Below are 56,778 nucleotides of genomic sequence, written 5' to 3' on the forward strand. Positions count from 1 at the left end.
GCTCTTAAAAGTTCTGATTTAGATAACAAAACAAGTTCATCAAGATTGGCTTGAGTTCTGTCAAATTGCTTAATAGATTCTGATAATTTTTTTACTATTGCTTGTCTATCAGCTTGATCAATAATTGAATCTAAACCCTCTGTTAAGGTAGATATACTAATCATTTCTACTCCTTTTATTTTATCACCACTACATAAGATTTTTTTATTCGGGCAATTTTTATTGACTGTATATACTTTCTTTTCTTGTAATGGTTTACCTAATGAAATTAGTGATAATTGAGCATCTCCTCCGAGTACAGAGCTTGTAACTATTTTTGCAATAACAGGTTTTGGTAAAATTAGATTATTATTATTTAATTTGATTTTTGTTTGGACAGTGTTTGGAGTGAAATTTATTTTTTGAACAGAGCCTACAATAATTCCTCGATAAGTAACAGGAGACATTTTTGCAAGACCACTTGCATCTTTGAAGTTTGCGGATATCTCCCAGCTTTTAGAACCTAAACGGAAATCTCTTAACCAAAGCATTGCTCCTGAAAAGATAATTACTCCACCTAAAAGTGAAAAACCAACAAATGCATCACGTAAACTTCTACGCATAAATTTATAAGTCCTCTGGTTGCATGGGGCCTTGAAGATTGCCTGTGCGAAATTGTTTTACATAGGCATTTTCACTTTGTTTAAATTGATCTATTGATCCATCCCATTGAAACTTACCGTCATAAAGCAAAATAACTCTATTAGCTGTTCTCTCAATTGTACTTGAAACATGACTTACTACAATTGAACACCCTTGGGCTACATCAGTTGTTTTAATAATTAGATCTTCAATTCGAGTACAAGCTATTGGATCAAGTCCTGCTGTTGGCTCGTCATATAGAAGAAGAGGAATTGAGTCTGATTCTTTTTTGGAGTCACTTATTAAAGCTCTCGCAAAACTTACTCTTTTTTGCATTCCTCCACTGAGTTGATTTGGAAATTTTTCTGCAACATCGTATAAGCCAACTTCTTGCAAACAATGTATAATTTTTTTTTGAATAATTTGCTCAGAAAAAATTTTCTGTTTTTCAAGTAAAAAACCTACATTTTCTCTTACTGTTAACGATGCTAATAATGCAGGATTTTGAAAAACTAATCTCACATCTGGGGGATCGTTTTGATCAAGTCTTAAATATTTTTGTTCAATACCTGATATTTGAAGATTTCCATTAGAAGGCAAAAGCAATCCAGCTAGTAGGCGAAGTATTGTTGATTTGCCTGAGCCAGAAGGACCAACAATTGCAAGTCTCTCTCCTGCACACATGGCAAGATTGACTTTATTGAGAACTTTTTTTGATCCCAGTTCTACACTGAGATCTTTCATCCACATCACATGAGTGCTTTTTGGCACACTCTCTCCTAATGTTTGGTTACCTATCTCATTTTGTATGAGATGTCTGAATTGGGAAGTTTAATTAGAGTTTATATGAATAAATTATTTAGGTTTCATTGAAAATTTATCTAACTTGAATCCATTGAAAAAAAGAAGAAAAAGAAAATTAAGAAGATCTTCTTTGCGTAAAAGTTTTTTCGCAAGTTTGTCTTTTCAGCTTTACTCACGTTTTAAAAGAGCTATTAGATGGCTTTTACCTGGGCTAGTGGTTAAAAGATGGCTAATGACATCTGGATTAGGTTTATTAATTGCTTTAATAGGGGCATCAATCTGGGCTGATCTTAGGCCTATATATTGGGTTGTTGAAATACTTTTTTGGTTTTTAGGATTCATAACTACTTTTTTACCTAGAACTATTTTTGGACCAATAGTTTTTCTGATAGGAATATCTTTGTTGATTTGGGGGCAAGGGAGAAGTTTTGAATCAATTAAGCAAGCTTTAGGCACAAAAAAAGATACTTTTTTAGTTGATGCATTAAGAGCTAAACAAAGATTAAATAGAGGTCCAAATATTGTTGCTATAGGTGGTGGAACAGGTTTATCTTCATTATTAAAAGGTTTAAAAAGATATAGCAGTCGAATTACAGCAATAGTTACTGTCGCAGACGACGGAGGAAGTAGCGGGGTTCTCAGGAGAGAACTTGGTGTTCAGCCTCCTGGTGACATAAGAAATTGTTTGGCAGCCTTAGCAACGGAAGAACCACTTATAAAGGGGCTTTTTCAGTATCGCTTTTCTTCAGGAAGTGGACTTGAGGGACATAGCTTTGGCAACCTTTTTCTTTCTGCTTTAACTGCAATAACTGGAAGCTTAGAGACAGCAATTACTGCTTCGAGTAGGGTTCTTGCTGTTCAGGGGCAAGTTGTACCAGCAACTAATGTAGATGTCCGATTATGGGCAGAGCTTGAAAATGGTGAACGGATAAATGGAGAATCAGCTATTGGTAAAGCACAACTTCCAATAGTAAGAATCGGTTGCCACCCTTCTCAACCTCCAGCTTTGCCAAGAGCGCTAGAGGCTATAAAAAATGCAGAAATTATATTAATTGGCCCTGGAAGTTTATACACTTCAATTCTTCCAAATTTACTTGTACCTGAAATAGTCGAAGCAATTGAAAGAAGCAATGCTCCCAAATTGTATATATGTAATTTGATGACTCAGCCAGGAGAAACTGATGGACTTGATGTAACTGGTCATGTGAGAGCTATTGAGGCTCAATTAGCTACCAGAGGAATCACTAGAAAAATATTTAGTTCAATTCTTGCTCAAGGCGAATTGCAACCCTCACCATTGTTGGATTACTACAAGTCAAAAGGAGCTGAACCAGTTAAATGTAATAAGAATGACCTTCTAGCAAGAGGTTATAAGGTTTATCTGGCTTCACTTCAAGGCTCAAAAGCTACTCCAACTTTGCGACATGATCCTAGAAGTCTTGCTTTAGCAATAATGAGATTTTATCGGAGGTACAAAAGAGGTAAATAATTTTAGTAAGCATCTTGCAGTTCATAAAAATCTGGCTGAATATAATCTTTTCTCAATGGCCATCCCTTCCAATCTTCAGGCATTAAAAGTCTTTTTGGATGTGGGTGGCCCTTAAAATTTACACCATACATGTCAAACGTTTCTCTTTCTTGCCAATCTGCACCTCTAAAAAGGCTATATACGCTAGGAACAGTTAAGTCACCATTGCGACTTAAAAATACTTTTAATCTTACTTCGCGAGGAGAAATATCTTGTTTAAATTCATTCATTTCGATTAAGTTATAAAAGCAAACAATGTCTAGTCCAGGACCTTCATCGTATCCACCTTGACATTGAAGATAATTAAATCCATCATTTTTTAACGCCTCAACTATTGGTAAAAGATTTGTTGGATTGACTTTAATAACCTCAATACCAAGATGGTCCTCTGAGAGAGATATATTTTCAAATCCATTTTGAGAAAGCCATTCGCTTACCGGACCAGAGTTTTTTTTGTCTTCTATGATTTCAGATTCTTTTGTCATGGATTTAAAAAGGGTGATTAATTACTTGAAAGTTCTTCAGATATTTTTTGAACCTCTTTAAGAGACTGGTCAAATTCTTCTGATAGTGAAGGGTTTAAGGCTATTAATTGTGATTTTGCATTGAGATATTGGCCATTAACTTTTGGATCAACTCTTTTCATTTTATGTGGAATAGTTATGTATCTATGTGTTTGAGTTATTTTCGACCTTTCTGATATTGATTCATTTGCAACTTTTTTTCTTAATTTAATTACAGCATCAAATATTGCCTCTGGTCTAGGAGGGCATCCAGGAAGATAAAGATCAACTGGAATTAATTTGTCAACACCTCTTACTGCTGTAGTCGAATCGGCACTGAACATTCCGCCAGTAATTGTGCAAGCTCCCATTGCAATTACGTATTTTGGATCAGGCATTTGTTCATAAAGTCTTACAAGAGCAGGTGCCATTTTCATTGTGACCGTTCCAGCAACTATTAGTAGATCTGCTTGTCTGGGAGAACTTCTAGGTACTAATCCGAATCTATCAAAATCAAATCGTGATCCAATTAGGGCGGCAAATTCAATAAAACAGCAGGCAGTTCCATACAAAAGAGGCCATAAACTGCTTAATCTTGCCCAGTTATGAAGATCTTCAAGGCTCGTGAGAATTATATTTTCGCTTAAATCATTCGTTATTGATGGAGCGCCAACTGGACCACATGTAGCCTCTCTGAGACTTCTTACGGTTTCGGTTGCGGGAGAGTTGTTCAAGGGATTTAACTCCATTCAAGGGCACCTTTTCTCCATGCATATGCTAGTGCCACAACCAGTATTGTGATAAAAACAAGTGCTTCTATGAATGCTAATAATCCAAGTCTGTGAAATGCAACCGCCCATGGGTAAAGGAACACCGTTTCAACGTCAAAGATAACGAAAACAAGCGCAAACATGTAGTAACGAATATTAAATTGTATCCATGCTCCTCCAATAGGCTCCATACCTGATTCATAGGTAAGTTGCCTTTCCCCAGCTTTGCTTTTTGGTGCTATGAGTTTATTTGTAGTAAGAGCAAGAATAGGAACTGCTCCTGAAATAAGAAGAAATCCTAAAAAATACTCATAACCCTGTAGGGAAAACATGAACTAATTACTGATTTCAATATCAGTTTGACAGTCATTTTCTAGATTAGTGCCATAGAGTTGTTTTATGTGAAAGTGAAAACTGTGAGTGAAAACATCAAAACAGAATCAAATGCTTTGAAAAATTTGAATTCTGATGAACAACAAAAGCAAGTTTTTTCATTAGAACAAAATGACAAAACCATGGAATTTGATTCAAAATTCAATCGCTTCGAATGCATGAGCTGTGGCTTTATTTACGATCCTGATGAGGGCATAAAAAAGCTAAGTATTAAGCCAGGAACTGCTTTTCTGGATATAGATAAAGAGAAGTTTAGATGCCCTGTCTGTCGAGTAGGATTTGGTGGATACAAGGATATTGGACCTAAATCAAAGCCTAGTGGATTTGAAGAAAACCTAACTTATGGCTTTGGGTTTAATAAACTTCCTTCAGGCCAGAAAAACGTACTAATTTTTGGAAGCCTGGCTTTAGCTGCTGCCTGTTTTCTCTCTCTTTATTCCTTGAAATGAAAAGTCTGTTTTCTAATCTCATTAATTTGACTCTTGCTTTAATAATTGGAGTAGCTCTGAGCGGATGCACTGTTAGCAATGCATCTATGGGTTCATCCAGTCCATGGTCACCAGTAGATCTTGATACTGATGCAAATCCTCTAGATATTGACTTTGTTGATGACAAAAATGGTTTTCTAGTTGGAACAGATAGATTAATTCTGGAGACAAATGATGGAGGAATTACCTGGAATGAAAGGAATTTGGATATCCCTAGCGAAGGTAACTTTCGCTTGATAAGCATTGATTTCAAAGATCAAGAGGGCTGGATCGCAGGCCAACCAGGTTTAATTCTTCATACAACTGACGGAGGAAAAAATTGGACTCGTCTCGATCTAGGAAATAAGTTACCAGGAGACCCTTATTTGATTACCACAATTGATTTTGATTCTGCTGAATTGGCAACCACTGCGGGAGCAATTTATAAAACTACAGATGGAGGTGCAAACTGGGAAGCATTGGTTGTTGATACTTCTGGATCTGGAGGTATCAGAGAATTAAGACGAACAACTAATGGAGGATATGTCAGCGTAAGTAGTCTTGGGAATTTTTTCTCAGTTCTGAGTTCAGATAGGGAGACTTGGAGTCCTCATCAGAGAGCAAGTAGTAAAAGAGTACAAAGTGTTGGTGAAATGCCAAATGGAGATTTATGGATGCTTTCTAGAGGAGCTGAAATCAGATTTAATGAAGATTCAGATAATATTGACGCTTGGTCTAAGCCCATAATCCCAATAGTTAATGGCTATAACTATCAAGATCTTGCTTGGGATCCTGCTAAGTCAATTTGGGCCGCAGGAGGAAATGGGACTTTATTAATCAGTAATGATGATGGGAAAACTTGGGAACAAGACCCTGTTGGTGATTCTGTGCCGACAAATTTCATTAGAATTCTGTTTATGGACGATTTAAATAGTGTCAGTACAAAGGGATTTGTATTTGGCGAAAGAGGGAATTTATTGAGATGGCAGGGTTGAAATCATTAAATTTTGATGATTTCCGTGACTCTGTGTAACCAGCTTGCAACAGAGATCCATTCTTTTGATTTTCGCTTGATAAGATCACTGAGCTGATTAAGTGAGGCTATGGCTGCCGGCTCTACCGGGGAACGCCCGTTTTTTGAGATCATTACTAGTGTCCGCTATTGGATTATCCATGCGGTAGCACTTCCTGCGATCTTCGTTGCAGGTTTTCTATTTGTGTCTTCTGGGCTTGCCTACGACGCTTTTGGAACTCCTAGACCAGATACGTATTTTCAGGCTGGAGAAAGCAAAGCTCCTGTTGTAGTTCAGCGCTTTGATTCGAAGGCTGAACTTGACACGCGTCTGAAATAACCAAATTTCATCTGATTGCTTTTTTATCCATGCAAGTCAATCCAAATCCAAATAAGGTTCCGGTTGAACTAAACCGAACAAGTCTTTATCTTGGACTCTTACTTGTTTTTGTAATGGGAATTCTTTTTTCCAGCTACTTCTTTAACTAAATCTCTTTATCATGAGCAAATTAAAAGGACCTGATGGACGAGTAGGAGATCGTCTACCCGATGGCCGTCCTGCAATCTCCTGGGAAAGACGGTGGACAGAAGGGGCACTTCCTTTGTGGTTAGTAGCTACTGCAGGTGGAACAGCTGTGATTTTTGTTCTTGGTATTTTCTTCTACGGTTCATATACTGGTATTGGAAACGCTGGTTAGTTTTAACTAGAAAAATACTATTTTCCAAATTAATTTCAAAACCAGGTGACATTTTTTTATGTCGCCTGGTTTTTAATTAAAGCCAATATTTATTAGTAAATAATTGAATTCTGCTTTTAGTTGTTTCTGGGACATGTTCTTTAGGAGTTACTAAGGCATCTTTTAGTGAATTATGAAAAGAGCTTGATGGCCTTGATAATGAAATTCTTTTTGCAGCAGCAGAAATTATTGATTTTGCAAAACTTGCATTTTCTTTGAGATTGTCAATCACCATCTCTACAGAAACACTTTCGCAATTCTGCTTCCAACAATCATAATCAGTAACCATAGATAAGCTTGAATAAGAAATTTCGGCTTCTTTTGCCAATCTGGCTTCTGTGTGATTTGTCATTCCTATTATTGAGCATCCCCAATCTCTATATAATTTTGATTCTGCCCTTGTTGAAAACGCTGGTCCTTCCATCGCGAGATATGTCCCTCCTACATGTAATTTTTTTTCTTTAGTTAAAAGTTTGCCGATTTCCTTTGAAAGTATTTCAGATACAATTTCGCAAAAAGGATTTGCCATACTTATGTGAGCTACAACTCCATTGGTGAAAAAAGTTAATGGCCTTTGATGTGTTCTATCAATAAATTGATCGGGTATAACAATGTCGCATGGTTTGATATTTTCCTTTAGCGACCCGACGGCCGATACTGATATTAACCATCTAACATTCAGAGAGCGCAACGCCCAGATATTTGCTTTGTATGGAATTTCACTTGGATTTAAAGTATGGTTTTCTCCGTGGCGAGCAAGAAAAACGACCTCTATTCCAAATAGATTACCTATCAGTAAATTGTTAGATGGTTTTCCATATGGGGTGTCTAAACTTAATTCAATTACGTTTTCTAGGTTGTCAATCCTATACAGTCCGCTTCCACCGATTATTCCTAATCTAGCTTTTTTTAAATCATATGTATCTGGTTGTGATTCAGAAATATTCAAAAAATCATGTTGAGTGATCATATCGTTTTAGCTGGTGGTGGTCATACTCACGCCCTTGTTTTACTTAGATGGGCAATGAATCCCAAATTAAAGCCTGCAGGGATGATTACTTTAGTTAATCAATCAAGTACTACTATTTATTCTGGGATGTTTCCAGGCGTTATAGCAGGTAAATACAAAATTGATGAAATACTAATTGATTTGAGGGACCTTGCTTCAAAAGCAAGGGTTTCGTTTGTAATGGCACAAATTGAAGGGATCGATCTTAAGAAAAAAAAATTACTTTTAGTTGGCAGACCAGAAATCGAATATTCATCACTATCTTTAAATATAGGAACAAAAACTAATTTAAATTCTAAACCTCTAATTACAAGTGATAAAAACTTGGCTGTTCCAATTAAACCTTTTTCTGAATCACTTAAATTTATTAAAGATCAAGATATTTATAAGGATGATTCTTCCGCAAAACCATTTGAAATTGTTGGCGCTGGATTCGCTGGTATAGAAATAGCTTTTTCTTTAAGAAAAAGATGGCCAAGACGACCCATACAATTAAAAGTCAAATCAGGAAGAAAACTAAGCAGCAATATATTAAAAGCCATTGAAGATTTAAATATTGAGATCATACAAAATAATCTATCTACATCATATCCAGCATTAATATGTACTGGTAATGAATCGTTTGAATGGATAAAAGATAGTGGTTTACCAATAGATCAGTTTGGGAGGGTATTAACAAAAAACACTCTTCAAGTTATTAATTATCCTGAATTATTTGCAGTGGGTGATTGTGGGGTAATCAAGGATGATTTTCGTCCCTCTTCCGGAGTATGGGCGGTTCGTTGTGCAATACCATTAGCCAAGAATTTAGAGGCTATGAATATAGGTTCTAAATTTGGTAAATGGAAACCTCAAAAAAATGCAATACAACTTTTAGATATTAATTCTAGTAAAAAAGATTCTAAAGCTTTTCTTGCTTGGGGTGGATTTATTATTGGACCTTATAGTTTCCTGTCGAGATTGAAAGATTTAATTGATAGAAATTTTATATCTAAATTTCATTTTAGTAATGATTTAACTTCTGAAATGTTTTCTAAAAGGGAGATGATTGAATGTAGAGGATGTGCAGCAAAATTAGCTTATTCTCCGTTAAAGAAAACATTAAAAAAATTAAATCTAAAAGAACCTCCAGAAGATGATTCTATTGATATCGGACTATTAATTTCAGGTAAGACTTTGATACAAAGTGTTGATGGGTTTCCTTCTTTAGTTAGCGATCCATGGCTTACTGGAAGACTTTTAACTTTTCATTCTTGCTCTGATATTTGGGCATGCGGAGGATCTGTGATTTCTGCACAATCTGTTGTTAAATTGCCTTCATTAGCAAATGATGTGCAACAAGAATTGTTATTTCAAGTATTAGAAGGTATTAATTCTGCTTTGACTATGCAAGGAGCAAAACTTATAGGTGGGCATACTTTGCAATCAATAAAAGCATCTGATGAGTCTTCTTCTTTAGAAATTGAAAGCTCATTAACGGTAAATGGAATTATTGATGAAAATGCTAATTTTTGGTCCAAAGGAGGAATGAAAAAGGGAGATCAAATTCTTATCAGTCGCCCTTTGGGTACAGGAGTTATTTTTTCTGCATTTATGAATGCTCAAGTAAGACCTCATATCATTGACTTTGTACTCAAAGAAATGAATAAAAGTCAGCATGAAATTGTTAGAGATATTACTAAATTAGAAAGTAAATATCCTTATGTAAATATTGTAAATGCATGTACTGATATAACTGGTTTTGGATTGCTAGGCCATTTATCTGAAATGTTAGAGTCTACAAATAGTTACCGATCAAATATTAATATAGAACCTGTTAAAATTATACTTGAACTTGATAAGATACCTTTCTATAATGGAGTAGATGAGCTTTTAGATAAAGGATTCGAGAGTTCTTTATCACCTTCAAATAGAATCTTTTTAGAAAATATTAATGGACATAAAAACCTAAGGTTTGAATTAATATATAATGAGTTTGAGCTTGATAGTCCATTATACAATAATATGTTGAAACTTCTAATAGATCCACAAACTTGTGGACCTTTGGTTATAAGTTGCCCATCGTTATATTCTGAAAAACTTATTGAAGAGGGACCTTGGAAAAAAATTGGATTAGTTTCTGGATAAATACTATTTTATTTATATAGAGTTCTGTTCATCAATTAATTTCATTCTTTGTCTCTTTATTTCTATTCCAATTTCCTGCCCTGATTTCCAACCTTTTTCTATTAAATCGTTTCCTTTTATTGGTGATTCTATATTCTTCCAGTTATATAACCATGATGATAAATATTCTTTAAAAGGACTTTTTCTACATATTTCAAGTATGAATGAAGATTCATCAATATTAATTTCTTCTAGAAAAGTTGTCCATTTTGATGGTGACCAATCTTTATATGAATGCTTAGACTGAATATTTTTCAGATATTTATTTAATTGATATGCACCTTGAATTATTTCTTTCTGAGATTGTGCTAGTTGTAGTCTTTCAGAAAGATATAAAGGATTTTCTGCTTCATAAACAAATGCGGTAAGTGGTTCAATATTTGAATTCTTCGCAACAAGTATTTTTTCGAAAAGAATCTGATCATTTTGTAATTTTGAGTCTATTATTTTTAATCCTCCCCATTCTTGTAGATTTTTTATTGCATTTACCCAATCTTTACTTTTGAAAAGTAATTCAAGCTCCATTTTTAATCTTGTTGATAATGCTGAAGGTGCTAAATCAGGCTTATCACCAATACGCCAATTCCAGGGCCAATTATGAATTGTATTTTGTATTTGCTTTAAGGCTTTATTTGATAAATTAAAATTTAACTTTGCTGCATATCTAGAGGCTCTAATAATGCGGGTTGGGTCGTCTAAAACACTTGATTCATGCAAAAAATCTATGCTCATATTTTCAATTGCATCTAATCCAGAAAATAAATCTATTATTTTATTATCTTTAAGTTCAATTGCCATTGAGTTAATATTAAAGTCTCTTCTAGTTAGATCATTTTTTATTGTTGATAATTCAACTAATGGATTTTCACCAGGTATAGGATAAGTTTCTTCGCGAGCGCTAGCTATATCGACTTTGATATCATCAATTGTTATTTCTGATGTTTTATAAGTTGTATTATTACGAATGATTTTTACTCTATCTGGACCGATAATAGTCATCAACTCTTTTATGTATTTTGTGGTATCTCCTTCTATAATTAGATCTAGATCATTAAAAATAATATCATAATTCTTGTTTTTAGATTTAGTAATTAGATCTCTTACAATTCCACCTACAATTGCAACTGATTTGATATTGATCGAGTTAGCTGTATATAATAGAGTACTTAGGATTCCATCAGGTAGTTCTTTTATTTCTTTTTCAATTTTTGAGTTATTAAATAATTCCATGATATATGAGATTGTTAATTAGTTATCATTTACTTATTTTAAATTTTATTCTTCTATTAATTTTAAGGGAGCTAGTCTTGGGTCTAATATTTTAGCTCCTATCCCTGCGAACTTTATGGCTAGGGAGATTTTTTCTCCAGAGCCAAAAATATGAGTTATTTTTCCTTCTCCAAATGAAGAATGTTCAACTTTATCGTTAATTGACCAGGTCCTTCCAAGAGAAGGTCCCGAATATGTTTTTCTTACGCCATTTTCAGCTTGACTAGGAAAAGAATTTGTTTTACTCGGGCGATCTATTCTTGTAAGTCTATCTAGATTTTTCTCTCTTCTTAAGCTAGCCCCACCAGATAAGGGGATATCACCTTTGATAAGTTCTTCTGGGATTTCAGATAGAAAGATTGATGCAATAGCAGGTTCTCTCATCCCTCCCCACATTCTTCTCTCCGTAGCATGAAAGAGAAATAGCTTTTCTTTTGCTCTAGTTAGACCTACATAACAAAGTCTTCTCTCTTCCTCAAGGGAGGATGGATCATCAAGTGATCTATAGCTTGGGAATAAGCCTTGCTCCATTCCCACAAGACAAACAACAGGAAATTCCAAACCTTTACTGCTGTGAAGAGTCATTAATGTGACTCGATTTGTTGCAGTGTCTTTATTGTCTGCATCGCTTGATAAAGCAGCAGTTGATAAAAAACCTTCTAAATTGGCATCTTCACTTTCCTCCTGATATTGCAAAGCGGCATTAACTAATTCTTGAAGATTTCGTCTTCTCTCTTCTGCCTCATCTGTTCCTGTCGCAATTAATTCACTTAAGTAACCGCTTTTTTCTAAAACTAATTGAACTAACTCGGCCGGGCTTGAGGAAAGAAGATGACTTTGTAATTCATTGATAAGCTCACTAAAAATTAAAAGACCTTTTGCTGATCTTCCAGCGAGAGATCTGACAGCTTCGGGGTCATTTACAACTTCCCAAAGAGGAATTTTTAATTGACTAGCAGCATCACTCAATCTTTGAACTGTTGTTTTACCAATCCCTCTTTTAGGAACGTTTAAAACTCTTAGCAGACTGACACTGTCTGATGGATTAATTAAAAGTCTTAAATATGCTAGTAGATCTTTAATTTCTCTTCGATCATAAAAACGTAATCCTCCAACTACAATGTATGGAATACTCCAGCGGACCAATGAGTCCTCAATTGCTCTTGATTGAGCATTAGTTCTATAAAGAATAGCCATGTCTCCCCAATTTAATTCTGGATTCGAGGCATCTAAAATTCTTAGCCTGTGAATAACTGCCTCTGCCTCTGCTATCTCGTCGTCACACCTTGTTAATTTAATAAGCTCGCCTTCTCCTCTAGTTGCTCTAAGAACTTTATCTATTCTTTCTTTATTGTTGGAAATTAGTGAATTGGCAGCTTCGAGGATGGTAGAGGTTGACCGATAATTTTCTTCAAGTTTTACGAGAGTTGAATTGCTTGTATTGTCTAGGCTTTTCTTGCCAAAGTCCTCTTGAAATCCCATTAGTATCCTAAAATCCGCAGCCCTAAAGCTGTAAATACTTTGATCTGCATCGCCAACAACAAAAACTGATCGATTATTCCAATCTTTAAAAGAAGATGGATCTTGACCATTGGTAACCAATTGTTTAATTAATTCGTATTGTGTCCAATTAGTATCTTGATACTCATCGACTAAAACATGTTTGAAACGACTGTGCCAATAAGTCCGAATGTTTTCATTTTGCTGTAATAATTGAACAGGGATTAATAAAAGATCATCAAAATCTAATGCATTATTAGCAGCTAAAGCTTGCCTATAAAGTCTATAAGTTTCAGCAATTAATTTGCCTCTCTGACCCTCTTGATTCTTTAATAAATCATTAGGAAGCAAGCATTGATTTTTGGCATTACTGATTGCCCAGCGGACTTTTTTAGGCTCAAATCTTTTAGGGTCTAATTGTAGGTCTTGTGTAACTATTTCTTTGATTAGACTTTGTGCATCTGTTTCATCGTATATTGAAAACTGTCTAGTCCATGTCAATCCTTCAGGATCTTTGAACTTGTCAATATCAAAGCGTAATAATCTTGCAAATAAAGCGTGAAAAGTTCCTATCCATAATTCACGGCTAATTTCACTATATATACGATTACGAATTTGTCTTTGTTCTGCTACTTTTAAGGCAGACCATGCTTTTCCATGCCTTACGTTTGCTAATCTTTTTGCTAAAAGAAGTTCAAGTCTATCTTTCATTTCTCTTGCAGCTTTATTGGTAAAAGTTACAGCTAGAATAGAGCTTGGATCAACATTATATTCAATAATTAAATGTGCAATACGATGAGTAAGAGCTCTGGTTTTACCGCTTCCTGCTCCTGCTATAACTAATAATGGTCCATGAAAATGATCTACTGCTTTAGACTGAGCCTGGTTTAATCCATTTAAAAATATATTGTTTGAGTTTTTCATTTTATAGACTGAAAATAAATTGATTTAAATTTAGTTTTGTCATGTTAATAGAGATCATTTTATATTATTTAAGTAGATAAATAAATTTAAGATATTAAGCTGGTATCCATATTTTCTTTTTGTTCATTAAGTTTAGAAAGTATTATTTTTATTTGATTAAGCTCTGAATGCGAGTTGATGATTGAGTTGATTTTTTTTTGAGGCATTTTTAGCTTATTTGAAATAGTTACCACCTCTTTTTCTAAACGATTTTTGTACTTGGTTAGTTCCTTAATTGATTCTTCTAACTCTTCTTCTGTAGGACTTTGCATTTTTTTATCTCAACAATAGCTCAAATTAGTGAAATCCCCTTTGCTTATAAGCTTTTTGAGATAACTCTATGAATGATTTTAGTAAAAATTCTTTTTTACAGTTAAGAAGCATTGCGTTCTTAGATCTCTTTCAGTGAAATTTGACTGTAAGTCTTAAGTTAAATAAGTAATGAGTAATAACTTATTATTCATTACTTATTCAACTTTTTACTTAACAGAGCCTAGGTAGTCAAAAAATGCTTGATGCGTTCTCTAGAACAGTTGTAAGTGCTGACGCCAAGGGTGCAGCAATTCGAAGTGAGGATCTTGCAGATTTAAGAAAGTATGTAGCAGATGCAAATAAAAGAATTGATGCAACTCTTGCAATAACTCAAAATGTTTCTTGCATAGCTGCAGATGCAGTAGCAGGAATGGTTTGTGAGAATACTGGACTTACTCAGCCGGGGGGACATTGTTATCCAACTCGTAGAATGGCAGCTTGTTTAAGGGATGGGGAAATTATTTTGAGATACGTAAGCTACGCACTTCTTGCAGGGGATCCTTCTGTTCTTGAAGATAGATGTCTTAATGGTTTAAAAGAAACTTATTTAGCTCTTGGAGTCCCAACTTCTAATGCTATTCGGGCAGTTGAAATAATGAAAATTGCAACAGTTGCAATTATGACTGAGACAAATACAGGAAGAAAAATGTTTAAGGGAATTAATTCAGGCTCAGGAGCGCAATGTCAAGATATTGCGGCTGAGGCAGCATCCTATTTTGACCTTGTAATAGAGGCTTTGAGTTGAATCTTCAACTTTAAATTTTAATTCCTCTTCTAAAGCACTACAAACCATCATCTATTAAGTCACTATGAAATCTGCAGTTACAACCGTTGTTAGCGCAGCTGATGCAGCAGGAAGATTTCCTAGCATGAGTGATTTTGAATCTGTGAAAGGCTCTTTTGATAGGGCACAAGCTCGTCTAGAGGCTGCAGAAAAACTTGCTTCTTGTCTTGATAAATTTACCAATCTTGCCGTTGATGCTGTTTATCAAAATGGCTCATATGAACAGGCTAATAAAGATAAGTGCGTAAGAGATATTCATCATTATTTGCGTCTTATTAATTATTGCTTGGTCACTGGAGGAACTGGTCCTTTAGATGAATGGGGAATATCAGGTATGAGAGAAATTATTCGTATCCAGTTATTACCAACAGCTGCATACATAGAAGCATTTATTTTTATTAGAGATGAAATTAAAATCAGTGATGTTATGAGTCAGCAAGCTGAGACCGAATTCAAAGGACTATTGGATTATTTAATAAACGCACTTGCATAAAAAAAATTAATTTAATTCAAATATTTTTTAGGGATTTAAATTAAATATATTCGAATTATAATGATTAATTCTTTAGATATAAATAAATATATCAAACTTTACCAAGATTTCTTGCATCCAAATCCAAATATTAATTCTAAAGCATTTTTAATCTTAAGAAAAGAATTTGAGGTTAAATTCATGAATAAGCTGTTAGCCAATCTCAATGAAAAAGATTTATTTATAAGAAGGAAATCAATATTAGCTTTGGGACAATTTGGAGAGAAAATTTTAAAATCAATCGTACAAATTTACATGGATACTAATAATTCAACTGTTAAAGTTAGCTGCCTTAAAACGATGATCAAGGTTGTCGTTAATTTTAATTTAGAAGAATTAAATCAGGATGAGATGTTAGTCGTTTATTTAGCACTTAAAGATGACACTCCTGAGATGATATTGACTGTGATTTCTCTTTTGAGGCAATTAGGGAAAACTGGTAGAAATATTTTGATGAAAACTTCTAGAGATAAAAACTTATTAAGAGCAAAAGCTTCTATTAGCGCGCTTTTGGAAATGAAAGATCAGACTGTTGATGATTTTTTTGATCAATTGTTAAACGATAAATCTATTGATCCAATGATAAGAGAAGATATTTTACGAGATAAAATGATTTAATTTTCTAGAATGTTTTTCATGTATTTAGTTATTTATTTTTTTTATAGCTAAGTTAATGATTTTTCTAACCGTTTTATCCTGTTCAAGCTTAAGGAGTTCTTTGAGTGGATTTATAGCTTCCTTAATATTAAGTTGCATCAATGATAATACGGAAGCCTTTCGAATATCTGAGCTTTTGTTTTTTAATTTTAATATTAAGCTAGGAATTAAAGATTCTATTTTGTGCAATTTACCAACTAATTTAATAGCTTCAATCTGAACATTTTCAGCAGTATCAGAAAAAGCACTTTCTACTAATTGAATTGCTTCTTGATCTTGTGACTGTCTTAGATATTCTTCCAGTGCTGCAATTGCAGCTGATTTAACATTAGTGTTTTTTGATTTAGCCGCTTTTTTTATGGCATTTGGTGCTTTAGCCCCAATAAATCCTAAACACCATGCTGCAAGGCCATATTGCATTTCTGTATATTCTTTATTCTCTAAGACAATGATTAGATGATTTACGGCTGCCTCACCAAAAATTGCAATTGCTCCAGCTGCGGAGAATTGCACTACAGAATCTGAATCATTGGTAAGAGCTTTTATTAAATGAGGTAAAGCGCTTGGATCTTCAACTAACTTTAAAGTTTTGGCTGCTGCTCTTCTCTGTATTACGTTTTTACTATGAAGAAGAGCATTAATTAACTCCGGTAAAGCTGCTGCACCTATTTTGGATAATGCTTCCGAATGACTTCTTCTAACTAAACCATTTTGATTACTAAGGCCATTGATTAATAACTTGATTTCGCGTTGACTTGATTTTTGCCTACTCCTAAAGTTCTTTTTGCCCTCTTTGGTGTTTGTTTTTTCTTCTTCTTCAGTTGTTGGTTTACTTTTCGAGTAATTATCCACCTTTGTATTATCCACTTGAATGCTTATAATATAATCTTGATTATGATATTTGCTAAAGTCTTATTACATGCTTTTTTCATAAAAAATGTCCTTTTATATTAATCATCAATTATATGTTTAATATAATGTTCTTAGCTTATGAAGTAAATACAGATCCTTATATTCAAAGTGCAATCTAATCCATTTAATAATCTACCTAAAATCAATAAAAGAGATGCTATCAATATTCTTAGAAAACCAATTACTGAAGTTAAGTTTTTAGCCGATTATTATAAAGCGGTCTTCCACTTATTCAATTTCCCATCTGAAGAATCAGAAAGGGTACTTATTGACTTTATTAAATATGATTATGAAAAGCTTGAATATAAAATAGCAAAGCGAAAAGCGATAGAGGTACTTGCTAACTTTGATTGTAAAAAAGCGATTCCAATTATCGCAGAATTTTTGAAAAATGATGATGATGAATATCTTCTGGAGACCGCTATTTGGTCATTAGGTAAACTTAAATGTAATGATATTAATGTTATTAATAAAATTTGTTCTCTATTATATAAGCAATTTAATAATAAAAGATTAGTAATACAAACATTAACTAATTTAGGAGTTAAACAAGAAATAGATAAAATCAGATCATTATCAATAGAAAAGCAATCCTCAAATGGAGTTAAAGGAGCTTCTATCGCTGCATTGATAAAACTTTCTGGTGAAGTGGATAAAGTTAGTGATTTAACTAATTTTTTGCAATCATCTAATCAAAATGATAGACATTGTGCAGTTCAAGACATTATAAATGCTGGCCATTTATCTGTTTTACCTTGTTTAGTCAAAGCCCCAATTTCTCCATCATTTAAATTAAAGGCAATAGACTCTCTTTGGAGTAATGAAATATTATATTGGAAGAATATAAACCTAATTGAATCTCTTGATTTAGTCATTATTGATAATCCAAAAATTATAAATACTTTAGGAATTAATAATTTTAAAAAAGATCTAGTTTTTTTAATAGATCAACTCTTTCATACAGACTTTAATAGATGTTATCAATCAATGAAAGAATTGGACAAATTTCCTGCAGATGAGGTCTTGTATTATCTTAACAAAAACTGGGATAGAGCTAAATCAGATTATGGAGCATTATATTTCTTTGCAAATGCATATAAATTGCTAATAGATAAGAAATTATCTGATAATTCAATTTTAGAGAAAGTAGAATTTTTATTATCAGATAGTTGGCCTAATTATATGAAATTTAAGTCTTCAGCTATACAAATCCTTGGCTATTTAAATGATAATAAATTCTATAATAATATTGAAGTTTTCTCAGATGAGAAGCTTACACCTTATTGGAAAAATAGATATGCAGCTTTGCTTGTATTGCAAAATAAACAAATTCATATAAAAAAAGGTTTCGCTAAATTATTTTTGAATGATAGTCATAGGTTTATCAGATTAAAGGCAAAAGAAATTAGCTTGACCTGAATTTTTCAAATGAGAATCTAATAATTAAGATTTATTTCCAATTCCTATCAATAAAATAATCAAAATTTTCTATTCTTTTAAATATTAATGGTCCAAAGCTTGATCCCCAAACTTTTTTATCAGTTTCTATTTCATGTCCAGAATCCTCAGAAATAAGATTATTCTTATTTAATATCACTTTGCTTTTGACATAAGTTTGGTCTTTCTCGTTTTTTATATAGCATTTGTTACCTGGTTCTAGATTTCCTGAGAAATTTCCTGGATTTGTTTCTCTAAAATGCATAGAGCATCCTGACTTCTTATCTAATTTATATTTAGATATTTCATTTAAAATAGATATATCTAAAGCACCACCCGTAAATCTTTCTTTATCCTGTATTTTATAATTACTTAAAATAAAAAATTCTTTTTCTTGTGATAATTTATTTATAGACTGTCTGTATGGGTTCCATATATCATGCTGATATCTTTGCTCTGAATAAAATGCATAACATTTATAAGTTTTAAAATATAATGGCCTGATATGTATTTGAATATGTGCAAATTTTTTTGGGTTATCTAAAGCTTGTTCCTTATTGCTAAATATGCCTGAAATTATTTTGGCGAATTCTAATATACATTTATTTTTCATGTTTCAGATATAATTTATTTTTTTATAAAACGTATTTCAGATGCATAAGAGGTTTGCAAGATAGCCGAAGAATTTATTGCTTTTGTAACAGAAGATCTACTTCTTAAATTATTTGAAACAAACCATATTCTTTCTTCGGTACAAATATGATCATAGCTTGAATGAATAATTAGAGTTCCATCCTCGAGAATTTTATATAATGATATTACTGGTATTGCTTCAGTATAACCAACGCTCCTAATTATTTTCCCTTCTGTTTTAGAAAATTTTATAGGTAAGAGAATACTTTCTCCTGATAATTTTTCTTTTTGATTCTTCTCGCTCCATTCACTTTTTGCATCCCAGCTAATTAAGAATGCCTTATTTTCTTGATTAGTAGTTACTAAGTTATCTTTTAACAATTTAATAACTCTTGAATCGTTGCTTTTAGCAGGAATTATTTTTATTCTGCTTCTTATTTCTTCAAATTCTTGGAAGGCTAGTGAGTGTCCGCTTCTCATGGAGTTCCATTCCCCAACACTTTTTAAGAAAAATTCATCAATATTCATCTACTTTATTAAAATTGGTATTAATTTATTTTTAGAAAATTAAAGGATTTTACAAATGTCACTTGTTGCAAAAGCTTTTGTCATGGATGAAGTCTCTAGAAAAATTTTTGCTTTAAATCCAATTGGAGAATTCCAGGACCTCATATATGGAACTATATCCTCACCAAAAAAATTATTATATTCCTCAGAATCTATTAGAAAATCAATATGATCTTCAAAACCTAGTTTATTAATAATATTAGAACTTTGAGTTACTTCTATTTGACTTTTGATTGGCCTACCAAGAATATGTTTATATCTTAGCTTGATAGATTGATATTGGCTAATACGATCAAAGTAGAATTTTCTATAAATATTTGATTTACAAACTTCTCTTGTAAATTCTTTTACTGTAATATCACCATTTCGAAGTTTCCTTTCTATATCAATTGGACGCTCCGATTGCATTAATGATAGGTTACCAAAGATGTTTTTATATAATGCATTTATTGCTACAAGTAAAGCATCATCATCATTAGGTGCAAATCCTTTGATTTGTAGCATATTTATTTTAGTACTTTCTTTATTTAGTAATTTATAGTTATAACTTTCAATTTTATCTCTTCTGAAACTGCTTATAACTTTGTTATTGAATAAATTTTCGAATTGTTTAGGCTTTGTTTTAGATGTGGTTGTGAATTTGTCTTTTTCTCCTGGCATTGATGCCCCTCTAATATGTAAATTATAGGTTATTTTACTGCTTCCTGATATTCTACTTTTATTATATTTAACTGGATTATTATTGATAGTTTCCCCTCCTAGCTTGAGTGCTTTGAATGGAATAGTTAGCATATCAAAATCTAGTAATATCTAATTTTATCAATATAAACAGTCTAATTATAAATTTTGTTCGATTAATTATCTTTATGATTTAATTTCTTAATGCTAGTTTTTATTGCCTTGCTTTCCTCCTTGATTTAAAGAGGTCTTATTTTTATTGAATCCAGCTATGGTAGCAAGACCAAACATTCCAAGCAAAGCTGCCCCGAGCATTAGACCAGCACCTTGACTTACTCCTGCTCCTACAGCAACAATTATTGAGTCACTAATTAATAAACTTATTATCAAAGCAGGGGTGAAGAGTCTCCATCGTGTTCCCCCTATCCCCAGTGCATAGCTTAAAAAATCAAAAAGTCCAGTCATTAGAAGTCCAGTCATTAGAAAGAAATTGCCCTCTAATTGATTTTGATTAAAGCCCTCAATTTTTTGCATAGCTTTTTCTCCAACTAGCTTCCTAACAGGTGCTCGCCCGAAATTTCTAGCTATGAAAAATGCTAACTGACAAAAAATCAGGTCAGACATAAATATAGTTAGATAGCCTGTTTTAAAACCAAGCAATGATCCAGCTAAAAGTGAATAAACAGAACTAGGTAGTGCTGGTAGGATTACGCTTATGCCTCTTAGTAAAAGGATCCCAAGAGGAGCCCAAATGCCCATCTCTTTAACAGCACTTCTTAATGGTTCAATTCCATAAGTCTGAATTAAGAAGACTAGTAAAATGAAGGCACCTGTTATTAATGCAATAAGTAGGAACTTTCGTAATTTTTCTTTTCTCAAAGTGAACTCCTTGCTAACGATGATCAGCTCTTAAAAGATTTCTATTTATTATCCTATTTTAAACGTTCTTTATTTAATTAATCTATAAAGAGTTACGAGATATATAACTCATCAATTTCATGTTTTTTTGCAAGATACTAAAATAAATTTTTAATGCTTGAATCTAATGGCCGCATCTCCTTTAAAGAATTTGATTACTGGAGGTGCTGGATTTTTGGGGTCTCATTTGGTTGATCGGCTAATGAGATCTGGAGAAAAAGTTATATGCTTGGATAATTTTTTTACTGGGAGTGAAGAAAATATTAAACATTGGATTGGTCATCCATATTTTGAGCTCATACCTCATGATGTTACAGATCCAATTAAACTTGATGTTGATAGGATTTGGCATTTAGCTTGTCCAGCTTCCCCAATTCATTATCAATTTAACCCTATTAAAACAGCTAAAACTAGTTTTCTCGGAACCTATAATATGCTTGGATTGGCAAGAAGAGTTGGAGCTCGAATTTTATTCGCAAGTACTAGTGAAGTTTATGGAAACCCTGAAATACATCCTCAATCTGAAGAATATAGTGGAAATGTAAATCCCATAGGAATTCGTAGTTGCTACGATGAGGGTAAACGTGTTGCAGAATCATTATGTTATGACTATATGAGAATGCATAAAATAGAAATAAGAATTGCTAGAATATTTAATACATATGGTCCTAGAATGTTATTAAATGATGGAAGACTTATTAGTAACTTATTAATTCAATCAATAAATGGAGAGGATTTGACTATATATGGTAATGGATATCAAACCCGAAGTTTCTGTTTTATTGATGATTTGATTGATAGTTTAATTTTATTTATGGATTCTTCAAATACAGGACCTATGAATTTAGGCAATCCAGAAGAATTATCTATACTTGAAATAGCAAACTTGATAAAAAGTATGTCAGATAAGAAAGTAAATATCAAATTTTTAAAAGAATTAGAAGATGATCCTTTCAGAAGAAAACCTGAAATTAGTCTTGCAAATAAAGAATTGGGATGGCGACCTAGAATAATGTTTAATGAAGGATTAAAAATTACAAGAGAGTATTTTCAAAAGAAATTAACTTCTGGAAAATAAACAATTAATTATTTATATAGCTTAATTTTTGATCAATCAAATGTTATAATCAAATTTAATTATTTTATTTTTAATCATAATAAAATCATGTATTCAAGTGAAAATATTGACAAAGTGATAGTTACAGGAGCTGCAGGTTTTATTGGAGCTGCCTTGGTAAAAGCTCTTCTTGCCTTGGATTTGAAAGTTATTGGTATTGATAACATAAATGATTATTATTCAACTTCATTAAAAAGAGCAAGATTGTCGGAAATCGAGAAAGCTTCTAAGACGAAAGGAGAATGGATTTTTTATGAGATTCCTATAGAAGATGATAAACGATTGTCCCATATAATTAATAAATATAGTCCAAAAGTTTTAGTTCATCTTGCTGCACAAGCTGGTGTTCGTTATTCAATAACAAATCCTTCTGCTTACATACAAAGTAATTTAGTAGGGTTTGCAAATGTACTTGAAGGCTGTAGACAGAACAATATTTCCCATTTGATTTATGCTTCTAGCAGTTCTGTTTATGGTGGCAATAAGAATCTTCCTTTTTATGAAGAACAATCAGTTAATCATCCGGTCAGCTTGTATGCGGCAACTAAGAAATCTAATGAATTAATGGCTCATACTTATAGCCATTTATATGATTTACCAACGACTGGACTTAGATTTTTTACAGTTTATGGACCCTGGGGTAGGCCAGATATGGCGCCAATGATTTTTGCAAAATCTATTTTAAACAATGAGCCAATTAAAGTATTTAATCAAGGAGAAATGCAAAGAGATTTCACTTATATTGATGACATCGTAGAGGGCATAATCAGATGTTGTTTTAAAAAAGCCAGTATTGATTTTGATTTTAATCCACTTATTCCAAATCCTTCAACTTCATCTGCACCTTATAGAATTTTTAATATAGGTAATTCAACTCCAATTCAACTTACATATTTTATAGATTTATTAGAGCAGAGCTTAGGAAAGAAAGCTAAAAAGGATTTTCAGCCTATGCAGCCTGGAGATGTTGTTGCTACTGCTGCTAAAATGGAATTGCTTAATTCATGGGTAGATTACAAACCAAAAACATCTATAGAGAAAGGAATCAGTCTATTTTCTGAATGGTATTTGGATTATTTTAAAAAAAATACTTAAATAAAGAATAATACCTTGATTTTATTTTTTCATTTGCTTTCAGGAAAGTCCTAATAATTTTATTCTAAAAAGAGCTATATTTCTTGACTGGATAGGATTCTCAATGAGAAAAGGATGAGTTTTAATCTTTTCAAAAGTTCTTTGAATTCTTTCTTCTATATTTAGATCTTTTTCATTTTGCAAAGAACAATCTTTCCATGCTGCATCAAATGCCATAGCAAAACTATCAGCATTATTATATAAATTACCGTTAGAAGCTTCTAAATTCATAAGAAGAAGAAAAATGTTTTGCTAATTCAGGTTAATTAATAAGAATATAAAAAAATTGCATGCTTTTGTATTTGATTTCATCATTGTTTAATCTATTTTATAAATTCTAGCTGCAATTTTTTGAGTCTAGAAATATAACTAATGAATTTGAAGATGAGATTGATTTGTAAACCAACATAAATTATGATTATTGCTTAAAATATTTGCAAATAACTGGTCGTGATTTTGCCTGATATTAACGACATATTAGTTTTATTTATTGTAATCTTCATTGTGCTAATAAATTGCATTAGAAGACTAAGAAAGTAGATCAATGATAAGGATATTATATTTTATAAATCAATTTATTGTTTTTTTGATAAGTGTCAGACTTATTTGACGGAGATTTACTGTTGATTTTAAATAATTTCTAAATATTTTGATGTCTTAGAGAAACTAGGAATCTCTAAGAGTTGTTCCAAGCCTCAAAGCTAGAACCCCTGCAAACATAACCATTAAAAAGGAAATACCAGCTAGATCAGGCGAATTTATACCTAGACCTGAAGAGAAATCCACTTTGGATAAATCAAATGTGCTTTGAACTCCAAGTAAAAGGTTCATCATCTCTTAACTACTAATTACTTTCATTTTAACCCAAGATTGAAATGATCTTTTATTTTTTACGCTTCCCGTATCAACTCTTATGCGGTTTTGTAATAATTAAGAATCTTTTTCAAACAAGGTGATGAGGATACAAATTTAACTAAGTTGATATGACTGGGTTTAGTTGATGCTTAAAGATGGCTAAGTTTTTCTTATGCGAAGGTAAAAAAATGTTTTATCTCATTTTCAGGGTTGTCACCAATATTTAGAAAAATGGGTTACATATTTTGACTATTGATTATTTCTATTTAAAAGTACTACTTCCAAGAAGATAAAAACAACTAAACTTACAATATTTGGCAAGATTTGAATATCCACAACCCACAACCTTCGCATTTACCCATCAGTTCTGGGATTTTACAATTTTTATCTGATACTCAAAAGCATCTATGTTTCATAGTCTGTTTAGAAACTAGATAAGGAAAGTAGTTGTAGGTTATCCATGAAAACGACAAGAACTCTTCTGGGATGGAAATTGCCTAAGAATTTAGTGTTGGGTCGATCTCAGTGACTGCATGCCACAACTATGCCATCTGACCCCTTTCAGAATGTCTATATTGCTAGTGGAATTATATAAACTGTAAATTCTTTGAAATAGTACTATGACTACATTTAAGCATTAAAAAAGCACCTTGTTTTAGGTGCTTTTTTAATGCTTAAATTTTCCTGTTTTAATGGTGCCAGGACCCAGATTTGAACTGGGGACACGGCGATTTTCAGTCGCCTGCTCTACCAACTGAGCTATCCCGGCTTGAACCTTTAATAATCTACCAATTCATTTGTACCTTATTGAAAAATAAATTGAAATCGCCTTAATTTTCTTTGTTCCTTTTTTAGAGGTAATTTAAAAAATCAGTAGAAATCATGCTCTTTTCTGGAAGTAACTTTCATTTCTCAGGGATAGCTCTGATCATCTTCACCAATGTTTTATGTGCATCTGAGCAATCTTGAAGAATATGATCGAATTTTATTTCTAATATTTTTTCATCCACTTTAAGCTTTATATATTTAGGAGAAAGGCTAATCATTTTTGCTGATCTAAAAGTTTTGATTTTTCCATAGTATTCTGCATATTTATTTACTGCATCCTGGTGGTCTTTATTCATATGATTGCATATTCGAAGACTTGACTCTTGGTTGATAGGTTCGAAACTCATAAAATTTTCTGAGTAAATAATTCAAGTATTATTTGATAAGTTAGGTAGATTTTTATGAATTGAGATTAAAAACTTTGTGAAGAATTTAAATATTTTCATAATAAGGTTTGCAATGCAATACTTGCTACTCCTGCTGCGGGAGGTCGGTTGCAAATTTTTATAGGAATGCCTATTTCTCTTTCCCTTATTTTTTTCCATGTAATATTTTTTGCACCCCCTCCTATGGTAATTATTTGTCTAGGTAAATCAGCTCCTAATTCTTGAAGTTTTTGCCAGCCTCTAGCTTCAATTTTGGCTAAGCCCTCAAATATTGCATGAAGATAAAGAGAATCACTTACAGGACGCGGTTCAAGTTTAGGTTGTAAATTTGGATCATCTATTGGAAACCTTTCCCCTTGCTTTGAAAGAGGGATAAGATTTATTCCAGAATATTTATTGGGATTTATCTGCTTGCTTAATTCATCAATATATTCAAGATTAAAAAAGTCAAGTAGTATTGCTGCGCCTGCGTTAGAAGCTCCACCACAGAGCCAGTTTCCTAATATTTTATGATTTGATATACCTTTGCCTAAAAGGGGTTTATCAACAAACTTTTTAATTACTATCGTACTTCCAAGAATTGTTACTCCATCATTTTTCTTTGGGAAAGTTGCTAAAACTCCTGCGTTAGAATCTGTTGTTCCTGCAATTACTTTAATATTTCTTGGTAAATTTAATTCATCGGCTTTTTTACTACATATGTTTCCCATTAATTGACCTGAAGGAATTATTTTAGGAAGACAGTTGATCCAATTTAGATTTTGAAAGCTTTTTGGCCAAGAACTATTTGAGATCTCCCAGCCCATTCTAATATTATTACCTTCCTCTCCATATTCCCAATTATTTAGAAGCCATCCACTAACCCAGTCTGCTTGATGTCTTAAGAGTATTTTAGTGCCATATAAGTTTATAAGCTTCAGGGCTCTTCCAACACTTCCACTTGTACTTGAACCGGCACATTCCTTAGAAAATAGCTTATTAATTTCGTTAGAATATAGCGAGCTTGTTAAGAAATAAGGTAGAGCTTGACCAATAGGTTCCCCATTGGTTCTACATGCTAAAAGTGTTCCAGATGTCCCTGCTACACTGCAAGAAACTAATCTTTCTTTAATATCTATAGGAATTTTTTGTATTAGATTTCTTAGGCAATTTATCCAGTCTTCACAAAATTCTAGACTTTTAGGATAGGATCTTGATGAAGTGTACAATAACTTTTTTTTTGTATTAATTATTGCAATTCTCAATCCTGAAGTACCAAGATCTATTCCAAGTACAAGAGGATTATTTAACATTTTTACTTTATTATAATTTTTTAAACAAGCGAGCTTAATTCTTTTGCTTTTTCTTTGACGTCTTCCCATGGAAGATTAATATCAGTTCTTCCAAAATGACCATAGGCTGCGATATCTCTATAAAAACGTCCTCCTCTTCTGCCAGGGAGTTCTTGTAAATTAAAAGACTTAATAATTGCACCTGGTCTTAAATCAAACTGTTCTTGCACGATTTGAGTTAATTCAGCGTCTGAAACTTTTCCGGTTCCATAAGACTCAACTAGTATTGATACTGGTTTAGCTACACCAATTGCATAACTTAGTTGTACTTCAACTTTTTTTGCAAGATTTGCAGCTACTAAAGCTTTTGCTACAAATCGTGCGGCATAAGCTGCAGATCTATCAACTTTTGTAGGATCCTTTCCAGAAAAAGCTCCACCCCCATGGCGAGCATATCCACCATATGTATCAACAATTATTTTTCGACCTGTTAGACCTGCATCACCTTGAGGCCCTCCAATAACAAATTTACCTGTGGGATTAACTAGAAATCGTGTAGTTTCTTTTGATGGTTTTAAAGGTAAGTCCTCTGTTGCTGGCACAACAACAAATTTCCATAGGTCTTCTGCAATTCTTTTTTGGATCTCTTCTTCAAGAGTTATGCCAGCAACTTCAGATTTGTGCTGAGTAGAAATTAGTATTGTGTCTATAAATGAGGGTATTCCGTTTTCATATGAGACACTTACCTGGGTTTTTCCATCCGGCAAAAGATAATCAATTAATTTTTGATGCCTAACTAATGCAAGTCTTCTAGCTAATCGATGGGCGAGACTTATTGGTAAAGGCATAAGTTCAGGAGTCTCATCACAAGCAAATCCAAACATTATTCCTTGATCTCCTGCACCAACTTGATCTAGCGGATCTTTTGAATGATCTTCAGCCTCATCTACACCTTGAGCAATGTCCGAAGATTGTTGGTCAAGTGCTACTAATACTGCGCAACTATTAGCATCAAATCCACCAGCACTTGCACCTTCATAACCAATGTTTTTTATTACTTCCCTAACAAGCTTATTGAAATCGACCTCGGCTTTGGATGTGATTTCGCCAGTTATTAGACATAAACCAGTATTTACTACCGCTTCACATGCCACTCTGCTTGTTGGATCTGCAGTTAAAAGTGCATCTAAGATGGCGTCACTTATCTGATCGCAAATTTTGTCTGGATGACCTTCTGTTACCGATTCAGAGGTGAAAACGTATCTACTCATTGGAAATCTGAATTGAATACTACTTTAGGTGTTTCTCTGAATCTTTAATTCATTAAATTTTTTGATCTTGAATTGTTTCTCAGTAAGTTTAGGAGGTTTTTTCCATCCGCCTGTAAAGCCTATTACTATTGCTATATCAGCTTCTTTGGCCATTTTTAAATCAGTATCTGCATCAGAAATAAGAGCACATTCTGAAGGATTGAAGTTAATGTTTTTGCAAAGTTCTATAACTGCTTCAGGGGCAGGTTTAGAAGGTTTATTCTCGGCACTCCAAAGATAATCAAATATACCTTCTAATTTATTCCTGCAAATAAATTCTTCTATCCCTGCTTTCGTATCATTTGACATTAAGGCTATGCATACTCCTTTGTTTTTTAGAGAAACTAATAAATCTAATGCTCCTAAAACTAAAGTTCTTTGCTTCACCATATGATCTTTTTTGTTTGATAGGAAAATATCGACTTCATTGAAGATTTCTTGACTAAGTGAAAGTGAGTTAAACCAATCGAAACCAAATAAGGTTAATATTGTTGCTGTAGATATAATATTTTGCTCTCTAGAAGCTATTGCTAAACTTGAATTAGCCAAAAGGCTATTTCCCCTTAAGCCATAAACAGAAACAAGTAATTTTCTTAATAACAAAATTTTAATATTATTTATTTTTAGCTTTTTAAATTTTTTTTCTGCAAATTCTATTCTAGTTCTTGCTAGTTCTAATAAGCATTCTTCACTATTTGAAAGAGTTCCATCCTTGTCAAATATTATTGACTTAATAAAACCAACAGAACTATTTCTTATTAACAGTTCTGCCATTTTTTATAAAAGAAAATAATCAAATACTCATTACTGCAATAGGGTCTTCACCTTCTTCAGCTTGCTCAAGAAGCATCTGTTTGTATCTTGCTGCCATCTCTTCAGCTTTATCAAAAACTTTTTGAGGATCGGTGAGCATGTCTCCTGGCTCTGGTTCAAGTGCCTTTGTAGATAATGAAATTCTGCCTCTCTCAGCATCAAGGTCAATGATCATAACTTTCATCTGATCATTGACATTTAATACAGAATGAGGGGTTTCAATATGTTCATGGCTTATTTCTGAAATATGAAGAAGTCCACTTACTCCTCCAATGTCGATAAAGGCACCGTAGGGTTTAATACCTCTTACTGCTCCTACAACAACTTCTCCAACTTCAAGACGATTCATTTTTCTTTCAACTAAAGCCCTGCGATGACTGAGGACAAGCCTATTCCTCTCTTCATCAACCTCTAAGAACTTCAATGGTAGAAAATCAGCAACTAGTTCTTCTTTCGCTTTTCTTGTACTTATATGAGATCCAGGAATAAAGCCTCTCAGCCCTTCAACTCGAACAAGTGCACCTCCTCTATTAGTTGCGAAAACCTCAGAATAAATTGTGGCATCTTCTTTTTGTAGTTGTCTAACTCTTTCCCAGGCTCTTTGGTACTCAATTCGTCTAATAGATAAAGATAATTGACCATCCTCATTTTCTTCAGTCATTATGAAAAATTCTCTAATTTCTGAAGGTTGCAAAACATCACTTAAACCCTCGACTCTATTTATAGAGACTTCTTGCATAGGCATAAAAGCAGCTGTTTTTGCACCAATATCAATCATGGCTCCCTTGGATTCAAGAGCAAATACAGTTCCATTTACTATGTCGCCAGGTTTAAAGTTGTAGTCATACTTGCTCAGTAAAGATGCAAATTCATCAAGAGTAAAACCAGCACTTTCAAGATCACTTTTATTGACCCTGCTTGAAGATTCATCAGCAGAAGGAATGTTTTTGGGGATATCTTCTTCTTTTAATTCATCAATAGAATTATCTTCTAATTCAGAACTTTCCGACTTTGAGATAGCTTCTTCAGATATTGAGGTTTCTTTTTCGGAATTTTTTTCTTGAACTTTGCTTACTGTGTTTTCAGACATGCTTTAATGGCGGTCTGCCTTTTTTGGACAGTGCGATAGAAATACAAAATGGCCCGCCGACCAAATTGAAATTAAATTCTACTTTATTGACAGGTCTTTCTTGTTAAAGCACTGATGCGAATTGTTCTTTTTTTAGTGGTTGTAGTGATTCAAGGGTTGTAATGAAATCATTAATTCCATGAAATTGTCTGTAAACAGAGGCAAATCTGATATAAGCAACTTCATTAATATCTTTTAGATGAGTAAGAACCATTTCCCCAATTTCAATTGTTTCAACCTCTTTCCTAATACCTTGATGCAGTTGTTGTTCTATTTCATCAACAATAAATTCAATTTTAGTGGCATTTATAAGTGTTTTTTCACATGCTCTGTTTAATCCACTAATTATTTTACTTCGATTAAATAATTCTTTTGCTCCGCTCTTTTTTAAAACAGTAATAGGGGTAGTTTCTACTCTTTCATAAGTAGTAAAGCGGAAGTCACAATTTAAGCACTCCCTTCTTCTTCTTACGCTTCTTCCAGAATCAGCCGAACGAGATTCAAGTACTCGACTGTCTGTATTTTGACAAGATGGGCACTGCATGCAGCCCTTTTCAATGATTTAACTAACTTTAAACATTTATTTGGCTTCTGAGAAGGGGCAGATTAAATAAAACTACTTTTTTATTTAAAAAAGTAGTTTTATTTTAAAGATTAAATGAATATAATAATTGATTGATAATTTAGAAACTAAAAAAAAGCCCTGATATATCAGGGCTTTTTTTAGTTTTATTTTACTTGTCGTACTTCGGAGGATCGCGAAATGCGACAGCAAAGAACAGGGTTACAAGTGCCAAAGTTAGTATTAGCACGTAGGAGAAAGCTTCCATCTAAGTTCTCGGTATAAGGGGGGTAAAGAATCCTGACTTAGGCTCGACCAGGGACTCGGCGAGTTGTTTCGTCTCCAAGTTTTTTGAAGAGACCAAACTCAACCTGATCGCCAAGCTCTGGATCGATTCCTGAGAATCTGTCGCCAAAGAGAGTTCTTGCGGCGTGCCACCAGTGCCCAAAGAGGAATAACAAGCCAAAGCACAAATGTGCATAGGTGAACCATGCTCTTGGAGAGCTTCTGAATACACCATCAGACTTGTAACGATCTCTGTCAAACTTGAAGGCTTCTCCAAGTTGAGCTTTTCTAGCCAAACGTTTGACTACTACTGGATCAGTAAATGTTTGTCCATTTAATTCTCCACCATAAACAGTAGCTGTGACTCCTGTTTGCTCGATGGAATACTTAGCTTCGGCCCTACGGAAAGGAATGTCAGCTTTAACATTTCCATCCTTATCTTCAAGAATGACAGGGAAGTTTTCAAAGAAATTTGGAATTCTTCTTACCTCTAAGTCATTGCCATTACTATCTGTAAATGAGATGTGACCTTGCCATCCACTTGGAACTCCATCGCCATTAACCATTGCGCCAACTCTAAATAGACCTCCTTTCGCAGGACTATTTCCAACATAGTCGTAGAACGCAAGTTGCTCTGGGATGGATTCATAAGCTTCCGCTTTTGAAGCACCATCATTCATAGACTCTTGAACTCTACGGTTAATTTCAGTTTTGAAATAACCAGAATCCCATTGGTATCTAGTAGGACCAAATAATTCAACTGGAGTAGTAGCTGATCCGTACCACATAGTTCCAGCGACTACGAAAGATACAAAAAGAACAGCAGCTAAAGCACTAGCTAGAACACCTTCAAGGCTTCCAAGCTTTAGAGCTCTATAAAGCCTTTCTCCAGGTCTGTTGGTGATATGGAAAATACCACCAATTATTCCTAAAAGTCCTGCCCCAACGTGATTAGCGACAATTCCTCCGGCATTGAATGGATTAAATCCTTCGGCACCCCAAACGGGAGCAACTTTTTCTACATGTCCAGTTAATCCATATGGATCAGAAACCCATATGCCAACAGTTGAGCAATGAAATGCTCCAAAACCAAAGCATGTTAAGCCAGCTAGGAAAAGATGTATTCCAAATATTCTTGGAAGATCTAAAGCTGGTTCTCCAGTGCGGGAATCTTCCCAAAGTTCAAGGTCCCAGTATGTCCAGTGCCATACAGCAGCTAGCATCAAAAGACCACTGAAAACTATATGAGCTGCAGCAACCCCTTCGAAGCTCCAGAAGCCGGGGTCAACTCCGGTTGCACCGGTTATATCCCATCCATTCCAGCTACCTGTAATTCCAAGGCGGGCCATAAAGGGCATGACATACATGCCTTGGCGCCACATTGGATTAAGTACTGGATCAGAAGGATCAAAAATGGCCAATTCATATAAGGCCATAGAGCCGGCCCAGCCGGCTAACAAAGCAGTATGCATGAGGTGCACGGCCAAGAGGCGGCCAGGGTCGTTAATAACGACTGTGTGCACCCGATACCAGGGCAATCCCATGGGTCAGGTTCGTATAACGAAGCTGCTTAATGCAGCAAGACTCGCATGATCGTAAATGGTATTGCTTGAGTTAATGCACAGGATGTAGATACCTGAAATGACTTTTGACACTCTTGGAAGAAATCTAGCGTGTTTTAAGCGGCTTAAATTGGCAAATAATTAGTCGTAGACTAGAAAAACGAAAAAAAAAAAGAAAAAAAAGAAATTTTGAAATTTAATGCGATTTTGTAATTTTAAGTCGTTTTTGTATCCAAGTGATTTCAAAAAACTGAAAATTCTTGGGTCAAATTTACTAGAAAACGATTATTTGAAAAAAATTTCAGACCTATTCTCATCCAAATAAATACATGGAATACAGATAAAGCAAAATTTTTCGGCAAATTACAAAATCTCAGTCTCTTTGAATCAAATCCCAGTTTTTCTGCTTAAGGGATATATAGTTTGTTTCAGCAAATTTGTTCTGAGTAAAAACCTCGGTTATGGAAACCACTAGTTTTGGCTTTGCCGCGAGTCTTTTATTTGTTGGAGTACCAACAATCTTTCTTATTGGTTTATTTGTCTCTACCAATGATGGTGAGAAATCAAGCTTTTATTCTGATTCCAGTAAGGGTAGATTGAGTCCTCAACCTAAAAAGTGATTTAGGATTTTTTTTAGATTCAATGATCTCAAGTATTTGCTTGAGATCAAAATTAACTATTGATTTTTTACTTTAAATTTATTCTTGGAGTAGGTCTTTCAATAGTTTTTTAATTTAATTATTAGGATTTAAGATAATCTAGCTTTTTTTTAATGAGTTCAATAATAAATAAAGGGTGGAAATTAACTAAATTAGTTCTACCTCAGCATACAGACCATGCACGTGTCATGTGGCATGGTTCTTATATAAATTTCTTAGAAGAGGCAAGAATTGATGCATTAAATAAAGTTGGAATGTCTTACTCAGAATTATCTGAAAAAGGTTTTGAAATCCCAGTAGTTTCTTTAAATATTAAGTATAAAATGTCTTTTAATCATGGAGATAAAGCTTTATTAATTAGTCAATTTAAGATGGATAATAAAATAAGACTTAATTGTAAAACCTTTTTTGTAAAGGTAAATGGTGATATTGCTGCAGAAGCATTAGTAGGACTTGTTGTCGTTAGAAAGAAAAATGACTCAATTAAGTTAATTAGAGAATTACCTGATCAAATTAAAAATATATTATTACTTTTAGAAGAGGGGCCTAAAATTGAAATGATTGAATAATTTATGATTTATAATTCCATTACAGGCATTTCTTTTCTTCAATGGAGAAAAAAAATGATTTTGAAAGGCGGAAGGAAGGTTGATTTCGATTGGCTGTTAGATATCGCTGCTGGTATTTCTTGGAGTAATTTGCAAAACATAATTTTAAATCCTGAGCAAGGTTTCTCTTTAGAAATTTCAACTGAGGAATTAGAGTTTATCTGGGAATGTCATTTGAAAGATAAAACACCCCTTCAACATTTGATTTCTAAATGTCCTTGGAGAGATTTTGAGTTAGAGGTTTCACCAGATGCACTTATTCCAAGACAAGAAACAGAATTATTGATTGATTTGGCTTTAAAAAAAGTTGAAAATTTAAAATTTGGAAGGTGGGCTGATCTTGGTACAGGTTCTGGTCCTATTGCTATTGCTTTAGCAAGATCTCTTCCTAATTGGAAAGGCCATGCTGTTGACATTAGCAATGAAGCATTGCAACTAGCAAAGAGAAATTTAAAATCTTTGTCTCCTAATTCGAATGTAAAACTTTCTTTAGGAGATTGGTGGAACCCTTTAGAAAGATGGTGGGGAGGTTTTGATTTGGTCTTAAGTAATCCGCCTTATATCCCTTCTGATTTGATTGGAGGATTAGAACCAGTTGTTAAAAATCACGAGCCTCGTATTGCTTTAGATGGAGGTGCAGATGGCATGATCGCTTCAAAACAAATAATTATGGGTGCGAAACAGGGTTTAGCTAAAAGCGGTTGGTTGATTCTCGAACATCATTATGATCAAAGTGAGAAGATAATTGATTTTATGAAAAAAATTGGAATGGAGGAAGTTTCTTTTGAAAAAGACTTAAACGGAATCAAGCGTTATGCAGCTTGCTGTAAAAAATAAAATGGTTGCAGATCAATTGCATATTCCTGAATTAAGCTTGCAACTAAAGAAGGGATCTTTAGCTTTATTCCCTACTGATACTTTGCCAGCCATATGTTCATATCCTAAATACTCAAATAAGATATGGAATATAAAGAAAAGACCATTAAATAAGCCACTAATATTAATGGGTGGATGCTTGGAAGATTTATTTGAGTTTGTTAAACCTTGTGCGATTGAAGATGGCTTAAAAATAGCCAAAATTTACTGGCCTGGTGCGTTAACAATTATTTTGCCAACAATTGGAAATGTCTCTAAATACATGAATTGTAATTCTGATTCTTTAGGTTTTCGAGTCCCAGCCTTAAGACTCGCAAGAGATTTGCTCATGAAGACAGGTCCTCTTGCAACTACCAGTGCAAATATTTCTGGAAAACCACCTGTTAAAGACGCAATAGAAGCTTCGGTTCAATTCCCAGGGATTCCAATTCTTGCTCCTGTCCCTTGGCCAAACGCTTCTGGGATTGCAAGTACAGTCATAGAATGGAAAGATGGTAAATGGGACATTTTAAGGGCTGGTTCAATTGTTTTGAATTAACAAAAAAGAATGATTTATCTGTTATTAATAGTTTTTTTATTGCAGTTTATTTTTTGGTGGCTTTTTAGATCTCCAATCATGAGCTTTGAATGGATTATTGAATTAAGATTCCTCAAAATATTGCTAGCTGCCTTTTTAATTTTTATTATTTCTGGTAAATCAAAATAAATCTATTTAAAAGGAGTTTTTGAAAAAGAGTTTTTAAAATGCCGGCTAACAGATTTGAACTGATGACCTTCGCTTTACAAAAGCGCTGCTCTACCGCTGAGCTAAGCCGGCAACGTCTATTATTCTACCTAAAAAAGTAATCTAAAAGTTAATCCATTTAGAAATTTGTTGAAAAATCCTTTTTTAAATATCTTCATTATCTTCATTGATCTAATCCCAAATTGAAGACCATCTTTAAATTTATTAATGAGAACTTTGATCAGTGCTTTCTATTCCTTCAGAATTCTCTTCTGAAGGAATATCAGGCTCTATAAGCTTGATTTGACCATTTAATGTTCTTTTTATTGGTAGGTTTGCAACTAAAGCTGTCATACGATCTTCCGTCTCAAGACTAACAGCACCTTCATCCATATCTATTTCTACATATCTTGCAACCACCTCTAAGATTTCTTTTCTCATCTGATCTAAAAGCTCTGTACTGAGATCTGAACGATCATGAGCTAGAACTAGCTGAAGCCTTTCTCTTGCAGTGCTAGCGCTAGAGGGCTGCCTACGCAGTAATTTGTTGATAATGTCTCTTAGTGTCATTGCTTTAGAAAATTTTTGTTTGCATTAGTCTTCTAAATTTTGCACCAAATCCAGAACTTTCCTCTACGGGATCAATAAGCGGAATATCTTCACCTTGTAATCTCTTCGCAATATTGAGATAACATTTGGCTGCTGGTGAATTAACGCTATTTAAAGTAAGCGGCTCTCCTCTATTTGTACTGACAATAACTTGTTCATCCTCTAGAACAAGACCTAGTAAAGGTAACGCTAAAATATCAGTTACATCGTCAATAGAGAGCATTTCTTGGCTTGCCATCATTTTTGGCCTAACTCTATTAAGAACTAATTGGACTGGTTTTATCTCGTTCGTATTTAGCAAACCAATCACCCTGTCAGCATCTCTGACTGCAGAAACCTCTGGATTGGTAACGACTATTGCTTCTTGCGAGGCAGCCATTGCATTCTTAAATCCATCCTCAACTCCAGCAGGGCAATCAATTAAAACGTAGTTGAAATGCTCTTTTAACATTTCTACTATGCGTTTCATATCTTCAGGTTTTAACCAATCAAGCATTCTTGGATTGCCTGCGGGAAGTAAAGATAGATTTGACTCTTGCTTATGTTTAACCAAGGCTTGATCAAGTCTGCATTCTCCCTCAAGAACTTCTTGCGCTGTATAGACAATTCGATTTTCTAGACCTAATAGTAAATCTAAATTTCTCAGACCAAAGTCTGCATCTAAAACAGCAGTATTTAGACCTTGCCTTGCAAGTGAAATGCCTAGATTTGCTGTAAGAGTTGTCTTGCCAACTCCACCCTTTCCTGAGCAGATAAGAATGACGCGCGTATCTGTCGCCACGGACCTCCTTGGATTCGACAAACTTTAGTTCGATTTTGATGAAGAAAAAAGCTTTATTGTTATATCGGCTGCATTGAGTTTGCTTTTGAAGACATCTCTAAGGTTTTATTTGCTTATTTTAACCTTGTTGAAACCTTTTTTTTGATTAACTTTTCAAATTAAATTGAGTCCAACGGGGAAATAATAATTTGTTCCAAATCTATCCTTGCTTGCTCTGCAAGGCCTAGTTGTGGTTTCTCTTTAGGTCCTCTAGCAACTTTATTTGCGATTCTTAGTTGAACTGGTCTGAGTTGAAGTGCAGAAATAGTTGCTTGAGAGTTTCCTTCCCTCCCTGCATGAGCAATTCCGAGAAGTCGTCCCCAAATAATTATATTTCCCTCTGCGCTAACTATTGCTCCTGGATTAACATCCCCAAGGATTAATAAATCACCAGGGCTATCCAGGTATTCCCCTGATCTGATAGTGCCTTGGTGAAAGTTGGTTTTTGATGAATTTAAACATTTATTATCTATTTTTGAGATTTTATTTGAGTAGTTTTTAATAATATAATGTGATTTAAAACCAAGTGAATGACTGCTTATTATTGTTTTAGGAGATGTGGAGGAGAAGCTAACAACTCTGCAACTATGTTGATTTACTATTGATATTAATTCTAAGATATCTGTACAAGATAGATTTAGATTACTACAACCAATTTCTATATATTTAGAGTGTATATTTTTTAGTTTATGTTTTAAACATGATTTCCAGTTTAGATATTTTTTTTCATCATCAATATTAATTATTATTTTTTGCGATGTTGAATCCATTTTGTAATTAATTTTTAATTGCTAGATTTTTAATCTCTATTTTTAAGTCATGTTCAATTTCTTTGGGATAAATTAACCATGAAGATTGATTAGCTTCTATTAATCTCTCAACTAATTGCGAGGCTTTTTCTAAAGCCTCTAGCTTGTTTCCGTCCCATAAACGAAGTCCATATTTATAAGGATGATAACTTTTAATTATTTGCTCTCTTAGACCACATGATATATCAGGCTCGATACTATATTTTTCCGATAATATTCTGGCTTTTGCGAGAGCTTCTAATCTAATCTCTAAAGAGAAAGAAGATACGTTTAAGGCCTTTAATAAATCTCTTTGTATAAAACGTCTGCATAGAGTTGATAAATTATTATTGGAAGATTCTTGCCATCTATTAATATGGTATCCGGTGATTATATCATCATTTGATAAAAACCTTTCGGGGCTCATTCTTTCATAATTCCATAGCCATTCAGACATGCTTACATCTGCCCATATTTCTTTTGGACCAAGCTTCCTCGCTGTTTTTACAATTTGCTCTAATAACCAATTACAAACTTCATTTAATCGATGATTATACACGCTCCTATACATCAAATTTCTTATGACTAAATAATGCTCAACTGCCATTAAACCTTTTGGATGTATTGCTAAATCACCATCTGGTGCAATAGTCATTGCTGATATTATTCGATCAATATCTAATTGACCATATCTTGCTCCTGTCGTATAACTATCTCTAATTAAATAGTCAAGTCGATCGCAGTCTAACTGACTACTTATTAGTGAAATTATTAATTTTTTTGGTGCTTCTCTAGATTGAATTAAATCAGAAATTGCTTTTGAATGACCCTTTCCATATTTATTAAGTATGAAATTAATTTCTTCATTTGATTGTATCAACTTAGCTGTCCAATCTTCATGACTGATTTTGAATATCTCCTCACTTGTATGACTTAGTGGTCCATGTCCTAAATCATGTAAAAGAGCAGCACCATAGAGAAGAAATTTGTGCTCATTTAGTTTTGAATCAAATGTGGATAAATGATTTATTGCTCTTCTTGCCAGATGAAATACACCTAGTGAATGTGTAAATCTGCTTGACTCTGCTCCATGAAAGGTTAAATATGCAGGACCTAATTGTTTGATTCTTCTTAGTCTTTGAAATGGGGAGGAATCAATTAATTCCATCACCATCTTTTCTTCTGGGATTAATGTGTTTAGTGTTATTGATTGATGTAGCGGGTCGTAATAAGTTCTTGTTGACATGTCTTATTCAATTTCTTTAAGAGCTGATTCTTCTTCATTTGTTTGACTTTCTTTTGACAGTTTTTCTGAGGCTTCTTCTTTGTCCAAAGTGGCTTGCATGATTAGCTCAGCATCTAAAAGCCATCTATCTTCATCAGAACCAGGACTTAGTGGCTCTGGCATCTCTAAGAGACGATCAGGATCTATTCCAAGATTTTGTATATCTCTTCCGCTTGGAGTTAGGTAGCTTGCGACTGTAACGGCTAATCCACTGCCATCACTAAGATTTGTTAGAGATTGTATGAGGCCTTTCCCAAAAGTTTTATTACCAATAAGTTCAGATCTTTTGTTGTCTTGCAAAGCGCCAGCAAGTATTTCACTAGCACTTGCAGTACCTTCATTTACGAGAGTCACCATAGGGCCATCATAAAGAGTTTCTATGCCAGAACTGATTGGATCGTTTATGGAATCTCTTTTTTTCGTTTCAACAATGGGCATGTTGCTGAGGAAGTTATCTGCAACTGCGAGACCTGAACTTACTAGACCTCCAGAGTTATTTCTTAAATCTAAAATTAATCCCTCTATCTCTTTCTCAGAAAGTTCTTCTAGTGCTTCCTTCACTTGATCAGGAACTCCTTCGCTAAATTGTGTGATTCTTAAATAACCAAGAGTATGAGATTCATTTCTTATCCTTTTTGTTCTTACAGGTCTTAAATCAACACTTCTTCTCTCTAGAGTAATTTCTTTTATTTCGTTATCAGTTTGTTCTAGTTCAACAATTACTTGTGTACCTGTTTGCCCTCGCAATTTCGCTGCGGTCGCCTCAAGTCCTAATTTTTTTGGTGATTGGCCATTTACTTTTCTTAAAATGGTTCCACTTGTAATCCCTTCGTCTGAGGCAGGTGAGCCTTCGAGAGGAGATATTACAACAATTTCTCCATCCTCCTTTCTTGCACCCAACTGCAGTCCTACTCCATTGATTTCGCTGCCTATATTGCTTTTTTTCATTGCTTCGTAATCTTCCGGTCTTAATAATCGCGTGTATGGATCTCCAAGAGGAAGAAGCATTGCTTCTATTGCTGAATAGGCTTGTTGGGAATTATTTATTGGTTTTTCAAGGGCTTTTTGACGAAGTTTTTTCCATTGTATTTCTTCAAATTTTTTAGGAGCTAGATAACCCTCATTAACTAGATTCCATGCCTCAATAACCAGCAGTTGTCCATCATTAAGAGCGAAAGCTGGCTGAGTTAAGACTTGAAATAAAAGCCCAAAGCTAATTAAAACTGCAAAAAGTCTTTGCAGTTGCTTAGTTAAAGATTTAACAGATGAAAGCATTGGATTGATCTTTTGCGGCGACCAAGGGGCACATCGAGTAAGATATTTGAAAATACAGTGCATAAGTGGATGGCGAATTCTTCACCGGTTTATGACTGGTTCCAGGAACGTCTTGAGATACAGGACATAGCTGATGATGTCACATCAAAATACGTTCCTCCACATGTCAACATTTTTTATTGTCTTGGTGGAATAACACTGGTTTGTTTTTTGATTCAATTCGCGACTGGATTCGCGATGACCTTTTATTACAAACCTACAGTAACTGAAGCTTATAGCTCAGTTAGTTATCTGATGACAGATGTGAGCTTTGGTTGGTTGATTAGGTCAGTGCATAGATGGAGTGCTTCCATGATGGTACTCATGCTTATTTTGCATGTTTTTCGTGTTTATTTAACCGGTGGATTCAAAAGGCCAAGAGAATTGACATGGATAACTGGCGTGATAATGGCAGTTATAACAGTTGCATTTGGAGTTACAGGTTATTCATTGCCTTGGGATCAAGTTGGCTATTGGGCAGTTAAAATTGTTTCTGGTGTACCAGCTGCCATTCCAGTCATTGGCGACTTTATGGTAGAACTCCTCAGAGGTGGTGAGAGTGTGGGTCAATCAACTTTGACTAGGTTTTATAGTCTCCACACGTTTGTAATGCCATGGTTATTAGCAGTATTTATGTTGATGCATTTCCTAATGATCAGAAAGCAAGGAATCTCAGGTCCCTTATAGTTTTAAGTGCTTTATAAAACCAATCCTTCAATATCCTTTAAAAATTTTTCTTAAACCATGTCTACTCTTAAGAAACCAGACTTATCTGATACGAAACTAAGAGCCAAGCTTGCCAAAGGAATGGGGCATAACTATTACGGAGAGCCTGCATGGCCAAATGACTTATTATATATTTTCCCCGTTGTTATTCTTGGAACAATTGCGTGTGTTGTTGGTTTAGCGGTATTAGACCCTGCATTCCTTGGGGACAAAGCAAACCCATTTGCAACTCCATTAGAAATCTTACCTGAGTGGTATTTGTACCCTGTTTTCCAAATTTTACGAGTTGTACCTAATAAATTACTTGGTATCGCTCTGCAAACCTTAATTCCTTTGGGTTTAATTATTCTTCCTTTTATTGAAAATATCAATAAATTTGCGAATCCATTCAGAAGACCAGTTGCAATGACATTATTTTTATTTGGAACAGTTTTGACGATGTATCTAGGTATCGGAGCATGCTTACCTATTGATAAGTCTCTTACTTTAGGCCTTTTCTAAAAGTCCTCTCCTAGATCCAACATCAACACATCATCAGGCTCAGCTCTTAAAAGATGATGCATTAATAAAAATCCAACAATTGTCCAAGTTTGATAAGTCCTTGATTGTTGACCTACCCATGTGCCAGTAGGACCATCAAAATATTCAGCCCATTTTTGTCTTGGTAGTTGATTTAATTGACTCCAATAGCATTCTTCTATTAGAGCTCTCATTTGCCCCATAAGTAAAACATCAGCTTTTGGGTATCGCTTTTCATGAAGCAATATAGAAGCACCAAAAAACCATAAAAGGCTAGGCCAATGCCCGCCATTGTGGTAACTCCATGGCCAATTTTTTGGATCGGAACCAGTTTTGTTTTGCCATTCTTCTATGTCCATTGGTGGATGGCATATCCTCATTGGCATTTGTGCCATAAGATGCTCTCGATTATGAAGAACCAGACGGAATAATGCTCTTTGCTGAGGAGCGGTTAATACTCCAAACATGCATGCTAGAGAATTTCCCAAGCTATAAAATCGAAAATCTGGTCTTCCAGTTCTTATGTTCCCGATAAGATATCCACCTCTATTTTCTAGCCAGTCTTGAAGCCATGAAGGGACTACTTGAGGCTGTACATTGAATTCATTCTGATGTTGATCTTCACCATATTGCTCGGTAGGCCTTCTCCTAAGCACCTGCATAGTTTTGCTTGTGACCCAATAATGTTTCAAAAGAAATTGACGGAGGTCATGCACCCATTGACGAGTTAAAACAAGTCTCTGATCTAATAATCGGCTCTTTTGATGTTTCCTACTTAATTCCATTAATTGAATACAACTTTTTAAACATGCATGTAATAAAATCTCCACTTCAAGGGGCGCCCCCCATACATCCATTGGTCGATCGATCATAAATGAGCAATCTGGTACGAATAAAACTGGATTCCCCTCAAAAGTCGGATGCAGAACTAAATCCAGAAGAAGTTGAACACCTCTTTGAACCTGTTGACTGGTTCCAAAACTTTGATCGCCACTTTTTTTTACGTAGAGCCAACAAAGTATTGGCCACCATAAGCTTGCATCAGCAGAAGTAATTCTTCCTATAGATCTTTGCCCATAATCTGCTATTAACTTCCCTTTCTCTTCTATAAAGCTTGTTGGAAAAACCCCTCTGGTTTGATATGTAGTACTTTGTAAATCTAGACTTACCGTCAAGAATTTTTTGACTATTTCAAATCGTTTTTGAGTTAATAGGTAAATCATTACTGGGACATTGTCCCTTAAAAAGATTTCTCCATAATTGAGTGCATCGTTTTTCGTTGGGTGCTCCAAAGCAGCAACACTTCCAGCAATATCGCCAGAAATTTCAATCAGAGTTTTTTCAAAATGTTCTTTAGCTCTTGCAACAACTTTGTCTTCGTTTGAGTTGGGGCGCACTCTTTGGTGCTGTTGGCTAAAACGTGCGGGCATTAAGATAATTTGATGCCATCGCTAAAAGCTAGTTATGGCTTACTCCTTTGATATTGATAGTAAGAGGTAAAACATTTCATTTGCAACTTTGTTGCATCTAAGTACGTTGAGGGTCTACAATATTTTTCTGCGCAAAAGTAAATCTTGAGCGTACTCACTGAACGAAAATTACGTAACGTATTTTACTTAAGTGGGAGTTTTACAACATTTAAGGACTAAACCCTTCTGTGTTGTAAGCTGAAAAACGGTCGAAAGATCGGAAAATGTTTTGGCTTTTTGCCAAAACAGAACCTAGACAACTTAAAAGTTTAGGAACTGACGCTTTTATCGCGTCTGGTTCTTTTTTGAACTGGATGTATTGCGATAAAGGTGTGAGGTCCCGTCAAAAGAAATTAGTTGCCAAATTTTGTAGCAATGTTGAATACGAGTTTCACGGCTCGATTTAATATTCGGTGTTACAAGAGGTAAGCAACGACGGATCTGAGATCCGGGAAAGTCACGAAGATAAATCTAAGTGCACTCTTTAGAACCCTTACAAAAATAAGGTGGCAACAATCACAATCAGTACGCCAGTGCTGTTATCAGTGGGAGAAGCAAATCAGACTGAGTAGAATTAATTTTTACAATAGGGCCTGAATACAACGGAGAGTTTGATCCTGGCTCAGGATGAACGCTGGCGGCGTGCTTAACACATGCAAGTCGAACGAACCTTCGGGTTAGTGGCGGACGGGTGAGTAACGCGTGGGAATCTGCCCTCAGGAGGGGGATAACGGTTGGAAACGACCGCTAATACCCCATATGCCGAGAGGTGAAATGAATTTCGCCTGAGGATGAGCCCGCGTCTGATTAGCTTGTTGGTGAGGTAATGGCTCACCAAGGCTTCGATCAGTAGCTGGTCTGAGAGGATGATCAGCCACACTGGGACTGAGACACGGCCCAGACTCCTACGGGAGGCAGCAGTGGGGAATTTTCCGCAATGGGCGAAAGCCTGACGGAGCAACGCCGCGTGAGGGATGAAGGCCTCTGGGCTGTAAACCTCTTTTCTCAAGGAAGAAGATATGACGGTACTTGAGGAATAAGCCACGGCTAATTCCGTGCCAGCAGCCGCGGTAATACGGGAGTGGCAAGCGTTATCCGGAATTATTGGGCGTAAAGCGTCCGCAGGCGGCCTTTCAAGTCTGCTGTTAAAGCGTGGAGCTTAACTCCATCATGGCAGTGGAAACTGATTGGCTTGAGTATGGTAGGGGCAGAGGGAATTCCCGGTGTAGCGGTGAAATGCGTAGATATCGGGAAGAACACCAGTGGCGAAGGCGCTCTGCTGGGCCATAACTGACGCTCATGGACGAAAGCCAGGGGAGCGAAAGGGATTAGATACCCCTGTAGTCCTGGCCGTAAACGATGAACACTAGGTGTCGGGGGAATCGACCCCTTCGGTGTCGTAGCTAACGCGTTAAGTGTTCCGCCTGGGGAGTACGCACGCAAGTGTGAAACTCAAAGGAATTGACGGGGGCCCGCACAAGCGGTGGAGTATGTGGTTTAATTCGATGCAACGCGAAGAACCTTACCAGGGTTTGACATCCTGCGAACCTTTAAGAAATTAGAGGGTGCCTTCGGGAACGCAGTGACAGGTGGTGCATGGCTGTCGTCAGCTCGTGTCGTGAGATGTTGGGTTAAGTCCCGCAACGAGCGCAACCCACGTTTTTAGTTGCCAGCATTTAGTTGGGCACTCTAGAAAGACCGCCGGTGATAAACCGGAGGAAGGTGTGGATGACGTCAAGTCATCATGCCCCTTACATCCTGGGCTACACACGTACTACAATGCTACGGACAAAGGGCAGCAAACTCGCGAGAGCTAGCAAATCCCATAAACCGTGGCTCAGTTCAGATCGTAGGCTGCAACTCGCCTACGTGAAGTAGGAATCGCTAGTAATCGCAGGTCAGCATACTGCGGTGAATACGTTCCCGGGCCTTGTACACACCGCCCGTCACACCATGGAAGTTGGCCACGCCCGAAGTCGTTACTTTAACCCTTGTGGAGAAGGACGCCGAAGGTGGGGCTGATGACTGGGGTGAAGTCGTAACAAGGTAGCCGTACCGGAAGGTGCGGCTGGATCACCTCCTAACAGGGAGACAATTAATTGATTGTGATGTCTAAGCAATTTATTCTTAGGCCGCAATCCTGTCACCTTAGGTCGATCGGTACCTCAGATTTTTGAATTAATTTTATAATTAATCCTTTAATTTCAGTTTCTAAACTTGTCTAGGTCACACCCAACAAGGGTTTCTCCTGGGCCATTAGCTCAGGTGGTTAGAGCGCACCCCTGATAAGGGTGAGGTCCCTGGTTCAAGTCCAGGATGGCCCATTCGTTGTTGGGGGTATAGCTCAGTTGGTAGAGCGCCTGCTTTGCAAGCAGGATGTCAGCGGTTCGAGTCCGCTTACCTCCACTGAAAACTACCCTGATAACTAATTTCAGGAGAAAATTTGTGAATGTGACTTAGTAATGTCTATTTGAATTAGAACCTAGCTTCTTGTCATCTTTTTATAGTTGATAATATGCTGGGCTCACATGGGATTACTTCCATGAGAATTCAGTAGAACCTTGAAAACTGCATAGATTGAAAGAATAAAGCATCTCATGGATGCATAGTTCCGTATAAATTTTTTAGCTTAAGAGCTAAAAAATTTATATTTGGAATTCATGTTTAATTCTTGAGTAAAAGCCGAGCACAATTGATTTTGTGATTGTATTAAGGTCAAGCTACAAAGGGCTCATGGCGGATACCTTGGCACGCAGAGGCGATGAAGGACGTGGTTACCTGCGATATGTCTCGGGGAGCTGGATACACGCTTTGATCCGGGAATTTCCGAATGGGGCAACCCTTAGAACGGCCAGCTGAATATATAGGCTGGCACGAGCCAACCCAGCGAACTGAAACATCTTAGTAGCTGGAGGAAAGGAAAGTAAATAACGACTCCCTAAGTAGCGGCGAGCGAACGGGGAATAGCCCAAACCGATAGTTTCGACTATCGGGGTTGTGGGACAGCAACGTGGACTAACAAACCTAGAAGAAGCGCTTGAATGGCGCGCCATAGAGGGTGAAAGCCCCGTAATCGAAAGGAGAGTTAGCCTAGCTGTATCCCGAGTAGCACGGAGCACGTGGAATTCCGTGTGAATCTACGAGGACCACCTCGTAAGGCTAAGTACTCCTGTGTGACCGATAGCGCAACAGTACCGTGAGGGAAAGGTGAAAAGAACCCCGGGAGGGGAGTGAAATAGAACATGAAACCATGAGCCTACAAGCAATGGGAGCCCGACTTATCGGGTGACCGTGTGCCTGTTGAAGAATGAGCCGGCGACTTATAGGCACTGGCGGGTTAAACCGAAAATGGTGGAGCCATAGCGAAAGCGAGTCTGAATAGGGCGCTTTGTCAGTGTTTATAGACCCGAACCCTGGTGATCTAACCATGGCCAGGATGAAGCTTGGGTGATACCAAGTGGAGGTCCCAACCGACTGACGTTGAAAAGTCACCGGATGAGCTGTGGTTAGGGGTGAAATGCCAATCGAACCAGGAGCTAGCTGGTTCTCCCCGAAATACGTTGAGGCGTAGCGTCTAGTGCTCCAGCAGGGGGGTAAAGCGACCATTTCGGTGCGGGCTGCGAGAGCGGTACCAAATCGTGATGAACTCTGAATACCCTGTGTGTAACTAGGCAGTCAGACTGTGGGGGATAAGCTCCATAGTCGAAAGGGAAACAGCCCAGACCGCCAGCTAAGGTCCCAAAATCAACACTAAGTGATAAAGGAGGTGGGATTGCCCAGACAACCAGGAGGTTTGCTTAGAAGCAGCCATCCTCAAAGGAGTGCGTAATAGCCCACTGGTCGAGCGATCCTGCGCCGAAAATGAACGGGGCTAAGTGTTGTACCGAAGCTGCGGATTTGATTTATTAAATGGTAGGGGAGCGTTCTATGTGGGGTGAAGCGTTAGCGTAAGCGGGCGTGGACTGCATAGAAGTGAGAATGTCGGCTTGAGTAGCGAAAACATGGGTGAGAATCCCATGCCCCGAAACCCTAAGGGTTCCTCCGGCAGGCTCGTCCGCGGAGGGTTAGTCTGGTCCTAAGGTCAGGCCGAAAGGCGTAGTCGATGGATAACAGGTCAACATTCCTGTACCAGTTATGTTTTGGGAAGGGGGACGGAGAAGGCTAGCCAATCCAGATGTTGGTTACTGGTTCAAGCGTTCGAGGCTTTGAGGAACGGAGAAAACGTTCTGAGCTAAGGCGTGAGTACGAGCTGCCACGGCAGCGAAGTTGGTGATGTCATGCTTCCAAGAAAATCCCTATACCCGTTAAGGCATAACTGCCAGTACCCGAAACCGACACAGGTGGGGTGGTAGAGAATACCGAGGGGCGCGAGATAACTCTCTCTAAGGAACTCGGCAAAATGGTCCCGTAACTTCGGGAGAAGGGATGCCAGCGCAAGCTGGTCGCAGTGAAGAGGCCCAGGCGACTGTTTACCAAAAACACAGGTCTCCGCTAAGTCGCAAGACGATGTATGGGGGCTGACACCTGCCCAGTGCCGGAAGGTTAAGGAAGCCGGTTAGCGTAAGCGAAGCTAGTGACTGAAGCCCCGGTGAACGGCGGCCGTAACTATAACGGTCCTAAGGTAGCGAAATTCCTTGTCGGGTAAGTTCCGACCCGCACGAAAGGTGTAACGATCTGGGCGCTGTCTCGGAGAGAGGCTCGGCGAAATAGAATTGTCTGTGAAGATGCGGACTACATACACCCGGACAGAAAGACCCTATGAAGCTTTACTGCAGGTTGGTATTGTTCTCGGGCTCTGAATGCGCAGGATAGGTGGGAGACATTGATGTAGTGCTTTTGGGTGCTACTGAGTCAACGGTGAGATACCACTCTTTCAGAGCTAGAGATCTAACGTTTACCCGTTATCCGGGAAACGGACAGTATCTGCTGGGCAGTTTGACTGGGGCGGTCGCCTCCTAAAAGGTAACGGAGGCGCACAAAGGTTTCCTCAGGCTGGTTGGAAATCAGTCGTCGAGTGCAAAAGCAGAAGGAAGCTTGACTGTGAGACCTACAAGTCGAACAGGGACGAAAGTCGGTTTTAGTGATCCGACGGTTCTGAGTGGAAGGGCCGTCGCTCAACGGATAAAAGTTACTCTAGGGATAACAGGCTGATCTCCCCCAAGAGTTCACATCGACGGGGAGGTTTGGCACCTCGATGTCGGCTCATCGCAACCTGGGGCTGAAGTCGGTCCCAAGGGTTGGGCTGTTCGCCCATTAAAGCGGTACGCGAGCTGGGTTCAGAACGTCGTGAGACAGTTCGGTCCATATCCGGTGTATGCGCAGGAATATTGAGAGGATTTCTCCCTAGTACGAGAGGACCGGGAGGAACGCACCTCTGGTGTGCCAGTTATCGTGCCAACGGTAAACGCTGGGTAGCCATGTGCGGAGTGGATAACCGCTGAAAGCATCTAAGTGGGAAGCCCACCTCAAGATGAGTATTCCCATGGTTTAAACCAGTAAGATCACGGGAAGAACACCCGTTGATAGGCTCTACGTGGAAGTCTGGTAACAGATGCAGCGGAGGAGTACTAATAGATCGAGGGCTTGACCTTCTTTTGTTTTTACTTAAATTATTGCTTTATTCTTTCAAGTTATTTTTTAATAATATCTATGCAGTTTTCAGGGTTCATAAACAACACTATCCTGGTGTTCATGGCGATGTGGAACCACTCCGATCCATCTCGAACTCGGTTGTGAAACGCATCAGCGGCGACGATATTTGGGGGGTAGCCCCCTGAGAAAATAGCTCAATGCCAGGTAAAAATATTAAAAAAGGGTCATTATTGGCCCTTTTTTAATGATTAATTATTTTTGGCAATTAGGACACCAATGGGTGCTCCTACCACAAATTTTTTCACGCATTATTAATTCCCCACATTTCTTACAATTTTTACCGGTTCTCCTATATACCCACGCTTGTCCACCATAGTTTCCATTGACTCCCTCTAAATCTCTAAAATCACTAAAAGTAGTCCCCCCTTCACCAATACTGGTTTTTAGTATTTTTACCAGACTATTGCAAATCCTATTTAATTCAGTCTTATTTAAATTTCTACTTTCAGTTTTTGGATTAATACCTGCATCAAATAATGTTTCATCTGCATATATATTCCCAACACCAGCAACAGTTTCTTGATCCAATAAAGCAGATTTAATTGAGCGTTTTTTATTCTTTAAATATTTTCTTAAATAACTACTATTAAAATCACTGCTAAATGGCTCTGGACCTAATCTTTTTATTCCCGATACTATCTCCGATATTGATTGAGAAGAAGGTACATACCACATTTGCCCGAAATTTCTTATATCTATAAAACGAAGTTCTTTACCCGTTTCTTCAAAAAACCTTACCCTTGTATGAGAACACGGTGGTATTTTGTTATCTATTAGTTTGAATTGTCCAGTCATTCTAAGATGAATAACTAAAAAACCTTTGTTATTTTGATTTTTTTCTTTCAGGGAACTTATTAAATACTTACCTCTTCTATTCCAATTACATAAATAACTATTTTGTATGTTATTTATAAAAATTTCAGATCCACCAATACTTGCTATTGTTCGTTCTTTTAAAACATCTATTTTTTTAATATAAAAATTACCAAGAAGTTTTTCTAGTCCTTTTCTAACTGTCTCAACTTCAGGTAATTCTGGCAAAAGTAATAAGCTTTAAATTGCAGCAGCCTCTATTTCTTTCATTGAAAACTGGCTGGTATTGGCACCACCATCAACACCGCTAAATGCTTTGAAATCACATTTTTCAAATTTAACAGTAACTGGGTACCTCATCGCCGGAGATTTATCGATAGAGACTATTTCTCCAATTTGATTGAACCAATATGATTCAGGACGCAAGATGCGAACCTTATCTTTTCTAGCAAAGCTCATCTGACTTCCCTAAATAATTTAATTATCATTATTATCTATCAAAATAGGAGATATTTGTGTTTGTGTCACAGACTGTCGCTGGCATTTTGAAAAAATAGCTAGGGTTTTAGTGGTTTTTTGCTTTTAGAGAATAATAATTCATGTTGATTTTTGGGTGAATTTTCAATTAGCTTGAGATGTTGAACCATTGAAGATTTTATTTTTTGTGATATCTCAGCCATCTTTAGATCCATCTTCTATTAATTTTGATTTACCTGATCCTGAGCAAGATGACTTAAGTAATATTGATTTCATTGAGAGATTAGAGAATGCATGGTCAATATGTGAACAGTTTGACTTGCAAACTGAAATTTGGAGAGGAAGGATTTTACGCGTTGTAAGAGACAGAGAAAAGCGAGGAGGAAATGGGCGAGGTAAAGGTTTTTTGCAATGGTTAAGGGAGATGGAAATTAGTAAAAGTAAGGCATATTCTCTTATTCAATTAGCTGATTCTTCAGATAATCTTGTAGAGGATGGAATTCTTGAAGAATCAAGTGTAAACAATTTTTCTAAGAGAGCTTTTATAGAGACAGCGCAAGCAGAGCCTGAGATTCAACATATGATTTCTGAGGCTGCTAATGAGGGAAAAGACATAACACGAAGGCAAGTAAAGAGCTTGACTGACGAATTTATGGCGGCAACCAGCTCTCTTTTGCCTGACGAAATTAGAGAGAAAACACAATCTAATTTGTTGCCAGCAAAGTTTGTTGCACCATTGGTAAGAGAATTATCTAAATTATCTCCTATCCAGCAAGAGGAAATTTGTGAAACCCTAAGAGAAAATCCAGAAATAGATTCTGTGAAAGATATGACGAATACTGCAAAATGGATAGGTAAGTCTGTAGATGCTTCTCTAGCATTAAGAGCGTTTCAAAATAAGAATTTAAATTTAGATAAAGCTACTCAAGAAGCACTTAGGTTGGATTCTTTAGGATTACTTTCAGATGCTTTTGGACAAGCAAAAACTATAGAGAATTCAATTTTAAAATTTCATTCTGCTTGGAAAAGATTAGAAGGTTTGCAAGAAAGGCTATGGCTCGAGTCTGGTAGTAGTACTCCATATTTAAGAGAACTTTTAGACATCCTTCAAACTCTTACTGGATCAACTATAAGAGTTTCTCTTGGAGAACTTTCAGGTGGAAAAAAATTAAGATTGCAATTGGTTGAAGAAGACTCTCAAAGATTAGATCCACCATCTATTGATTTGAACAACTAATTTAAAATTTTCAATCCTGCTCACAAAAATCATTAATTATTTTAAATTCAAAATCAATATTAGGAAAGTACCAGCTTGTCCAATAAGAATCTTTCAATGTATTATTTAAGGCTCTTTTTTCACAACTAATAGCTAAAAAGAAAGATTTATTTTTTATGCTTTTTGCTTGAGTTATGTAATTACCATCAAGATATATCCAGTCTGACCAATTTATTAATAATGAGCCATACTTTAACCATTTTATAGTTTTGTTTCTTCTTATTTTTAATTTAGTATTAGGTTTGACTTTTTTACGAGAGTTTAATTGATTTAAAGAAATAATTTCTTCTATAGGAACTTTATGTATCTTTGCTATATATGAAAGTTCTTCCTCTTTGGAGGTTTGATGATAAGAGACTTTTTTACTTGCTATTAAAATATTATCTTCATTATTTGCTTTTTTATAAACAGTTTCTTTTGGAAGTAGAATAATCTGATTAGGTTTAAGAAAATATTCATTATCTATATTATTTATAGAAAGAATACTTTTTAGACTTACATTGTAATCTCTTGCTATCTTATAAAGAGTATCTCCTTCTTTGACTTTATATTTAAGAAGATCATTATTGCTTTTTTCCTTTTCAAAATCTTTGCCATTATTATTATCTTTTAGAGGTATAATAATAACTTTACCTTCTACTATTTTATTAGCATCATTGATATTATTTTTGTGCATTAGTTCTTTTAAGGGGATACCATATTGGTTGGATAACTTGAATAGTGTATCGCCACTTTTTGCTGTTATACTTGTCTCTGAATTAACTTGCGAAATAAAAATTGCTAAGAAAAAAATGATACTTTTAAAATAAAAAAAACTGAAAATTAGTTTTGTATTTTTGATCATCTCAAAATTATTAAGACTCTATCCTATAAGTGAATGATAAGTTTATATTAACCTATTAATTTTTTAAGTAAAGATAGATCTAGTGAATAGGGAGGATATCTGAAATTAAGATCCAGCCAAAAAGGTCTTTTTAGAATTGATTTGTAATGAGTGAAGTTATCAAAGCCTGATTTGCCATGATATTTTCCCATTCCACTTGAACCGACTCCTCCAAATGGAAGTTCTGGGATTCCTGCTTGTAAAACAACATCATTGAAGCAAACACCTCCTGAGGATGTCATAGAAAGAACTTTTTCCTGATCTTTATCCCTCCCACCAAAAAGATATAAGGCAAGTGGCTTAGGTAATAATTTCAAATCTGAAATAGCTTCTTCGAGACTTTTGATACACAAAATAGGTAGTAAAGGACCAAACAATTCTTCTTTCATAAGTGGATCATCTCGATTTTCGATTTTAATAAGAGTAGGGCTAATTCTTTTTTCTGATTCATTACAATCTCCTCCATAGATGATTTGTCCATTGGATTCAGCTTGTTTTACTAAATTATTAAGTCTATTGAATTGTCTTTGATTAATAATGCTACCAAGATGTTTTGAATTTAATGGTGTATTTCCATAGAAATCATTAATTGATGTTTTTAAATTGGTAATTAAAGGATCAAAAAGATTTTGCTCAACAAGTAAATGATCTGGTGCAATACACGTTTGTCCAGCATTTAGACTTTTCCCCCATATAATTCTCCTGGCTGTTACTTCTAGATTGGCTCCATTTATAACAACAGCAGGGCTTTTCCCTCCTAGCTCTAGAGTTACTGGCGTAAGGTTTTTTGCAGCCGCCTCCATTACTTTTTTCCCTATGCGCTCTCCACCTGTAAAAAAGACATGATCAAATTTCTTAGTCAATAAATCAGCAGCAATATTTCCATCTCCCTCAATCACTTGAGCAATGTTTGGTTGAAAATATTTTTCTATGAGCTTTTTGATTAGACTTGATACATGAGGCGAATGCTCTGATGGCTTAAGAACAGCAGTATTACCTGCTGCTAAAGCTCCTACAAGTGGTTGAAGTGTAAGTGAAAAAGGATAATTCCATGGACCAATTATTAAGATGCAACCTAAAGGGTCTGGTTGGATAAATGCCTGGGCTGGTTTTAAAGAGACTGGAACATTGATTCGTTTAGATCTCATCCAGTTGCGTAAATTTTTCTGTGCAAGTTTTATTTCTTGTTTAATTGCAATAATTTCGAAGAATGCTTCTGTAGGAGGTTTTTTTAAATCTTTGCTCAGAGCATTTAAAATTTCTTGTTGATGATTTTCTACTAAATCTGATAGAGCATGTAGCTGTTTCCTTCTCCATTTTTCTTGTCTAGTTTTCCCAGATAAGACTAAGTCTTGTAATTGATTAAAAACGGAATTTTCTAATTGCAATGATTTTTCCATTTTTTCTTATCTTTCTAACAAAATAAATCATCCGTTGAGGTTTGGACTCTATGGACATAGCTTCTAAGTAATTTGACCTAGTATTATTACTTGATTATTCTTTATTGCTTCTGAGAAGTAGAGCTTGTTATCCAGATGGTTAAAAAGAATTTTAAGCAAACTATCCAATGAATGATCATTATCTCGACTAAAAATAAATAAGGGCATTTTGAGTATTATTTACGAGTTACTTTTTTTTGACAATAGGCATAAAATAATATTCCCCAGTAGTGATAGATTGATTAATCATCTATTTGTTGTTTTAACTTTCTCTTTCGCTTTTATAAGTGTTGCTGAGATAATGTATTGGTTATACAAAAAAGAATATCTCAGGGCGAAAGCTAAATATCTAAGAGAATTAATAGATCAAAAAAATGATTCAACCAGTTTAAATGAACCTTTTTATTCATGTGTATATGAGAAATGGAACTCAGGAGAAATGCCTTTAATAGAAGCTAATACAATGTGTAGCTTGAAATTTGATCAAAATTAGAGATTTTTATAACAACATGATAAATAACTTTATAGTATAATTTTGAAGTAATTTAGATTCAATCTGAAATTAATAATTTATGGCTAATAAGTTATTAAGTAGTCAGGTATTTAAGTATTTAATATTTTCTATTTTAACTCTTATCTTAATTATTATACTTAGTTCTTTCGACGCTAATATAATTAGAGACCTCTTTTATAATGTTGTAAGCAATATAAATTCCAATAGATTTTTCACTCCAATATTAATATTCTTATTGTTTTTACTGCGTTCTGTCAGTATTATTATACCAATTTTGCCTGGGACAATATTTTCAGTAGCAGCAGGATTTCAGTTTGGCTTTAGCCAGGGTTTAATTGTTATTTTCTTCGCAGATTTTATATCTTGCTCTACATCATTTTTATTGGCTAGGAAATTTGGAAGAAAATATATTAGTAGCTTATTAGGTTTAAGACAAATGAGTAGGGTAGAGAGCATTAGCAAAGATTATTTAGAAAAGAACTATTTTCTTATGACAGCTTTACTAATGTCAGGATTTTTTGATTTTGTTTGTTATGCAATTGGGCTTACAAAAATAACATGGAAGAGGTTTATGCCTGCATTGATCTTTAGCATAATAATTTCTGATTCCCCTTTTGTTGCTAGTGGTTTTGCCGCGAGAAAAATAAAGGATATTGGCTTGAAAAATTTCTTACAAAAAATACTAAATGGGGAATTAGATATGATATCTGGAAATTTCCTTTTGCTATTTATAATTTCATTTTTAACAATATTAATATTGGCAATTATAAATATATATTTTAATAAAAAGAACAAATTTCTCAAAAAAAAAGCCCTTAAGAAAGAGCTTTAAAAATTCTAGAGGTACTACTTAGTTTTGGTAAGACTTCCCACGATAGGTAAGCTGAACATGCTGTTTTTCTACAACTGCTTTGTGCTGGTTGTACTTTAGGCCTCTGTAAGTTAAAGACATTTTTCGTCTCCGAAATATGCTCAAGTCCCCGTTCCTTGGCTTGAGTCAAACTGCGGCCCATCGCTAGATGAGTTGAACGTTTTCTGTAGCACTTGCTACAAAATTACTATAACCCTATTGGTTTCCTTTTGTTGTTCATGTTGTTACATAAAATTTACTGTCTTTTATTTACTGATGTGAATGTGAGATTTTTGCCAAATATTTATTCTCTAATTTTAGAGGAATTCAATCTTCAGGCTTATCTAAGAACTCAATGATTGTAATAGATTATACTTGGCAAATAGTTGTGAACATTTTCAATAAAAGATGAGCAACATCCAAAAGAGTGAATATGATTTTTCAATCTTTATGGCCTGTGACAGTTTATAAACTTTACTGTAAGTAATTGTTCAATACAAATATACATATAAATTAAATGGGTGAGGAGTTGGGATCCTCCAGCAGTGGAAACGAGGAAACACTTGCTTACAGATCCTCAAAAAAACCACCTAGAAATAGGTGGTTTTTTTGTTGATTAATTTAATTTAGGAAAATCAAGAATATTTTTCTTTGGTTTAATTTTTCAATTGGAAGTAATAAGGAATTAGATGAGGGAGAGTCCCTAAGGAAATCAAAAGGACAGAAAACCATAGGAATAAAGATGACACAGTATTAGATCCATTAGATCTGAAAGTTCGTGATACTTGCATGATTAGAACTCCTTTGGGTTAAGGAGAAGGTATTCCACCCTTATATGATCTTGAACACCTTCCCTTTGAAATCAGAACTGAGTGATGGGGATTTAATAGTTCTGATTTATCTGGTCTAGTCGAACCAATAGTAGAAATTCAACAGCATAAATTCCTATCCAGTTTCATGAAACACTCAATTTTCTATAATTCTCTTTTTGAGCAACTCACTTACTATCTAGTGATCTATTTACAGAAAGTAAGGGCAAGAGCTTCTAATTAAGTGATGTAAGAACTGGCAAAAGATATTGGCTTGAAATTTGATGGTGTCCATGGGCCAGTTCAACTTATTTTTATTGGTGGTCTACTTTCTATGTATCGAAAACTTTGGTGTTTTTCAAAAAAACTCATCAAATATGCCTCATCATTAGGAAGCGTCATTTTTTATTTCTAATTGACATTCTTTAGGTTGCTTTTTATAAAAAATTTTATTATTAGAAAATCTTATCAAAAATATCCCTTTTAATCTCGAATAAATAGATTTCCAATTAGTGATATTTAATTTATACATAAAAAAACTATTTGAGTTCTTTTTGTCTCATATCAACAGCCCATTTTTAAAAAGGTGCTCTAGCTTCACGGTACTTGTCAGTTGCACCTGTGTATACAGCTATAAGTCTAAGATCAGTCCTTAAGTATGTATCCCATTCTTCTAATCGTTGCCATTTTTGCTTGATGCATCAGGTCAGATGCATCAAGCAAAAATGGTCTAAAAACAACAAAAGTGGACTCAAAATTGGACGTCCACTTTCAAAGATTTGTGATCCTAGTGCCTCAGATCACATGCCCTGGTTAAGCTTCCGACGATGCCCTCGTCGGGACTTGAACCCGAGACCTCTCCCTTACCAAGGGAGTGCTCTACCGCTGAGCTACAAGGGCTTGTGGAAAGATGGGCCGGGTTGGATTTGAACCAACGTAGGCGTAGCCAGCGGATTTACAGTCCGCCCCCATTAACCACTCGGGCACCGACCCGATCCACCTAATGAGATTAACAGTAAAGGGTGCCACTTTTCTCGAATTTGTTGGTCCTTTTAGATTGGAATAGATACGATCATTAAAGATGTTTAATTTGAAAGGCATATGGATCTTTTGTTAATTAATGGACCTAATTTGAATCTTGTTGGGAAAAGGGAGCCATCTATATATGGGGCACAAACTTTGGAGGACATTCAAAAAGAGTTGTTGACTTTAGCTAAAGAACTTGATGCAAAACTGACATTCTT

At 35.3% G+C, this 56,778-nt stretch carries 58 protein-coding genes, 6 tRNA genes and 3 rRNA genes (2 of these 67 only partly in view); 28 read left to right on the forward strand and 39 right to left on the reverse strand.

Going from position 1 to position 56,778, the window contains the following annotated elements; translation table 11 throughout:
* Positions 1-602: the 5' portion of an MlaD family protein gene (locus DNJ73_RS01770; RefSeq protein ID WP_158466015.1), read on the reverse strand. The gene continues 244 nt to the left of window position 1, outside the view; the window shows 602 of its 846 coding nt (coding positions 1-602); its start codon is at positions 600-602; its stop codon lies off the left edge, out of view.
* A 4-nt stretch (positions 603-606) separates the two neighbouring features.
* A complete protein-coding gene (locus DNJ73_RS01775) occupies positions 607-1,392 on the reverse strand; it encodes an ABC transporter ATP-binding protein (protein WP_158466016.1) in 786 nt (261 codons plus the stop codon).
* 124 nt (positions 1,393-1,516) lie between these two features.
* Between DNJ73_RS01775 and yvcK the strand changes: the two genes are divergently transcribed.
* Entirely contained in the window at positions 1,517-2,914 is a 1,398-nt protein-coding gene (gene yvcK, locus DNJ73_RS01780) for a uridine diphosphate-N-acetylglucosamine-binding protein YvcK (protein ID WP_187152586.1), read from the forward strand.
* A gap of 2 nt (positions 2,915-2,916) precedes the next feature.
* Here the strand turns inward: yvcK and DNJ73_RS01785 are convergent, their stop codons facing one another.
* Genes DNJ73_RS01785 through DNJ73_RS01795 form a run of 3 tightly spaced genes read right to left on the reverse strand, consistent with a single transcriptional unit; the run spans position 2,917 to position 4,558 of the window.
* Positions 2,917-3,438 (reverse strand): NAD(P)H-quinone oxidoreductase subunit J, encoded by a 522-nt coding sequence (locus DNJ73_RS01785; RefSeq protein WP_158466017.1) that lies wholly within the window; start codon positions 3,436-3,438, stop codon positions 2,917-2,919.
* Between the two features lie 17 nt (positions 3,439-3,455).
* The gene (gene nuoB, locus DNJ73_RS01790) at positions 3,456-4,205 is read right to left on the reverse strand and encodes an NADH-quinone oxidoreductase subunit NuoB (RefSeq protein WP_187152527.1); all 750 of its coding nucleotides are present in this window, start codon (positions 4,203-4,205) and stop codon (positions 3,456-3,458) included.
* The gene (locus DNJ73_RS01795; protein WP_158466018.1) at positions 4,196-4,558 is read right to left on the reverse strand and encodes an NAD(P)H-quinone oxidoreductase subunit 3; all 363 of its coding nucleotides are present in this window, start codon (positions 4,556-4,558) and stop codon (positions 4,196-4,198) included. Before DNJ73_RS01795 ends, nuoB begins: the two co-directional genes overlap by 10 nt.
* Positions 4,559-4,642: 84 nt before the next feature.
* On the opposite strand from DNJ73_RS01795, the gene DNJ73_RS01800 reads away from it, so the two are divergent.
* From DNJ73_RS01800 to DNJ73_RS01820, 5 genes are all read left to right on the forward strand, one after another.
* Entirely contained in the window at positions 4,643-5,068 is a 426-nt protein-coding gene (locus DNJ73_RS01800; RefSeq protein WP_158466019.1) for a rubredoxin, read from the forward strand.
* Positions 5,065-6,081 carry a photosynthesis system II assembly factor Ycf48 gene (locus DNJ73_RS01805; protein WP_158466020.1) on the forward strand — a complete coding sequence of 339 codons (1,017 nt, stop codon included), beginning with the start codon at positions 5,065-5,067 and terminating at the stop codon, positions 6,079-6,081. Before DNJ73_RS01800 ends, DNJ73_RS01805 begins: the two co-directional genes overlap by 4 nt.
* Positions 6,082-6,189: 108 nt before the next feature.
* A complete protein-coding gene (gene psbE, locus DNJ73_RS01810) occupies positions 6,190-6,438 on the forward strand; it encodes a cytochrome b559 subunit alpha (protein WP_011294296.1) in 249 nt (82 codons plus the stop codon).
* A 29-nt stretch (positions 6,439-6,467) separates the two neighbouring features.
* The gene (locus tag DNJ73_RS01815) at positions 6,468-6,587 is read left to right on the forward strand and encodes a photosystem II reaction center protein L (protein ID WP_011294297.1); all 120 of its coding nucleotides are present in this window, start codon (positions 6,468-6,470) and stop codon (positions 6,585-6,587) included.
* A gap of 11 nt (positions 6,588-6,598) precedes the next feature.
* A complete protein-coding gene (locus tag DNJ73_RS01820; protein ID WP_158466021.1) occupies positions 6,599-6,796 on the forward strand; it encodes a photosystem II reaction center protein J in 198 nt (65 codons plus the stop codon).
* A 76-nt stretch (positions 6,797-6,872) separates the two neighbouring features.
* Here DNJ73_RS01820 and mtnP read toward each other — a convergent pair whose 3' ends face one another.
* A complete protein-coding gene (mtnP, locus tag DNJ73_RS01825) occupies positions 6,873-7,805 on the reverse strand; it encodes an S-methyl-5'-thioadenosine phosphorylase (RefSeq protein WP_158466022.1) in 933 nt (310 codons plus the stop codon).
* Here mtnP and selD point away from each other — a divergent pair.
* A complete protein-coding gene (gene selD, locus DNJ73_RS01830; protein ID WP_158466023.1) occupies positions 7,791-9,971 on the forward strand; it encodes a selenide, water dikinase SelD in 2,181 nt (726 codons plus the stop codon). The genes mtnP and selD overlap by 15 nt on opposite strands.
* A gap of 12 nt (positions 9,972-9,983) precedes the next feature.
* Here the strand turns inward: selD and DNJ73_RS01835 are convergent, their stop codons facing one another.
* The 3 genes from DNJ73_RS01835 to DNJ73_RS01845 all read right to left on the reverse strand — a co-directional run bounded on the left by DNJ73_RS01835 (position 9,984) and on the right by DNJ73_RS01845 (position 14,014).
* Complete coding sequence (locus DNJ73_RS01835) at positions 9,984-11,240, reverse strand: CCA tRNA nucleotidyltransferase (RefSeq protein ID WP_158466024.1); 1,257 nt, start codon at positions 11,238-11,240, stop codon at positions 9,984-9,986.
* Positions 11,241-11,285: 45 nt separating this feature from the next.
* Complete coding sequence (locus DNJ73_RS01840) at positions 11,286-13,703, reverse strand: UvrD-helicase domain-containing protein (protein WP_158466025.1); 2,418 nt, start codon at positions 13,701-13,703, stop codon at positions 11,286-11,288.
* A gap of 86 nt (positions 13,704-13,789) precedes the next feature.
* Complete coding sequence (locus tag DNJ73_RS01845) at positions 13,790-14,014, reverse strand: hypothetical protein (RefSeq protein ID WP_158466026.1); 225 nt, start codon at positions 14,012-14,014, stop codon at positions 13,790-13,792.
* 236 nt (positions 14,015-14,250) lie between these two features.
* Between DNJ73_RS01845 and DNJ73_RS01850 the strand changes: the two genes are divergently transcribed.
* From DNJ73_RS01850 to DNJ73_RS01860, 3 genes are all read left to right on the forward strand, one after another.
* Complete coding sequence (locus DNJ73_RS01850; protein ID WP_158466027.1) at positions 14,251-14,799, forward strand: bleomycin hydrolase; 549 nt, start codon at positions 14,251-14,253, stop codon at positions 14,797-14,799.
* Positions 14,800-14,863: 64 nt separating this feature from the next.
* Entirely contained in the window at positions 14,864-15,331 is a 468-nt protein-coding gene (locus DNJ73_RS01855) for a bleomycin hydrolase (protein ID WP_158466028.1), read from the forward strand.
* Between the two features lie 60 nt (positions 15,332-15,391).
* On the forward strand, positions 15,392-15,988 hold the full coding sequence (locus DNJ73_RS01860; protein WP_158466029.1) for a glycosyltransferase: 597 nt from the start codon (positions 15,392-15,394) through the stop codon (positions 15,986-15,988).
* A 24-nt stretch (positions 15,989-16,012) separates the two neighbouring features.
* On the opposite strand, the gene DNJ73_RS01865 is transcribed toward DNJ73_RS01860, so the two are convergent.
* Positions 16,013-16,894, reverse strand: a complete 882-nt coding sequence (locus DNJ73_RS01865) for a HEAT repeat domain-containing protein (RefSeq protein ID WP_261792581.1) — start codon at positions 16,892-16,894, stop codon at positions 16,013-16,015.
* Positions 16,895-17,047: 153 nt separating this feature from the next.
* Here DNJ73_RS01865 and DNJ73_RS01870 point away from each other — a divergent pair, with 153 nt between their 5' ends.
* Positions 17,048-18,358, forward strand: coding sequence for a HEAT repeat domain-containing protein (locus DNJ73_RS01870; RefSeq protein WP_158466030.1), 1,311 nt, complete (start codon positions 17,048-17,050; stop codon positions 18,356-18,358).
* Positions 18,359-18,389: 31 nt separating this feature from the next.
* Here the strand turns inward: DNJ73_RS01870 and DNJ73_RS01875 are convergent, their stop codons facing one another.
* From DNJ73_RS01875 to DNJ73_RS01890, 4 genes are all read right to left on the reverse strand, one after another.
* On the reverse strand, positions 18,390-18,989 hold the full coding sequence (locus tag DNJ73_RS01875; RefSeq protein WP_158466031.1) for a chromophore lyase CpcT/CpeT: 600 nt from the start codon (positions 18,987-18,989) through the stop codon (positions 18,390-18,392).
* 14 nt (positions 18,990-19,003) lie between these two features.
* Complete coding sequence (locus DNJ73_RS01880; RefSeq protein ID WP_158466032.1) at positions 19,004-19,537, reverse strand: phycobiliprotein lyase; 534 nt, start codon at positions 19,535-19,537, stop codon at positions 19,004-19,006.
* 39 nt (positions 19,538-19,576) lie between these two features.
* Positions 19,577-20,368 carry a phycobilisome rod-core linker polypeptide gene (locus DNJ73_RS01885; RefSeq protein WP_158466033.1) on the reverse strand — a complete coding sequence of 264 codons (792 nt, stop codon included), beginning with the start codon at positions 20,366-20,368 and terminating at the stop codon, positions 19,577-19,579.
* Positions 20,369-20,461: 93 nt separating this feature from the next.
* Positions 20,462-21,133, reverse strand: coding sequence for a TVP38/TMEM64 family protein (locus tag DNJ73_RS01890; RefSeq protein ID WP_158466034.1), 672 nt, complete (start codon positions 21,131-21,133; stop codon positions 20,462-20,464).
* A gap of 166 nt (positions 21,134-21,299) precedes the next feature.
* Here DNJ73_RS01890 and DNJ73_RS01895 point away from each other — a divergent pair, with 166 nt between their 5' ends.
* Together DNJ73_RS01895 and DNJ73_RS01900 are read left to right on the forward strand one after the other, a co-directional pair.
* Positions 21,300-22,250, forward strand: a complete 951-nt coding sequence (locus DNJ73_RS01895) for a UDP-glucuronic acid decarboxylase family protein (RefSeq protein WP_158466035.1) — start codon at positions 21,300-21,302, stop codon at positions 22,248-22,250.
* Positions 22,251-22,337: 87 nt separating this feature from the next.
* Complete coding sequence (locus DNJ73_RS01900) at positions 22,338-23,384, forward strand: NAD-dependent epimerase/dehydratase family protein (protein WP_158466036.1); 1,047 nt, start codon at positions 22,338-22,340, stop codon at positions 23,382-23,384.
* Positions 23,385-23,423: 39 nt separating this feature from the next.
* On the opposite strand, the gene DNJ73_RS01905 is transcribed toward DNJ73_RS01900, so the two are convergent.
* The 11 genes from DNJ73_RS01905 to psbB all read right to left on the reverse strand — a co-directional run bounded on the left by DNJ73_RS01905 (position 23,424) and on the right by psbB (position 32,406).
* Positions 23,424-23,654, reverse strand: coding sequence for a hypothetical protein (locus tag DNJ73_RS01905; protein WP_158466037.1), 231 nt, complete (start codon positions 23,652-23,654; stop codon positions 23,424-23,426).
* A 435-nt stretch (positions 23,655-24,089) separates the two neighbouring features.
* Positions 24,090-24,257: a photosystem I reaction center subunit XII gene (psaM, locus tag DNJ73_RS01910; RefSeq protein ID WP_158466038.1), complete on the reverse strand. Its 168-nt coding sequence runs from the start codon at positions 24,255-24,257 to the stop codon at positions 24,090-24,092.
* A gap of 714 nt (positions 24,258-24,971) precedes the next feature.
* A tRNA-Phe gene (locus tag DNJ73_RS01915) sits at positions 24,972-25,047 on the reverse strand.
* Between the two features lie 136 nt (positions 25,048-25,183).
* Positions 25,184-25,453, reverse strand: coding sequence for a DUF2470 domain-containing protein (locus tag DNJ73_RS01920; protein ID WP_158466039.1), 270 nt, complete (start codon positions 25,451-25,453; stop codon positions 25,184-25,186).
* Between the two features lie 95 nt (positions 25,454-25,548).
* Positions 25,549-26,784 carry an FGGY-family carbohydrate kinase gene (locus tag DNJ73_RS01925; protein WP_158466040.1) on the reverse strand — a complete coding sequence of 412 codons (1,236 nt, stop codon included), beginning with the start codon at positions 26,782-26,784 and terminating at the stop codon, positions 25,549-25,551.
* A gap of 20 nt (positions 26,785-26,804) precedes the next feature.
* On the reverse strand, positions 26,805-28,034 hold the full coding sequence (metK, locus tag DNJ73_RS01930) for a methionine adenosyltransferase (protein WP_158466041.1): 1,230 nt from the start codon (positions 28,032-28,034) through the stop codon (positions 26,805-26,807).
* A 24-nt stretch (positions 28,035-28,058) separates the two neighbouring features.
* Positions 28,059-28,847: an HAD family hydrolase gene (locus tag DNJ73_RS01935; protein WP_158466042.1), complete on the reverse strand. Its 789-nt coding sequence runs from the start codon at positions 28,845-28,847 to the stop codon at positions 28,059-28,061.
* Positions 28,848-28,866: 19 nt separating this feature from the next.
* The gene (locus DNJ73_RS01940) at positions 28,867-29,976 is read right to left on the reverse strand and encodes a 30S ribosomal protein S1 (RefSeq protein WP_158466043.1); all 1,110 of its coding nucleotides are present in this window, start codon (positions 29,974-29,976) and stop codon (positions 28,867-28,869) included.
* Positions 29,977-30,079: 103 nt separating this feature from the next.
* Positions 30,080-30,559: a transcriptional regulator NrdR gene (gene nrdR / locus DNJ73_RS01945; protein ID WP_158466044.1), complete on the reverse strand. Its 480-nt coding sequence runs from the start codon at positions 30,557-30,559 to the stop codon at positions 30,080-30,082.
* Between the two features lie 190 nt (positions 30,560-30,749).
* Entirely contained in the window at positions 30,750-30,845 is a 96-nt protein-coding gene (locus DNJ73_RS01950) for a photosystem II reaction center protein T (RefSeq protein WP_011294325.1), read from the reverse strand.
* Positions 30,846-30,882: 37 nt separating this feature from the next.
* The gene (gene psbB, locus DNJ73_RS01955) at positions 30,883-32,406 is read right to left on the reverse strand and encodes a photosystem II chlorophyll-binding protein CP47 (RefSeq protein ID WP_158466045.1); all 1,524 of its coding nucleotides are present in this window, start codon (positions 32,404-32,406) and stop codon (positions 30,883-30,885) included.
* Between the two features lie 479 nt (positions 32,407-32,885).
* Here psbB and psbM point away from each other — a divergent pair, with 479 nt between their 5' ends.
* The 4 genes from psbM (at position 32,886) to DNJ73_RS01975 (ending at position 35,105) form a co-directional block, all read left to right on the forward strand.
* Complete coding sequence (gene psbM / locus DNJ73_RS01960; RefSeq protein WP_158466046.1) at positions 32,886-33,044, forward strand: photosystem II reaction center protein PsbM; 159 nt, start codon at positions 32,886-32,888, stop codon at positions 33,042-33,044.
* Positions 33,045-33,196: 152 nt separating this feature from the next.
* Positions 33,197-33,652: an acyl-CoA thioesterase gene (locus tag DNJ73_RS01965; RefSeq protein ID WP_158466047.1), complete on the forward strand. Its 456-nt coding sequence runs from the start codon at positions 33,197-33,199 to the stop codon at positions 33,650-33,652.
* A 54-nt stretch (positions 33,653-33,706) separates the two neighbouring features.
* On the forward strand, positions 33,707-34,528 hold the full coding sequence (prmC, locus tag DNJ73_RS01970) for a peptide chain release factor N(5)-glutamine methyltransferase (RefSeq protein WP_374027154.1): 822 nt from the start codon (positions 33,707-33,709) through the stop codon (positions 34,526-34,528).
* Positions 34,506-35,105, forward strand: coding sequence for an L-threonylcarbamoyladenylate synthase (locus tag DNJ73_RS01975; protein ID WP_158466049.1), 600 nt, complete (start codon positions 34,506-34,508; stop codon positions 35,103-35,105). Before prmC ends, DNJ73_RS01975 begins: the two co-directional genes overlap by 23 nt.
* Positions 35,106-35,312: 207 nt before the next feature.
* On the opposite strand, the gene DNJ73_RS01980 is transcribed toward DNJ73_RS01975, so the two are convergent.
* The 6 genes from DNJ73_RS01980 to ctpZ all read right to left on the reverse strand — a co-directional run bounded on the left by DNJ73_RS01980 (position 35,313) and on the right by ctpZ (position 40,068).
* A tRNA-Thr gene (locus DNJ73_RS01980) sits at positions 35,313-35,384 on the reverse strand.
* 132 nt (positions 35,385-35,516) lie between these two features.
* Positions 35,517-35,861, reverse strand: coding sequence for a cell division topological specificity factor MinE (minE, locus tag DNJ73_RS01985; RefSeq protein WP_158466050.1), 345 nt, complete (start codon positions 35,859-35,861; stop codon positions 35,517-35,519).
* A 4-nt stretch (positions 35,862-35,865) separates the two neighbouring features.
* Positions 35,866-36,681 (reverse strand): septum site-determining protein MinD, encoded by an 816-nt coding sequence (minD, locus tag DNJ73_RS01990; protein ID WP_158466051.1) that lies wholly within the window; start codon positions 36,679-36,681, stop codon positions 35,866-35,868.
* A 158-nt stretch (positions 36,682-36,839) separates the two neighbouring features.
* Positions 36,840-37,490, reverse strand: coding sequence for a septum site-determining protein MinC (gene minC, locus DNJ73_RS01995; RefSeq protein ID WP_158466052.1), 651 nt, complete (start codon positions 37,488-37,490; stop codon positions 36,840-36,842).
* A 7-nt stretch (positions 37,491-37,497) separates the two neighbouring features.
* Positions 37,498-38,754 (reverse strand): HD domain-containing protein, encoded by a 1,257-nt coding sequence (locus DNJ73_RS02000; RefSeq protein WP_158466053.1) that lies wholly within the window; start codon positions 38,752-38,754, stop codon positions 37,498-37,500.
* A 3-nt stretch (positions 38,755-38,757) separates the two neighbouring features.
* Complete coding sequence (ctpZ, locus tag DNJ73_RS02005; protein WP_158466054.1) at positions 38,758-40,068, reverse strand: carboxyl-terminal processing protease CtpZ; 1,311 nt, start codon at positions 40,066-40,068, stop codon at positions 38,758-38,760.
* Positions 40,069-40,137: 69 nt separating this feature from the next.
* Between ctpZ and petB the strand changes: the two genes are divergently transcribed.
* Positions 40,138-40,794: a cytochrome b6 gene (gene petB, locus DNJ73_RS02010; protein ID WP_158466055.1), complete on the forward strand. Its 657-nt coding sequence runs from the start codon at positions 40,138-40,140 to the stop codon at positions 40,792-40,794.
* 57 nt (positions 40,795-40,851) lie between these two features.
* On the forward strand, positions 40,852-41,334 hold the full coding sequence (petD, locus tag DNJ73_RS02015; RefSeq protein ID WP_158466056.1) for a cytochrome b6-f complex subunit IV: 483 nt from the start codon (positions 40,852-40,854) through the stop codon (positions 41,332-41,334).
* Here the strand turns inward: petD and DNJ73_RS02020 are convergent.
* Complete coding sequence (locus DNJ73_RS02020; protein WP_158466057.1) at positions 41,331-42,782, reverse strand: glycoside hydrolase 100 family protein; 1,452 nt, start codon at positions 42,780-42,782, stop codon at positions 41,331-41,333. The genes petD and DNJ73_RS02020 overlap by 4 nt on opposite strands.
* A 638-nt stretch (positions 42,783-43,420) precedes the next feature.
* Between DNJ73_RS02020 and DNJ73_RS02025 the strand changes: the two genes are divergently transcribed.
* The 5 genes from DNJ73_RS02025 (at position 43,421) to rrf (ending at position 48,619) form a co-directional block, all read left to right on the forward strand.
* Positions 43,421-44,905, forward strand: a 16S ribosomal RNA gene (locus DNJ73_RS02025).
* Between the two features lie 166 nt (positions 44,906-45,071).
* Positions 45,072-45,145: transfer RNA gene (locus DNJ73_RS02030), tRNA-Ile, on the forward strand.
* 9 nt (positions 45,146-45,154) lie between these two features.
* Positions 45,155-45,227 (forward strand) — tRNA-Ala (locus DNJ73_RS02035).
* A gap of 307 nt (positions 45,228-45,534) precedes the next feature.
* Positions 45,535-48,412 (forward strand): 23S ribosomal RNA (locus tag DNJ73_RS02040).
* Positions 48,413-48,502: 90 nt separating this feature from the next.
* Positions 48,503-48,619: ribosomal RNA gene (rrf, locus tag DNJ73_RS02045) — 5S ribosomal RNA — on the forward strand.
* The 16S, 23S and 5S rRNA genes sit together here with 2 tRNA genes alongside, the layout of an rRNA operon.
* Before the next feature lie 46 nt (positions 48,620-48,665).
* Here the strand turns inward: rrf and DNJ73_RS02050 are convergent.
* Both DNJ73_RS02050 and DNJ73_RS02055 read right to left on the reverse strand, forming a co-directional pair.
* Positions 48,666-49,514: a DNA-formamidopyrimidine glycosylase gene (locus DNJ73_RS02050; RefSeq protein ID WP_158466058.1), complete on the reverse strand. Its 849-nt coding sequence runs from the start codon at positions 49,512-49,514 to the stop codon at positions 48,666-48,668.
* Between the two features lie 12 nt (positions 49,515-49,526).
* Positions 49,527-49,745 carry a photosystem I reaction center subunit IV gene (locus DNJ73_RS02055; protein ID WP_158466059.1) on the reverse strand — a complete coding sequence of 73 codons (219 nt, stop codon included), beginning with the start codon at positions 49,743-49,745 and terminating at the stop codon, positions 49,527-49,529.
* A 205-nt stretch (positions 49,746-49,950) separates the two neighbouring features.
* Between DNJ73_RS02055 and DNJ73_RS02060 the strand changes: the two genes are divergently transcribed.
* Entirely contained in the window at positions 49,951-51,000 is a 1,050-nt protein-coding gene (locus DNJ73_RS02060; RefSeq protein ID WP_158466060.1) for a hypothetical protein, read from the forward strand.
* Between the two features lie 10 nt (positions 51,001-51,010).
* Here DNJ73_RS02060 and DNJ73_RS02065 read toward each other — a convergent pair whose 3' ends face one another.
* On the reverse strand, positions 51,011-51,883 hold the full coding sequence (locus DNJ73_RS02065) for a LysM peptidoglycan-binding domain-containing protein (RefSeq protein WP_158466061.1): 873 nt from the start codon (positions 51,881-51,883) through the stop codon (positions 51,011-51,013).
* 47 nt (positions 51,884-51,930) lie between these two features.
* A complete protein-coding gene (locus DNJ73_RS02070; RefSeq protein ID WP_158466742.1) occupies positions 51,931-53,310 on the reverse strand; it encodes an aldehyde dehydrogenase family protein in 1,380 nt (459 codons plus the stop codon).
* Positions 53,311-53,599: 289 nt separating this feature from the next.
* On the opposite strand from DNJ73_RS02070, the gene DNJ73_RS02075 reads away from it, so the two are divergent.
* Both DNJ73_RS02075 and DNJ73_RS02080 read left to right on the forward strand, forming a co-directional pair.
* On the forward strand, positions 53,600-53,854 hold the full coding sequence (locus DNJ73_RS02075) for a hypothetical protein (protein WP_257473287.1): 255 nt from the start codon (positions 53,600-53,602) through the stop codon (positions 53,852-53,854).
* A 79-nt stretch (positions 53,855-53,933) separates the two neighbouring features.
* Positions 53,934-54,707 carry a TVP38/TMEM64 family protein gene (locus DNJ73_RS02080; protein ID WP_158466063.1) on the forward strand — a complete coding sequence of 258 codons (774 nt, stop codon included), beginning with the start codon at positions 53,934-53,936 and terminating at the stop codon, positions 54,705-54,707.
* Positions 54,708-54,725: 18 nt separating this feature from the next.
* Here the strand turns inward: DNJ73_RS02080 and DNJ73_RS10260 are convergent, their stop codons facing one another.
* From DNJ73_RS10260 to DNJ73_RS02095, 3 genes are all read right to left on the reverse strand, one after another.
* Positions 54,726-54,827, reverse strand: a complete 102-nt coding sequence (locus tag DNJ73_RS10260; RefSeq protein WP_219045843.1) for a DUF4278 domain-containing protein — start codon at positions 54,825-54,827, stop codon at positions 54,726-54,728.
* Positions 54,828-56,362: 1,535 nt separating this feature from the next.
* A tRNA-Thr gene (locus tag DNJ73_RS02090) sits at positions 56,363-56,434 on the reverse strand.
* Positions 56,435-56,445: 11 nt separating this feature from the next.
* Positions 56,446-56,527, reverse strand: a tRNA-Tyr gene (locus DNJ73_RS02095).
* Positions 56,528-56,635: 108 nt separating this feature from the next.
* Between DNJ73_RS02095 and aroQ the strand changes: the two genes are divergently transcribed.
* Positions 56,636-56,778, forward strand: the start of a protein-coding gene (gene aroQ, locus DNJ73_RS02100) for a type II 3-dehydroquinate dehydratase (RefSeq protein ID WP_158466065.1). The gene runs 295 nt beyond the window's last position; only the first 143 of its 438 coding nucleotides appear in the window; its start codon is at positions 56,636-56,638; its stop codon lies off the right edge, out of view.

This window comes from Prochlorococcus marinus XMU1408 (assembly GCF_003208055.1).
GTDB lineage: Bacteria > Cyanobacteriota > Cyanobacteriia > PCC-6307 > Cyanobiaceae > Prochlorococcus_B > Prochlorococcus_B marinus_A.

What these genes read in the sequence shown, in the direction of transcription:
- DNJ73_RS01940 (WP_158466043.1), bottom strand. Translation starts at nt 29,976, where the DNA reads ATGTCTGAAAACACAGTAAGCAAAGTTCAAGAAAAAAATTCCGAAAAA.
- DNJ73_RS01880 (WP_158466032.1), bottom strand. Translation starts at nt 19,537, where the DNA reads ATGAATATTGATGAATTTTTCTTAAAAAGTGTTGGGGAATGGAACTCC.
- minE (WP_158466050.1), bottom strand. Translation starts at nt 35,861, where the DNA reads ATGACACTAAGAGACATTATCAACAAATTACTGCGTAGGCAGCCCTCT.
- DNJ73_RS10260 (WP_219045843.1), bottom strand. Translation starts at nt 54,827, where the DNA reads ATGTCTTTAACTTACAGAGGCCTAAAGTACAACCAGCACAAAGCAGTT.
- DNJ73_RS02055 (WP_158466059.1), bottom strand. Translation starts at nt 49,745, where the DNA reads ATGAGCTTTGCTAGAAAAGATAAGGTTCGCATCTTGCGTCCTGAATCA.
- DNJ73_RS01815 (WP_011294297.1), top strand. Translation starts at nt 6,468, where the DNA reads ATGCAAGTCAATCCAAATCCAAATAAGGTTCCGGTTGAACTAAACCGA.
- DNJ73_RS01785 (WP_158466017.1), bottom strand. Translation starts at nt 3,438, where the DNA reads ATGACAAAAGAATCTGAAATCATAGAAGACAAAAAAAACTCTGGTCCG.
- DNJ73_RS01860 (WP_158466029.1), top strand. Translation starts at nt 15,392, where the DNA reads ATGATTAATTCTTTAGATATAAATAAATATATCAAACTTTACCAAGAT.
- DNJ73_RS01895 (WP_158466035.1), top strand. Translation starts at nt 21,300, where the DNA reads ATGGCCGCATCTCCTTTAAAGAATTTGATTACTGGAGGTGCTGGATTT.
- DNJ73_RS01920 (WP_158466039.1), bottom strand. Translation starts at nt 25,453, where the DNA reads ATGAGTTTCGAACCTATCAACCAAGAGTCAAGTCTTCGAATATGCAAT.
- minC (WP_158466052.1), bottom strand. Translation starts at nt 37,490, where the DNA reads ATGGATTCAACATCGCAAAAAATAATAATTAATATTGATGATGAAAAA.
- DNJ73_RS02065 (WP_158466061.1), bottom strand. Translation starts at nt 51,883, where the DNA reads ATGATCAAAAATACAAAACTAATTTTCAGTTTTTTTTATTTTAAAAGT.
- mtnP (WP_158466022.1), bottom strand. Translation starts at nt 7,805, where the DNA reads ATGATCACTCAACATGATTTTTTGAATATTTCTGAATCACAACCAGAT.
- DNJ73_RS01845 (WP_158466026.1), bottom strand. Translation starts at nt 14,014, where the DNA reads ATGCAAAGTCCTACAGAAGAAGAGTTAGAAGAATCAATTAAGGAACTA.
- DNJ73_RS01820 (WP_158466021.1), top strand. Translation starts at nt 6,599, where the DNA reads ATGAGCAAATTAAAAGGACCTGATGGACGAGTAGGAGATCGTCTACCC.
- DNJ73_RS01805 (WP_158466020.1), top strand. Translation starts at nt 5,065, where the DNA reads ATGAAAAGTCTGTTTTCTAATCTCATTAATTTGACTCTTGCTTTAATA.
- DNJ73_RS01835 (WP_158466024.1), bottom strand. Translation starts at nt 11,240, where the DNA reads ATGGAATTATTTAATAACTCAAAAATTGAAAAAGAAATAAAAGAACTA.
- DNJ73_RS01900 (WP_158466036.1), top strand. Translation starts at nt 22,338, where the DNA reads ATGTATTCAAGTGAAAATATTGACAAAGTGATAGTTACAGGAGCTGCA.
- DNJ73_RS01850 (WP_158466027.1), top strand. Translation starts at nt 14,251, where the DNA reads ATGCTTGATGCGTTCTCTAGAACAGTTGTAAGTGCTGACGCCAAGGGT.
- DNJ73_RS02080 (WP_158466063.1), top strand. Translation starts at nt 53,934, where the DNA reads ATGGCTAATAAGTTATTAAGTAGTCAGGTATTTAAGTATTTAATATTT.
- DNJ73_RS01840 (WP_158466025.1), bottom strand. Translation starts at nt 13,703, where the DNA reads ATGAAAAACTCAAACAATATATTTTTAAATGGATTAAACCAGGCTCAG.
- DNJ73_RS01925 (WP_158466040.1), bottom strand. Translation starts at nt 26,784, where the DNA reads ATGTTAAATAATCCTCTTGTACTTGGAATAGATCTTGGTACTTCAGGA.
- DNJ73_RS01935 (WP_158466042.1), bottom strand. Translation starts at nt 28,847, where the DNA reads ATGGCAGAACTGTTAATAAGAAATAGTTCTGTTGGTTTTATTAAGTCA.
- psbM (WP_158466046.1), top strand. Translation starts at nt 32,886, where the DNA reads ATGGAAACCACTAGTTTTGGCTTTGCCGCGAGTCTTTTATTTGTTGGA.
- DNJ73_RS01885 (WP_158466033.1), bottom strand. Translation starts at nt 20,368, where the DNA reads ATGCTAACTATTCCATTCAAAGCACTCAAGCTAGGAGGGGAAACTATC.
- prmC (WP_374027154.1), top strand. Translation starts at nt 33,707, where the DNA reads ATGATTTTGAAAGGCGGAAGGAAGGTTGATTTCGATTGGCTGTTAGAT.
- DNJ73_RS02000 (WP_158466053.1), bottom strand. Translation starts at nt 38,754, where the DNA reads ATGTCAACAAGAACTTATTACGACCCGCTACATCAATCAATAACACTA.
- DNJ73_RS01965 (WP_158466047.1), top strand. Translation starts at nt 33,197, where the DNA reads ATGAGTTCAATAATAAATAAAGGGTGGAAATTAACTAAATTAGTTCTA.
- ctpZ (WP_158466054.1), bottom strand. Translation starts at nt 40,068, where the DNA reads ATGCTTTCATCTGTTAAATCTTTAACTAAGCAACTGCAAAGACTTTTT.
- DNJ73_RS01795 (WP_158466018.1), bottom strand. Translation starts at nt 4,558, where the DNA reads ATGTTTTCCCTACAGGGTTATGAGTATTTTTTAGGATTTCTTCTTATT.
- DNJ73_RS01975 (WP_158466049.1), top strand. Translation starts at nt 34,506, where the DNA reads ATGCAGCTTGCTGTAAAAAATAAAATGGTTGCAGATCAATTGCATATT.
- psaM (WP_158466038.1), bottom strand. Translation starts at nt 24,257, where the DNA reads ATGATGAACCTTTTACTTGGAGTTCAAAGCACATTTGATTTATCCAAA.
- nuoB (WP_187152527.1), bottom strand. Translation starts at nt 4,205, where the DNA reads ATGGAGTTAAATCCCTTGAACAACTCTCCCGCAACCGAAACCGTAAGA.
- DNJ73_RS01875 (WP_158466031.1), bottom strand. Translation starts at nt 18,989, where the DNA reads ATGAAAAATAAATGTATATTAGAATTCGCCAAAATAATTTCAGGCATA.
- psbB (WP_158466045.1), bottom strand. Translation starts at nt 32,406, where the DNA reads ATGGGATTGCCCTGGTATCGGGTGCACACAGTCGTTATTAACGACCCT.
- nrdR (WP_158466044.1), bottom strand. Translation starts at nt 30,559, where the DNA reads ATGCAGTGCCCATCTTGTCAAAATACAGACAGTCGAGTACTTGAATCT.
- DNJ73_RS01905 (WP_158466037.1), bottom strand. Translation starts at nt 23,654, where the DNA reads ATGAATTTAGAAGCTTCTAACGGTAATTTATATAATAATGCTGATAGT.
- DNJ73_RS02020 (WP_158466057.1), bottom strand. Translation starts at nt 42,782, where the DNA reads ATGCCCGCACGTTTTAGCCAACAGCACCAAAGAGTGCGCCCCAACTCA.
- psbE (WP_011294296.1), top strand. Translation starts at nt 6,190, where the DNA reads ATGGCTGCCGGCTCTACCGGGGAACGCCCGTTTTTTGAGATCATTACT.
- petB (WP_158466055.1), top strand. Translation starts at nt 40,138, where the DNA reads ATGGCGAATTCTTCACCGGTTTATGACTGGTTCCAGGAACGTCTTGAG.
- metK (WP_158466041.1), bottom strand. Translation starts at nt 28,034, where the DNA reads ATGAGTAGATACGTTTTCACCTCTGAATCGGTAACAGAAGGTCATCCA.
- petD (WP_158466056.1), top strand. Translation starts at nt 40,852, where the DNA reads ATGTCTACTCTTAAGAAACCAGACTTATCTGATACGAAACTAAGAGCC.
- DNJ73_RS01855 (WP_158466028.1), top strand. Translation starts at nt 14,864, where the DNA reads ATGAAATCTGCAGTTACAACCGTTGTTAGCGCAGCTGATGCAGCAGGA.
- selD (WP_158466023.1), top strand. Translation starts at nt 7,791, where the DNA reads ATGTTGAGTGATCATATCGTTTTAGCTGGTGGTGGTCATACTCACGCC.
- DNJ73_RS01950 (WP_011294325.1), bottom strand. Translation starts at nt 30,845, where the DNA reads ATGGAAGCTTTCTCCTACGTGCTAATACTAACTTTGGCACTTGTAACC.